The organism is Streptomyces sp. NPDC090994 (genome assembly GCF_044768905.1).
Taxonomy (GTDB): Bacteria; Actinomycetota; Actinomycetes; order Streptomycetales; family Streptomycetaceae; genus Streptomyces.
Genome location: NZ_JBIVWS010000002.1, coordinates 337,652 through 393,220, shown reverse-complemented (window position 1 = coordinate 393,220; position 55,569 = coordinate 337,652). Strand labels below are relative to the sequence as shown.

54 protein-coding genes and 1 pseudogene (2 of these 55 only partly in view) are annotated in these 55,569 nt (G+C 74.5%); 31 read left to right on the top strand and 24 right to left on the bottom strand.

Annotated elements, in window-relative coordinates:
• Positions 1-178 carry the beginning of a nucleoside/nucleotide kinase family protein gene (locus tag ACIQR3_RS06340; RefSeq protein ID WP_403534893.1) on the bottom strand. It extends 515 nt beyond the left edge of the window, so the window shows 178 of its 693 coding nt (coding positions 1-178); its start codon is at positions 176-178; its stop codon lies beyond the left edge, outside the window.
• A 98-nt stretch (positions 179-276) separates the two neighbouring features.
• Here ACIQR3_RS06340 and ACIQR3_RS06335 point away from each other — a divergent pair, with 98 nt between their 5' ends.
• From ACIQR3_RS06335 to ACIQR3_RS06315, 5 genes are all read left to right on the top strand, one after another.
• Positions 277-1,017 (top strand): beta-phosphoglucomutase family hydrolase, encoded by a 741-nt coding sequence (locus tag ACIQR3_RS06335; protein ID WP_403534891.1) that lies wholly within the window; start codon positions 277-279, stop codon positions 1,015-1,017.
• On the top strand, positions 1,014-3,368 hold the full coding sequence (locus ACIQR3_RS06330) for a glycoside hydrolase family 65 protein (protein ID WP_403534888.1): 2,355 nt from the start codon (positions 1,014-1,016) through the stop codon (positions 3,366-3,368). The genes ACIQR3_RS06335 and ACIQR3_RS06330 overlap by 4 nt, the downstream gene beginning before the upstream one ends.
• Positions 3,369-3,483: 115 nt before the next feature.
• Positions 3,484-4,980 carry a hypothetical protein gene (locus ACIQR3_RS06325; protein ID WP_403534886.1) on the top strand — a complete coding sequence of 499 codons (1,497 nt, stop codon included), beginning with the start codon at positions 3,484-3,486 and terminating at the stop codon, positions 4,978-4,980.
• A gap of 71 nt (positions 4,981-5,051) precedes the next feature.
• Positions 5,052-5,903 carry a proteasome subunit beta gene (prcB, locus tag ACIQR3_RS06320; RefSeq protein WP_403534884.1) on the top strand — a complete coding sequence of 284 codons (852 nt, stop codon included), beginning with the start codon at positions 5,052-5,054 and terminating at the stop codon, positions 5,901-5,903.
• Between the two features lie 125 nt (positions 5,904-6,028).
• Positions 6,029-6,499, top strand: coding sequence for a DUF5709 domain-containing protein (locus ACIQR3_RS06315; protein WP_403534881.1), 471 nt, complete (start codon positions 6,029-6,031; stop codon positions 6,497-6,499).
• 15 nt (positions 6,500-6,514) lie between these two features.
• On the opposite strand, the gene ACIQR3_RS06310 is transcribed toward ACIQR3_RS06315, so the two are convergent.
• From ACIQR3_RS06310 to ACIQR3_RS06300, 3 genes are all read right to left on the bottom strand, one after another.
• The gene (locus ACIQR3_RS06310; RefSeq protein ID WP_215166975.1) at positions 6,515-6,736 is read right to left on the bottom strand and encodes a hypothetical protein; all 222 of its coding nucleotides are present in this window, start codon (positions 6,734-6,736) and stop codon (positions 6,515-6,517) included.
• A 139-nt stretch (positions 6,737-6,875) separates the two neighbouring features.
• Positions 6,876-8,084 (bottom strand): beta-1,3-glucanase family protein, encoded by a 1,209-nt coding sequence (locus ACIQR3_RS06305; protein ID WP_403534879.1) that lies wholly within the window; start codon positions 8,082-8,084, stop codon positions 6,876-6,878.
• Positions 8,085-8,268: 184 nt separating this feature from the next.
• Positions 8,269-9,543 (bottom strand): APC family permease, encoded by a 1,275-nt coding sequence (locus ACIQR3_RS06300; protein WP_403534876.1) that lies wholly within the window; start codon positions 9,541-9,543, stop codon positions 8,269-8,271.
• 126 nt (positions 9,544-9,669) lie between these two features.
• Here ACIQR3_RS06300 and ACIQR3_RS06295 point away from each other — a divergent pair, with 126 nt between their 5' ends.
• Entirely contained in the window at positions 9,670-10,206 is a 537-nt protein-coding gene (locus ACIQR3_RS06295) for a hypothetical protein (RefSeq protein WP_215166978.1), read from the top strand.
• 14 nt (positions 10,207-10,220) lie between these two features.
• Here the strand turns inward: ACIQR3_RS06295 and ACIQR3_RS06290 are convergent, their stop codons facing one another.
• Positions 10,221-11,096, bottom strand: a complete 876-nt coding sequence (locus tag ACIQR3_RS06290; protein WP_403534873.1) for a Gfo/Idh/MocA family protein — start codon at positions 11,094-11,096, stop codon at positions 10,221-10,223.
• Between the two features lie 366 nt (positions 11,097-11,462).
• Here ACIQR3_RS06290 and ACIQR3_RS06285 point away from each other — a divergent pair, with 366 nt between their 5' ends.
• Positions 11,463-12,395, top strand: a complete 933-nt coding sequence (locus ACIQR3_RS06285; protein ID WP_403534870.1) for an alpha/beta hydrolase family protein — start codon at positions 11,463-11,465, stop codon at positions 12,393-12,395.
• 265 nt (positions 12,396-12,660) lie between these two features.
• Positions 12,661-15,702, top strand: coding sequence for a LuxR C-terminal-related transcriptional regulator (locus tag ACIQR3_RS06280; RefSeq protein WP_403534867.1), 3,042 nt, complete (start codon positions 12,661-12,663; stop codon positions 15,700-15,702).
• 195 nt (positions 15,703-15,897) lie between these two features.
• On the opposite strand, the gene ACIQR3_RS06275 is transcribed toward ACIQR3_RS06280, so the two are convergent.
• Positions 15,898-16,224, bottom strand: coding sequence for a hypothetical protein (locus ACIQR3_RS06275; RefSeq protein WP_403534864.1), 327 nt, complete (start codon positions 16,222-16,224; stop codon positions 15,898-15,900).
• Between the two features lie 270 nt (positions 16,225-16,494).
• Here ACIQR3_RS06275 and ACIQR3_RS06270 point away from each other — a divergent pair, with 270 nt between their 5' ends.
• A complete protein-coding gene (locus ACIQR3_RS06270; protein ID WP_403534862.1) occupies positions 16,495-17,769 on the top strand; it encodes a PucR family transcriptional regulator in 1,275 nt (424 codons plus the stop codon).
• Positions 17,770-18,006: 237 nt separating this feature from the next.
• On the opposite strand, the pseudogene ACIQR3_RS06265 reads toward ACIQR3_RS06270, so the two are convergent.
• Positions 18,007-18,519 (bottom strand): annotated as a pseudogene (locus tag ACIQR3_RS06265) (aminoglycoside phosphotransferase family protein); the annotation flags it as partial.
• A gap of 261 nt (positions 18,520-18,780) precedes the next feature.
• Here ACIQR3_RS06265 and ACIQR3_RS06260 point away from each other — a divergent pair.
• The 6 genes from ACIQR3_RS06260 (at position 18,781) to ACIQR3_RS06235 (ending at position 24,629) form a co-directional block, all read left to right on the top strand.
• A complete protein-coding gene (locus ACIQR3_RS06260) occupies positions 18,781-19,563 on the top strand; it encodes an ABC transporter ATP-binding protein (RefSeq protein ID WP_403534859.1) in 783 nt (260 codons plus the stop codon).
• Positions 19,560-20,360: an ABC transporter ATP-binding protein gene (locus ACIQR3_RS06255; protein ID WP_403534856.1), complete on the top strand. Its 801-nt coding sequence runs from the start codon at positions 19,560-19,562 to the stop codon at positions 20,358-20,360. The genes ACIQR3_RS06260 and ACIQR3_RS06255 overlap by 4 nt, the downstream gene beginning before the upstream one ends.
• Positions 20,357-21,253, top strand: a complete 897-nt coding sequence (locus ACIQR3_RS06250; RefSeq protein WP_403534853.1) for a branched-chain amino acid ABC transporter permease — start codon at positions 20,357-20,359, stop codon at positions 21,251-21,253. The genes ACIQR3_RS06255 and ACIQR3_RS06250 overlap by 4 nt, the downstream gene beginning before the upstream one ends.
• Positions 21,246-22,382 carry a branched-chain amino acid ABC transporter permease gene (locus tag ACIQR3_RS06245; protein ID WP_403534851.1) on the top strand — a complete coding sequence of 379 codons (1,137 nt, stop codon included), beginning with the start codon at positions 21,246-21,248 and terminating at the stop codon, positions 22,380-22,382. Before ACIQR3_RS06250 ends, ACIQR3_RS06245 begins: the two co-directional genes overlap by 8 nt.
• Positions 22,379-23,653, top strand: a complete 1,275-nt coding sequence (locus tag ACIQR3_RS06240) for an ABC transporter substrate-binding protein (protein ID WP_403534848.1) — start codon at positions 22,379-22,381, stop codon at positions 23,651-23,653. Before ACIQR3_RS06245 ends, ACIQR3_RS06240 begins: the two co-directional genes overlap by 4 nt.
• 157 nt (positions 23,654-23,810) lie before the next feature.
• The gene (locus tag ACIQR3_RS06235; RefSeq protein WP_403535458.1) at positions 23,811-24,629 is read left to right on the top strand and encodes an SAM-dependent methyltransferase; all 819 of its coding nucleotides are present in this window, start codon (positions 23,811-23,813) and stop codon (positions 24,627-24,629) included.
• Positions 24,630-24,653: 24 nt separating this feature from the next.
• Here ACIQR3_RS06235 and ACIQR3_RS06230 read toward each other — a convergent pair whose 3' ends face one another.
• Positions 24,654-25,577, bottom strand: a complete 924-nt coding sequence (locus tag ACIQR3_RS06230; protein ID WP_403534845.1) for a helix-turn-helix domain-containing protein — start codon at positions 25,575-25,577, stop codon at positions 24,654-24,656.
• A 125-nt stretch (positions 25,578-25,702) separates the two neighbouring features.
• A complete protein-coding gene (locus ACIQR3_RS06225; RefSeq protein WP_403534843.1) occupies positions 25,703-25,930 on the bottom strand; it encodes a DUF397 domain-containing protein in 228 nt (75 codons plus the stop codon).
• 191 nt (positions 25,931-26,121) lie between these two features.
• On the opposite strand from ACIQR3_RS06225, the gene ACIQR3_RS06220 reads away from it, so the two are divergent.
• The 3 genes from ACIQR3_RS06220 (at position 26,122) to ACIQR3_RS06210 (ending at position 28,941) form a co-directional block, all read left to right on the top strand.
• Entirely contained in the window at positions 26,122-26,421 is a 300-nt protein-coding gene (locus ACIQR3_RS06220) for a hypothetical protein (RefSeq protein ID WP_403534840.1), read from the top strand.
• Between the two features lie 46 nt (positions 26,422-26,467).
• Positions 26,468-27,013 carry a hypothetical protein gene (locus tag ACIQR3_RS06215; protein WP_403534837.1) on the top strand — a complete coding sequence of 182 codons (546 nt, stop codon included), beginning with the start codon at positions 26,468-26,470 and terminating at the stop codon, positions 27,011-27,013.
• A 158-nt stretch (positions 27,014-27,171) separates the two neighbouring features.
• Entirely contained in the window at positions 27,172-28,941 is a 1,770-nt protein-coding gene (locus tag ACIQR3_RS06210; protein ID WP_403534834.1) for an ABC transporter ATP-binding protein, read from the top strand.
• Positions 28,942-28,957: 16 nt separating this feature from the next.
• Here the strand turns inward: ACIQR3_RS06210 and ACIQR3_RS06205 are convergent, their stop codons facing one another.
• Complete coding sequence (locus ACIQR3_RS06205) at positions 28,958-29,317, bottom strand: hypothetical protein (RefSeq protein WP_403534831.1); 360 nt, start codon at positions 29,315-29,317, stop codon at positions 28,958-28,960.
• Between the two features lie 228 nt (positions 29,318-29,545).
• Between ACIQR3_RS06205 and ACIQR3_RS06200 the strand changes: the two genes are divergently transcribed.
• The 3 genes from ACIQR3_RS06200 to ACIQR3_RS06190 all read left to right on the top strand — a co-directional run bounded on the left by ACIQR3_RS06200 (position 29,546) and on the right by ACIQR3_RS06190 (position 30,822).
• A complete protein-coding gene (locus tag ACIQR3_RS06200) occupies positions 29,546-29,785 on the top strand; it encodes a DUF5133 domain-containing protein (RefSeq protein WP_403534829.1) in 240 nt (79 codons plus the stop codon).
• Positions 29,786-29,948: 163 nt separating this feature from the next.
• Positions 29,949-30,464 (top strand): hypothetical protein, encoded by a 516-nt coding sequence (locus tag ACIQR3_RS06195; RefSeq protein ID WP_403534826.1) that lies wholly within the window; start codon positions 29,949-29,951, stop codon positions 30,462-30,464.
• A gap of 154 nt (positions 30,465-30,618) precedes the next feature.
• A complete protein-coding gene (locus tag ACIQR3_RS06190; RefSeq protein WP_403534823.1) occupies positions 30,619-30,822 on the top strand; it encodes a hypothetical protein in 204 nt (67 codons plus the stop codon).
• Between the two features lie 28 nt (positions 30,823-30,850).
• Here ACIQR3_RS06190 and tgmB read toward each other — a convergent pair whose 3' ends face one another.
• The 3 genes from tgmB to ACIQR3_RS06175 all read right to left on the bottom strand — a co-directional run bounded on the left by tgmB (position 30,851) and on the right by ACIQR3_RS06175 (position 32,458).
• Entirely contained in the window at positions 30,851-31,843 is a 993-nt protein-coding gene (gene tgmB / locus ACIQR3_RS06185) for an ATP-grasp ribosomal peptide maturase (RefSeq protein WP_403534820.1), read from the bottom strand.
• A 16-nt stretch (positions 31,844-31,859) separates the two neighbouring features.
• A complete protein-coding gene (gene tgmA / locus ACIQR3_RS06180; RefSeq protein ID WP_403534817.1) occupies positions 31,860-32,051 on the bottom strand; it encodes a putative ATP-grasp-modified RiPP in 192 nt (63 codons plus the stop codon).
• Positions 32,052-32,170: 119 nt separating this feature from the next.
• Positions 32,171-32,458: a YkvA family protein gene (locus ACIQR3_RS06175; protein WP_403534814.1), complete on the bottom strand. Its 288-nt coding sequence runs from the start codon at positions 32,456-32,458 to the stop codon at positions 32,171-32,173.
• Between the two features lie 228 nt (positions 32,459-32,686).
• On the opposite strand from ACIQR3_RS06175, the gene ACIQR3_RS06170 reads away from it, so the two are divergent.
• Complete coding sequence (locus tag ACIQR3_RS06170; protein WP_403534812.1) at positions 32,687-34,135, top strand: hypothetical protein; 1,449 nt, start codon at positions 32,687-32,689, stop codon at positions 34,133-34,135.
• A gap of 249 nt (positions 34,136-34,384) precedes the next feature.
• Here the strand turns inward: ACIQR3_RS06170 and ACIQR3_RS06165 are convergent, their stop codons facing one another.
• The 4 genes from ACIQR3_RS06165 to ACIQR3_RS06150 all read right to left on the bottom strand — a co-directional run bounded on the left by ACIQR3_RS06165 (position 34,385) and on the right by ACIQR3_RS06150 (position 39,435).
• On the bottom strand, positions 34,385-36,514 hold the full coding sequence (locus tag ACIQR3_RS06165; RefSeq protein WP_403534809.1) for a xanthine dehydrogenase family protein molybdopterin-binding subunit: 2,130 nt from the start codon (positions 36,512-36,514) through the stop codon (positions 34,385-34,387).
• Between the two features lie 32 nt (positions 36,515-36,546).
• Positions 36,547-37,539 carry an FAD binding domain-containing protein gene (locus ACIQR3_RS06160; protein ID WP_403534806.1) on the bottom strand — a complete coding sequence of 331 codons (993 nt, stop codon included), beginning with the start codon at positions 37,537-37,539 and terminating at the stop codon, positions 36,547-36,549.
• A complete protein-coding gene (locus ACIQR3_RS06155) occupies positions 37,540-38,088 on the bottom strand; it encodes a (2Fe-2S)-binding protein (RefSeq protein ID WP_403534804.1) in 549 nt (182 codons plus the stop codon).
• Positions 38,089-38,226: 138 nt separating this feature from the next.
• On the bottom strand, positions 38,227-39,435 hold the full coding sequence (locus tag ACIQR3_RS06150) for a hypothetical protein (RefSeq protein WP_403534801.1): 1,209 nt from the start codon (positions 39,433-39,435) through the stop codon (positions 38,227-38,229).
• A gap of 195 nt (positions 39,436-39,630) precedes the next feature.
• On the opposite strand from ACIQR3_RS06150, the gene ACIQR3_RS06145 reads away from it, so the two are divergent.
• Entirely contained in the window at positions 39,631-40,425 is a 795-nt protein-coding gene (locus tag ACIQR3_RS06145; RefSeq protein WP_403534798.1) for an SDR family NAD(P)-dependent oxidoreductase, read from the top strand.
• A 21-nt stretch (positions 40,426-40,446) separates the two neighbouring features.
• Here the strand turns inward: ACIQR3_RS06145 and ACIQR3_RS06140 are convergent, their stop codons facing one another.
• Positions 40,447-40,794, bottom strand: coding sequence for a hypothetical protein (locus tag ACIQR3_RS06140; protein WP_403534795.1), 348 nt, complete (start codon positions 40,792-40,794; stop codon positions 40,447-40,449).
• Positions 40,795-40,834: 40 nt separating this feature from the next.
• Positions 40,835-41,902 carry a YihY/virulence factor BrkB family protein gene (locus ACIQR3_RS06135; RefSeq protein WP_403534792.1) on the bottom strand — a complete coding sequence of 356 codons (1,068 nt, stop codon included), beginning with the start codon at positions 41,900-41,902 and terminating at the stop codon, positions 40,835-40,837.
• Positions 41,903-42,140: 238 nt separating this feature from the next.
• Here ACIQR3_RS06135 and ACIQR3_RS06130 point away from each other — a divergent pair, with 238 nt between their 5' ends.
• From ACIQR3_RS06130 to ACIQR3_RS06115, 4 genes are read left to right on the top strand one after another with little or no spacing between them, the layout of a single operon-like run.
• Positions 42,141-42,539 carry a hypothetical protein gene (locus ACIQR3_RS06130; RefSeq protein WP_403534789.1) on the top strand — a complete coding sequence of 133 codons (399 nt, stop codon included), beginning with the start codon at positions 42,141-42,143 and terminating at the stop codon, positions 42,537-42,539.
• Complete coding sequence (locus ACIQR3_RS06125) at positions 42,536-43,315, top strand: hypothetical protein (protein ID WP_403534787.1); 780 nt, start codon at positions 42,536-42,538, stop codon at positions 43,313-43,315. The genes ACIQR3_RS06130 and ACIQR3_RS06125 overlap by 4 nt, the downstream gene beginning before the upstream one ends.
• Before the next feature lie 38 nt (positions 43,316-43,353).
• A complete protein-coding gene (locus ACIQR3_RS06120; RefSeq protein WP_403534784.1) occupies positions 43,354-43,893 on the top strand; it encodes a roadblock/LC7 domain-containing protein in 540 nt (179 codons plus the stop codon).
• Positions 43,894-43,931: 38 nt separating this feature from the next.
• Positions 43,932-44,306 (top strand): hypothetical protein, encoded by a 375-nt coding sequence (locus ACIQR3_RS06115; protein ID WP_215167012.1) that lies wholly within the window; start codon positions 43,932-43,934, stop codon positions 44,304-44,306.
• 137 nt (positions 44,307-44,443) lie between these two features.
• Here the strand turns inward: ACIQR3_RS06115 and ACIQR3_RS06110 are convergent, their stop codons facing one another.
• The gene (locus ACIQR3_RS06110; protein WP_403534781.1) at positions 44,444-45,448 is read right to left on the bottom strand and encodes a helix-turn-helix domain-containing protein; all 1,005 of its coding nucleotides are present in this window, start codon (positions 45,446-45,448) and stop codon (positions 44,444-44,446) included.
• Between the two features lie 91 nt (positions 45,449-45,539).
• Here ACIQR3_RS06110 and ACIQR3_RS06105 point away from each other — a divergent pair, with 91 nt between their 5' ends.
• Complete coding sequence (locus tag ACIQR3_RS06105) at positions 45,540-46,280, top strand: DUF4097 family beta strand repeat-containing protein (RefSeq protein ID WP_403534779.1); 741 nt, start codon at positions 45,540-45,542, stop codon at positions 46,278-46,280.
• A 122-nt stretch (positions 46,281-46,402) separates the two neighbouring features.
• On the opposite strand, the gene ACIQR3_RS06100 is transcribed toward ACIQR3_RS06105, so the two are convergent.
• Complete coding sequence (locus ACIQR3_RS06100) at positions 46,403-47,767, bottom strand: FAD-dependent oxidoreductase (protein ID WP_403534776.1); 1,365 nt, start codon at positions 47,765-47,767, stop codon at positions 46,403-46,405.
• Positions 47,768-47,874: 107 nt separating this feature from the next.
• On the opposite strand from ACIQR3_RS06100, the gene ACIQR3_RS06095 reads away from it, so the two are divergent.
• A complete protein-coding gene (locus ACIQR3_RS06095; protein ID WP_403534773.1) occupies positions 47,875-49,422 on the top strand; it encodes an MFS transporter in 1,548 nt (515 codons plus the stop codon).
• A 34-nt stretch (positions 49,423-49,456) separates the two neighbouring features.
• Here ACIQR3_RS06095 and ACIQR3_RS06090 read toward each other — a convergent pair whose 3' ends face one another.
• The gene (locus ACIQR3_RS06090; protein WP_215167017.1) at positions 49,457-49,603 is read right to left on the bottom strand and encodes a hypothetical protein; all 147 of its coding nucleotides are present in this window, start codon (positions 49,601-49,603) and stop codon (positions 49,457-49,459) included.
• A 187-nt stretch (positions 49,604-49,790) separates the two neighbouring features.
• Between ACIQR3_RS06090 and ACIQR3_RS06085 the strand changes: the two genes are divergently transcribed.
• Positions 49,791-49,964 carry a CsbD family protein gene (locus tag ACIQR3_RS06085; protein WP_403534770.1) on the top strand — a complete coding sequence of 58 codons (174 nt, stop codon included), beginning with the start codon at positions 49,791-49,793 and terminating at the stop codon, positions 49,962-49,964.
• Between the two features lie 161 nt (positions 49,965-50,125).
• On the opposite strand, the gene ACIQR3_RS06080 is transcribed toward ACIQR3_RS06085, so the two are convergent.
• A complete protein-coding gene (locus tag ACIQR3_RS06080) occupies positions 50,126-52,825 on the bottom strand; it encodes a SpoIIE family protein phosphatase (protein WP_403534768.1) in 2,700 nt (899 codons plus the stop codon).
• Positions 52,826-53,154: 329 nt separating this feature from the next.
• Between ACIQR3_RS06080 and ACIQR3_RS06075 the strand changes: the two genes are divergently transcribed.
• On the top strand, positions 53,155-54,489 hold the full coding sequence (locus ACIQR3_RS06075) for an endo-1,4-beta-xylanase (protein WP_403534765.1): 1,335 nt from the start codon (positions 53,155-53,157) through the stop codon (positions 54,487-54,489).
• Positions 54,490-54,546: 57 nt separating this feature from the next.
• On the opposite strand, the gene ACIQR3_RS06070 is transcribed toward ACIQR3_RS06075, so the two are convergent.
• Positions 54,547-55,569, bottom strand: partial view of a glycoside hydrolase family 64 protein gene (locus ACIQR3_RS06070; RefSeq protein WP_403534762.1) — the 3' portion only. The gene runs 195 nt beyond the window's last position; the window shows 1,023 of its 1,218 coding nt (coding positions 196-1,218); the start codon falls outside the window, past its right edge; the stop codon is at positions 54,547-54,549.

The window sequence follows — 55,569 nt, the reverse complement described above, 5'->3', positions numbered from 1 at the left end:
CCATCGGCACGTGCGCGGCCCACGCCGCCCCCGCGTCCCGGTTCAGCTCCCGCACCAGGCGCTCGGCGAGCGTCGTCTTGCCCGCCCCGGGGCTGCCGGCGATGCCGAGGACCGCGCGCCGCCCGTCCACCGGGAGGGCACGGGCACGGGCCAGGAGGTCGTCGAAAGTCAGCGGCACACCCAGCAGTGTGCCACCGCCGCCGACCAGCCCCCGGGCCCGCCCCTGTGTCACGGACCACCCGATGGGAGGCGCTCTGGCGGGGAACTGTCACGGGTATGACCACGCAGCTCGGCCTCCCCGAAACCGTGCAGGCATGCCTCTTCGACCTCGACGGGGTCGTCACCAGGACGGCGGTGGTGCACGCCGCCGCCTGGAAGGAGACGTTCGACTCGTTCCTGCGCGAACGCGACGGCGAGGACTTCCGGCCCTTCACCGACTCCGACTACGACGAGTACGTCGACGGCCGCCCCCGCGCCGACGGCGTGCGCACCTTCCTCGCCTCCCGCTCCATCGAGCTGCCCGAGGGCGACCCCGACGACCCGCCGGGCCGGCAGACGGTCAACGGCCTCGGCAACCGCAAGAACGAGCTGCTCCTGAAGAAGATCCGCACCGACGGCGTCGAGGCCTACGACGGCACCCTGCGCTACATCGAGGCGGTCCGCGCCGCCGGCCTGCGCACCGCCATCGTGTCGTCCAGCGCCAACACCGTCGACGTCCTGCGCTCCATCGACGCCGAGCACCTCTTCGACACCCGGATCGACGGCGTCGTGGCCCGCGAACGCGGCCTGCCGGGCAAGCCGCGCCCCGACACCTTCCTCGCCGCCGCCCGCGACCTCGGCGTCGACCCCTCCCGCGCCGCCGTCTTCGAGGACGCCCTGGCCGGCATGGACGCCGGCCGCTCCGGCCACTTCGGCTACGTCGTCGGCGTCGACCGCGTCGGCCAGCGCGACGCCCTCTACGCCCACGGCGCCGACCGTGTGGTCGAGGACCTCGCCGACCTCGGGAGCGGCGCGTGATCACCGACCGCGCCTACGCCGTCGACCCCTGGTCGGTGCGCGAGACCGAACTCGACCTCGACCTCCTCGCCCAGAGCGAGTCCGTCTTCGCGCTGTCCAACGGCCACGTCGGCTGGCGCGGCAACCTCGACGAGGGCGAACCGCACGGCCTGCCCGGCACCTACCTCAACGGCGTCCACGAACTCCACCCGCTGCCCTACGCCGAGGCCGGCTACGGCTACCCCGAGTCCGGCCAGACCGTCATCGACGTCACCAACGGCAAGCTGCTGCGCCTCCTCGTCGACGACGAACCCTTCGACCTGCGCTACGGACGCCTCGTCGCCCACGAACGCACCCTCGACCTGCGCCGGGGCGTCCTGGAACGGGTCTGCGAGTGGACCTCCCCGGCCGGCTCCACCGTACGGGTGCGCTCCACCCGGCTGGTCTCCCTGACCCAGCGGGCCATCGCCGCGGTCGACTACGAGGTCGAGGCCGTCGACGGCCGCGTCCGGGTGGTCATCCAGTCGGAGCTGGTCGCCAACGAGAGCCTGCCCGACCCCAACGGCGACCCGCGCGCCAGCAAGGCCCTCAAGTCCCCGCTGGAACCGGAGGAGCACCACGCCCTCGGCCCCCGGCTGCGCCTGGTCCACCGCACCCGGCGCAGCGGCCTCAGGGTCGCGGTGGCCGCCGACCACCAGGTGGACGGCCCCGAGTCCACCACGACCGGCAGCGAGTCCAGCGACGACGTGGCCCGGCTGACCGTCACCTCCGTACTGGAGTCCGGGCAGCGGCTGCGGGTGCGCAAGACCGTCGCCCACGGCTGGTCGGGCGCCCGGTCCCGGCCCGCGATGAGCGACCAGGTCGAGGCCGCGCTGGCCGCCGCCGCGCACGGCGGCTGGGACGGCCTGGTGGCGGAACAGCGGTCCTACCTCGACGACTTCTGGGCCCGCGCCGACGTCGAGGTGCACGGCGACGAGGAGATCCAGCAGGCCGTGCGCTTCGGCCTCTTCCACGTCCTCCAGGCCGGCGCCCGGGCCGAGCAGCGCGCCATCCCGTCCAAGGGGCTGACCGGTTCCGGCTACGACGGACACGCCTTCTGGGACACGGAGATGTTCGTGCTCCCGGTCCTCACCTACACCGAGCCCCGGGCCGTCGCCGAGGCGCTGCGCTGGCGCCAGGACACCCTGCCCGCCGCCCGCGACCGCGCCGCCCAGCTCGGCCTGCGCGGCGCGGCCTTCCCCTGGCGGACCATCGACGGCTCCGAGGGCTCCGCGTACTGGCCGGCCGGCACCGCCGCCTTCCACGTGAACGCCGACATCGCGCACGCCGCCGTCCGGTACGTGGCCGCCACCGGCGACACCGGCTTCGAACGCGACACCGCCCTGGAACTGCTGGTGGAGACGGCCCGCCTGTGGCGCTCGCTGGGCCACCACGACCACCACGGCGTCTTCCACATCGACGGCGTCACCGGCCCGGACGAGTACAGCGCGGTCGCCGACGACAACCTGTACACGAACCTCATGGCCCGCTCCAACCTCCTGGCCGCCGCCGAGGTCTGCGAGCGGTATCCGGACGAGGCGGCCCGGCACGGCGTGGACGACGAGGAGAGCGCCACCTGGCGGGACGCCGCCGAGTCCGTGCACATCCCGTACAACGAGGAACTGGGCGTCCACGAGCAGCACGCCGGCTTCACCCGACACCAGCGCTGGGACTTCGCCCGCACCGGCGCCGGCCAGTACCCCCTGATGCTGCACTTCCCCTACTTCGACCTCTACCGCAAGCAGGTCGTCAAACAAGCCGACCTCGTCCTCGCGATGTACACCTGCGGCAGCTGGTTCGACGCGCACTGCGACGAGGAGCAGATCGCCCGCAACTTCGCCTACTACGAGCCGCTCACCGTCCGCGACTCCTCCCTCTCCGCCTGCTGCCAGGCCGTCGTCGCCGCCCAGACGGGCCAGCTGCGCCTCGCCTACGACTACGCGGCGGAGGCGGCCCTGATGGACCTGGCCGACCTGGAGCACAACACCCGCGACGGACTGCACATCGCCTCCCTCGCCGGCACCTGGATGGCGCTGGTCGCCGGGTTCGGCGGCACCCGGCGCGACGGCGACATGCTCCGCTTCTCCCCGCGGCTGCCGGAGAAGTTCAGCCGGCTGGCCTTCCGGCTCCAGTTCCGCGGCCGGTGCCTGCGCGTCGAGATCGACGGCGGGAAGGCGACGTACACCCTGCTGTCCGGGCCGCCCATGCGGGTCGGCCACCACGGCACCGTGTTCACCGTGAACGGGGACGGCCCCGTCGTCCGCGCCGTCCCCCCGCTCACCCCGCGCCCGGAGCCCGAACAGCCGCCGCACCGCCGCCCGAACGCCCGCTGAGGGGGTCCGGCGACTGGCCGGTTCTGGCCTGCGCTGCCGCGCACCCCGGGTTAACTTGATCTCGTTCACCCGGGGTTCGCCCGGGGTTCTCCGTATGTACGGGTGAGGGGTGCACATGGCCGACAGCGCGCACGCCGTCCTGACCGGCGGGCGGCGGGGCGGCCCGGCGCCGGGGCCCGGCGCCCCCGGACGCCTCCCCGCCACCCGCCTGTTCGCCGCCGTCGCCTGCGCCTTCACCCTGGCCCAGCTCCTCCTCGTCCGCCCCGGCCTGGGCCTCGGCTGGGACGAGATCGTCTACGTCAGCCAGGTCACCGGACACCACCCCGCCGCGTTCTTCAGCGCCCCCCGCTCCCGCGGCCCCTCCCTGCTGGTCGCCCCGGTCGCCTCCTGGTCGTCCTCCACCGGACTGCTCCGCGTCTACCTCGCCGCCCTCTCCGGCCTCGGCCTCTTCCTCGCCCTGCGCGCCTGGCGCGGCCTGTTCCCGGCCGGCGTCCTCGCCACGGCCGGCGCCCTCTTCGCCACCCTGTGGGTGACCCTCTTCTACGGCCCCCAGGCCATGCCCAACTACTGGGTCGCCGTCGGCGCCCTGATCTGCGCCGGCTCCTTCCTGCGGGCCCGCGCCGACCGCTCGGCGCGGGCCGCGCTGTGGGGCGTGGTGGCGGGAGCCGCGCTGATGGCGTGGATGCGCCCGGCCGACGCCGTCTACGTCAGCCTCCCGCTGCTGGCCGTCGCCCTGTGGCGCCGCCACCTGCGGCTGCTCGTCGCCCTCGTGGGCGGCCTCGCGGCCGGGGGAGTGGAGTGGGTGGTCGAGGCGTACGCCTGGTACGGGGGCCTCGGCGAGCGGCTGCGCGAGGCGTCCCGCATCCAGGGCGGCCTCGGCTGGCAGATCGCCGTCGACGACCAGCTCCGCAGCCTGGGCGGACGCGCCCTGTGCCGCCCGTGCACCGGGTCGTTCCCGCACCCCGCGGTCACCCTGTGGTGGTTCGCGCTGCCCCTGCTCGCCGCCCTGGCCCTGGTGATCGCCGTACGGGCCGGACGCACCGCCCGCACCCTGCTGCCGCTCGCCTGCGCCGCGACCGCCGCCCTGCCCTACCTGTTCATGATCGGGTACGCGGCGCCCCGGTTCCTCCAGCCCGCCTACGCCCTGCTCGCCGTCCCGGTCGCCGACGCCCTGCGGCACCTGGTGCGCACCCCCGGCGGCCGGTGGCGCCCGGTCGCGGCGGCCCTGGTCGCCCTCGCGCTGGCCGGACACCTGGCGGCGCAGTACGCCGTACTGGACCGCACCGTCGACCGCACCACCCGCGCCCGCCAGGACTGGGCCCGCGCGGCAGCCGAGCTGCACCGCCTCGGTGTGCGCCCGCCCTGCCTGCTCACCGGCCACGAGGCCATCCCGCTCGGCTACTACACCGGCTGCTCCTCCGGGAACACCGCCGGCCACAACGAGAACACCACCCCCGCCGAGGTCGCACGCACCGCCCGGCGCCTCCCGGTCGCCGCGGTCACCGCTCCCGGCGGCGCGGTGCCCGGCTACGCCCGCACCTGGACCCCGCACCGCGTCGGCGACCTGCGTGTCCTCGTCGCCCCGCGGCCGGGGCCGGCCGGCGACGGCTGAGGGGCGGGTTTCCGGCCCGGCGGCATCAGGTAGGACTCCGGTTGTCGGTATCCGGGCGAAGGGGGAGAGGCATGGCGAGCGCAGAGACGGACGGGCGGCCGGTGGCGGAGTTCTTCACGCCGGGGACGTCGTCCTTCACCGAATTCCTGGCGGCCCACCGCCCCGGACTGCTGGTCACGCGACGCGTCCTGTCCGACGGGGTGCGCGCCTCGGACGACGTACCGCACGGCACCACCGTGCTCGCCCTCACCTACCGCGACGGTGTGCTGATCGCCGGCGACCGCCGGGCCACCATGGGCAACCTCATCGCCCAGCGCGACCTGGAGAAGGTGCACCCCGCCGACGACCACACGGCGGTGGCGTTCGCGGGCACCGTCGGGCTCGCGCTGGACATGGTCAAGCTCTACCAGGTCGAGCTGGCGCACTTCGAGAAGATCGAAGGCATCCCGATGACCCTGAAGGCCAAGGCCACCCGGCTGGCGACCATGATCCGGCAGAACATGGGCCAGGCCATGCAGGGCCTCGCCGTCGTGCCCCTGCTCGCCGGCTACGACGTCACCGCACCGGGCGGCGGACGCGGACGTGTCTTCTCCTACGACGTCGCCGGCGGGCTCTACGAGAAGGACGGCTTCCACGCCGAGGGCTCCGGCTCCCCGTACGCCCGGGGCGCGCTGAAGAAGCTCTACCGCGCGGACATGTCCCGGCGCGAGGCGGTCCTGGCCGCGCTGCACGCCCTGTGGGACGCCGCCGACGACGACTCTGCGACCGGCGGCCCGGACCTCGGCCGGGGCATCTACCCCGTGGTCTCGGTCATCACCGAGGCCGGGGTCGAGCGGCTCTCCGAGGCCGAGACGGAGCGGCTGAGCCGGGAGATGGTGGAGCAGCGCGACAGCCGGCCGGACGGACCGCCCGCCGCCCTCTGACCTCTTCGCCGCCTTCTGGCTCCCTGCCCCTCGACGCCCGCTGAGGTTAAAGATCGCGTGACGGGAAACGCGAAAGCAGACCGAGACGCCCCAGGCGACGCAGCGCGAGCGAGAGGGAGGCAGCGATGGGCACGGACCCGATGGCCGACGATGTCTACCAGCCCACCGGAAGCAACGAGGAGCAGGAGGACGCCGCGCCGCTGGACATGGAGGACGCGCTCGACGAGCGCACCTACGACGACACCCTCGACGAGGGCTACTCCCCGCCGGAGAAGCCGCTCGGCGTCGACAAGGTGGGCACCACCGCGGCCGAGCAGCACGACGGCGAGACCCTGGACCAACGGCTGGCCCAGGAGGTGCCCGACGTGTCCCCGCCCGCCGGCGACGGCATCGGCGACAGCCCGGACGGCGAGGGCGAACCGGTCGACCCGGAGGCGGGCACGGACCGCTCCGGGCGCCTGGTCGCCCCCGACGAGGGCGTCCGCACCGACACGACCAAGGAGACCGTCGCCGAGGACGTCGGCATCGACGGCGGTGCGGCCGGCGCGGAGGAGGCCGCCGTACACGTCATCGAGGACGACACGGACCTCCCCTAGAGGACGGCACAGCTGTCAGGGCAGCAGCTTGTCCAAGGCCGCCGGGCCTTCGGCGGCCAGCTTGCGCCGGGCCCATTCCAGGTTGCTCTCGGTGAGGTCCCGTCCGGCCGCGAGGACCACGTCCTCGGGTGACACCTCGGTGCCGGTACGGGCGTGGAGCAGGCCGTCCGGGGTGACGCGGTCCTCGTCCGCGCCCGCCCCGGACGGCCGGGAAGCGTCGGGCTGTGGTGTCGACATGATCGGTACGCTCCTCGGGGTCCGGATCGCTGGTTCGGTCCCGGTGTCCATCTCCCGGTCCCGAATCTCCCGATATCACCGTAACGTCCCCGAGGGGCTCGGGCGCCCGGAGGAGCCGCTGTGGAGCCCCTGAGGGGCCCTAGAAGGCCGTGAGCGTCAGCCGGATCCCGGTGGGCGCGGTGTCCTGGATGTAGGAGGCGAAGTCGGCGACGTCGTCGAAGGCGAAGCCGTACGCCTTGCCGTCCTCGGTGGCCGCGTGCATCGCCTTGGCGTAGTGGTTGGTGAGCGCGGTGCCGTAGAACGCGGCGGGGTCGGTGGCCGGCTGGGCGGGCGAGGACAGCAGCGTGGAGCGGTTGAAGCCGGCGCCGAGGACCGCCGCGACGGGGCCGGTCGTGCCGTCGTTCGGCGCGGCCAGCGCGCCGTCGCAGAACAGCACGTCCCGGGTGGACGGCTTGGCGAAGGAGACCGAGGCCGGTCCGCTGAAGGTGAACCGTTCGCCGCGCACCCGGCCGGTGAACGTCCCGGCGTTGGTGGTGACGGTGAGGTCCTTGCCGGTGTAGGTGCTCCACACCTCGTCGATGTACGGGGCGAAGTAGTCCTTCGCGAACAGCCCGGCGTCCAGCCCGTGCCCGGGGGCGATGATCCGGGTGTCGTCGACGACCAGCGGCGCGAACTCCTCCACCTGCCGCACCGCCGCGAACGCCGCCGCCCGGCCGCCGGCCTTCACGGTGCCCGTCGTCTGGTCCTTGGCGCCGGTCAGCCGGATGGCCATCGGCACGCTGAACATGTCGACCATCGTGGTGTTGCAGAACATGCCGGAGGCGTTGTAGGTGAACTCCGCGCAGTCGTGCAGCACCCCGTAGTTGGGGTCGGACGACACCCAGCCCGCCGGGTACTGGAGCGCGGCGTTGCCGGCGCCGTCCGTGACCGCCTTGAACTTCAGCTTCTCGCCGAGCGCCACGTAGATCCGGCCGGACATGTACGGCAGGGAGAGCCGGGTCTCGTCGCCGCCGGAGAGGCTGATGGCGTAGTCGGTGTAACCGTCGGCGCCGTTGTCGGACAGGGCGATGGGGGCGAGGGTGCCGTCCGGGGCGAGCCGCACCTGCTTGCCGTCCACGTTGCCCACGACGTAGAGGTGGACGTCGCCGTTGCCGAAGGAGCCGGTCTCGTTGACGACCGTCAACGGCAGCGCGCCCGCCGCCCCGGTGCCGGCCCGGGCCGCGTCCGAGCCGTTGTCGGCGAGGGCGTGCGGAGCGATGGCGGCGATGGCGGGTGCGGCCACCGCCGCTCCGCCGAGGGCGACGAGCAGCTTGCGGCGGCCGAGCGGGCGCTGGTGACGAGCGGTCATGTGGGGGGCCTCCTGAGGGCTTGCGTGGTGCGGCGCGTGAGAGCGCTCTCAGAACGGGCCCGATGCTACGCAGCGGCAGGGGAGCGGCCAACGGTCGGCGAGGTGGCCAAATCGGCTGATCCGGTGAGGAGTTGGGGATACCGGAAGCGCCGCGGGCGCGCCTTAACCGGTGTTTAAGGGCCGCTTAATCCGCCCCGGCGCGGGCGGTGGCCCGCCGCAGCGCCCAGGCGGCGGCGCCGGCCACGACCACCGCGGTTCCCCACAGCACCGAGGCCGGCGGCAGGGCACAGGCCAGGACCAGACACCCGGCGGCGCCGACGGCCGGCACGATCCGCGCGGGGCGGCCCTCGGCGGGCGTGAGGGTCCAGGCGGAGGCGTTGGCGACGGCGTAGTAGACCAGTACGCCGAAGGAGGAGAAGCCGATCGCGCCGCGTACGTCGGTGACGGCGGTCAGGACGGCGACCACCGCGCCGACCGCGAGTTCGGCCCGGTGCGGCACCCCGAACCGCGGGTGGACCGCGGCCAGTGCGTGCGGCAGGTGCCGGTCGCGGGCCATGGCCAGGGTGGTGCGCGAGACCCCGAGGATCAGCGCCAGCAGCGATCCGGCCGCCGCCACGGCCGCCCCGGCACCGACCACCGGCACCAGTCCCGGCGTGCCGGCCTCGCGCACGGCGTCGGCGAGCGGGGCCCCGGCCCGGGCGAGCCGGTCCGGCCCGAGCACCGCGAGCACGGCGACCGCGACGGCCGTGTAGACGGCCAGCGCGATGCCGAGCGCGAGGGGGACGGCGCGGGGGACGGTCCGCTCCGGGTCGCGGACCTCCTCCCCGAGGGTGGCGATGCGCGCGTACCCGGCGAACGCGAAGAACAGCAGTCCGGCCGCCTGGAGGACCCCGTCGAAGCCGGCGCCCGCCCCGGCGTCCGGCCGGGCGGCCCGGGCCGTGCCGCCGGCCAGACAGGCGGCGACCACCGCGGCGAGCACCACCAGGACGACCGCGACCATCGCGCGGGTCAGCCACGCGGATTTGCGCACCCCGACGTAGTTCACCGCCGTCAGCGCCACCACCGACGCGACCGCCACGGCGTGCGCGCGCTCCGGCCACACATAGGTCCCCACGGTCAGGGCCATCGCCGCGCAGGAGGCGGTCTTGCCGACCACGAAGCTGCAGCCGGCCAGGTACCCCCAGAAGTCGCCCAGCCGCTCGCGGCCGTGGACGTAGGTGCCGCCCGACCGCGGGTACCGCGCGGCCAGGCGGGCCGAGGAGGTGGCGTTGCAGTACGCCACCACGGCGGCCAGGGCCAGGCTGATCAGCAGTGCCGAACCGGCCGCGCGGGCGGCGGGGGCCGGCGCGGCGAACACCCCCGCGCCGACCATCGCGCCGAGCCCGATCACCATGGCATCGAACACGCCCAGGTGCCGCTTCAGTTCGCCCGCTCCGGCAGCCGCCGACGACGTGCTCACCGTTCGCTCCTCGAACACTGGAAGGCCCGTTCACCTTCGTCCGGATTCGTCGGACACCCGCCGCCCCGGCCGTCTACTCTACGGATAAACGGAGTTACCCACCGTGGTCGTCCGAGGAGGATTCCTGTGTCATCGCCCTGCGACCCCCAGCACGCTCCCGCCGGCGATGTGGGCGCAGCGCTCATGATGATCGACTCGCGGCTGAAGAGCATCCACGACGGCAAGACCGGGACCGACCCCGAACAGCAGGAGCTGATCGACCAGTTCGCCGCCTCCCTGGGCCCGGGCGGTGTCGACGACGTGCTCGACGGCGCCTGCACCCTCATCTACATGTTCATGCGGTGGCTGCGGATGGCCCACGAGGACCACGGCAAGGACGTCATCGAGTACGTGGTGCCCAACCTCGTGGCCACGATGCGGATGATGCCCAAGAGCGTTCCCCCCGAGACCATCCCCACCATGGCCGGCCTGGTCATCGCCGCGGGCACCGACCTGAGCCCCAGCCTCTGGCGCAAGCAGTACGGGTACTGGACCGAGGAGGAGATGACTCCCCTGGAGGCCACCGCCTTCCTGCTCGCGGAGCACATCAACCGCATCACCGACGATCCCGACTTCGCCACCCGCCTGATCACCGAGGCCCTGACCAGGTCGGACGAGGGCTGACCCGCCGCTGCCCGTCACTTCAGCAGCGCTTCGGCCTCGGCCAGGACCTCCGTCACCCGCAGGCCGAACGCGGCGTCGCACGGGTGCGGGCGGCCCGTCCGTACGGCGGTGAGCAGCGCGTCCCCGGCCCGTAGCAGCGCGGGTACGGCCCCCTCCGTGCTCTCCGGGAGCAGCGTCACCCCGGCATCGCCGCGCAGTTCCACCGTCGCGCCGGCCGCGGCCGGCGGTGCCGTCAGGCTGAGCGTCAGCACGCTCGACGCGCCGCCGGTGTGGTCCAGGACGACCTGCACGGTGTCCCCGGCGCCGGGCGCGGCCGCCGCCACCCGCCGGACGTCACCGAGGACCGGCAGCAGGACGGAGAGCGCGTGCGGGCCGACGTCCCACAGCGCTCCCTTCTCCCGCCGCCACGGCGACCCCGCGAACGGGCTGTCGCCGGTGAACACCGCGCCGAGCCACTGCGCCCGCGCCGTGAACCAGCCGCCCCGGTCCGCCTGTTCGCCGATCCACTCCTCGACCGCCGGCTGGAAGCGGGCGGTGAAGAACACCACCGAGGCCACCCCGGCCGCCCGCACCGCCCCGGCCACGGCCCCCGCCTCCTCCACGGTGGTCGCCAGCGGCTTGTCCAGCAGCAGATGGCGGCCCGCGCGGGCCGCGCGCACCGCCAGCCCCGCCTGGACCGACGGGGGCAGCGCGAAGGCCACCGCCTCCACGTCCGCCAGCAGGGCGTCCACGTCGTCGTAGGCCCGGGTGCCGTGCCGGTCCGCCAGTTCCCCGGCCGCCTCGGGGCGGCGTCCCCATACGCCGACGAAGTCGAGTCCCTCGTGCCGCCGCAGGGCGGGGGCGTGCGCCAGCTCCGCCCAGGGACCGGTGCCGAGCAGTCCGATACGCATGCCGCCGCCTTCCTCGGATGCCGAAAAGGCCGGGACGGCCCGGAGGACGGGCCCGGCCGGGAGCGAGCGTGCCACACCGTCCCGTGACCGTGCACCACCTTTGCCCGCACGCCCGGACGGAGCGGTGCCTGACGACGCCTGGTGCCCTGGCGGGAGGGTGTCCGGCGGTCCGGCGGTCCGACGGACCGGGGCGTTCGCGTGGCCGGTGATATTGCCGATCCGGGCGGCACGCCACCCGTCGACAGTGGAACGGCCAGTCCACCGGCGATGCCCGGCCGGTGCGGCACCGGAACGCCGTTCCCCGCGTGCCGGTGCCCGAACGGCCGTCGGCCGGGCCCGTCGCCACGAGAGAGAGGACGACTCGTCGTGCACTCCACCCCCCACACCCCCGCCGGTCACCGTGGCTCGCACAGAACGCCCCGCCCGACCCGGCGCCGGCTGGCCGGCGCGGCGGCGGCGATCACCGCGGTCGTCGGGCTCAGCACCCTCACCAGCCCGGGCGCCCAGGCCGCCGACAACCCCTACGAGCGCGGCCCGGCCCCCACCCAGTCCAGCATCGAGGCGCTGCGCGGCCCGTACTCCGTGTCGGAGACGTCTGTTTCCTCGCTCGGCGTCACGGGCTTCGGCGGCGGCACCATCTACTACCCGACCAGCACCAGCGACGGCACGTTCGGCGCCGTGGCGATCGCGCCCGGCTTCACGGCGTACCAGTCCTCCATGGCGTGGCTCGGACCGCGGCTGGCCTCGCAGGGCTTCGTGGTGTTCACCATCGACACCAACAGCACGGTGGACCAGCCCGCCTCCCGTGGCGAGCAGCTTCTCGCGGCCCTGGACTACCTGACCGAGCGCAGCACCGTGCGCACCCGCATCGACAGCAGCCGGCTCGGCGTCATGGGCCACTCCATGGGCGGCGGCGGCACGCTGGAGGCGGCCAAGGACCGGCCCTCGCTCCAGGCCGCGATCCCGCTCACGCCCTGGAACACCGACAAGACCTGGCCGGAGGTCAGCACCCCCACCCTGATCGTCGGCGCGGACGGGGACACCATCGCCCCGGTCGCCTCGCACGCCGAGCCGTTCTACTCCAGCCTGCCGTCCAGCACGGACCGCGCCTATCTGGAGCTGAACTCCGCGACGCACTTCTCGCCGAACTCGTCGAACACGACGATCGCGAAGTACAGCATTTCCTGGCTGAAGCGGTTCATCGACAACGACACCCGCTACGAGCAGTTCCTGTGCCCGCTGCCGTCGTCGAGCCTGACCATCGAGGAGTACCGGGGCAACTGCCCGCACACCTCCTGACGCTCGTCCGGCCCCACCCGGCGGCGGTCGCCCATCCGGCGGCCGCCGCCGTCGCTGTGCAGATGCACGGACCCGGGGGCCGCGCACTGGGCACCGACACACTCCGGGTCATGTCCATGACCAAGGGATGCGCAGGTCGGACCGGACGGCAGGCCGTCCCGCAGTGCGGACCTCTCCCTTCCGCCTCTGGTTACGCACGCGTAACCTCCCGGGAATGACCGGAAACACGATCGTACGTCCGGCTGTGCGGATGCACGGGCGGAGCATGCAACGACGGGCGGTCGCCGCCCTGTTGGACCAGCTGCGGACGCACGGCGCCGGACTCGTCGTGACCGGGGAGCCCGGCCTCGGCCGCACCGCTCTCCTGCGCTGGGCCGCCCGGGGCTTCACGGCCGGGAACGTTCTTCATTTGCGGGCGGGACCCGGCGGCGGCCCTGCGGCCCCGGGCTGTCCGGACGTCTGTCCGGGCCTTCCGGGCGCTCCGGAGGGGCCGGGCATCTCGCCGGTGCCGTACGGCCACGACGGACGGGCGTGGCCCCGAGGGGAGGACGGCTTCGCGTGGCTCCCGGACCAAGCCGGCCAGGAACGTCCCCTGGGCCACGGCACACGCGCCGGGGCCGGGGGAGCCGGCCCGGGTACACGCGCGGGGGCGGGCGGTCCGGAGGCCGGGCACGGCACGGACACCGCGGACACCTGGGCAGCCGAGGAGAGCGCGTACGCCTGGGCAGGCCCGGACGTCGGGCAGGGCACCCGCACGGGGCGTCCCGATCGGCGCCCGCACGCCCAGGGCCGCGAGCCGGGTGCGGACGGGTGGGCCGCCGGGCGGCGCACGTACACGTGGACCCCCGGTCCGGGTGTCACCGCGGGTGCGCTGCTCGACGCCTTCCGCGCCGCGGCCCACGGCGGCCCCCTGCTGGTCTGCGTGGACGACGCCCACCGCTGGGACGCCGCCGGCCGCGCCGCCCTGGGCGCGGTGGCCGGGCGGCCGGACGCCGCGGACCGGGTGGGGCTGCTGCTCTCCGTCGCCGGGCACCGCGCCCTCGACGCGGAGTTCGCCACCCTGCCCGTCGTCCGCCTGGACCCGCTGACCCCGGCACAGGCCGGCGCCCTCCTCGACGACGTGACCGACGGCGCCGCGGAACCCGCCGTCCGCGCCGAACTGCTGGCCGAGGCCGAGGGCAACCCGGCCCTGCTGGTCGCCCTGGTCCAGCGCCTGTCCGCCGCCGAACTGCGCGGCCGGCGTCCGCTGCCCCGGCCGCTCGCCGACGCCGGCACCCTGGCCGCCGTGGCGGGACGGGCCCTGACCGGGCTGTCGCCGGAGGCCCGGGACCTGCTGCTGACAGTGGCGCTGGCGGCACGGACGTCGGACGCCCCGGACGCCGGCACCGGCCTGGTGCGGGACGCCGTACGGCGCCTGCGGCCCGCCCAGGCGGAGCCGCACTCGGAGCCGTACCCGCAGCCGCCACCGGAACTCGAACCGGTCGCCGAGGGCGGACTGCGCTTCCTCAGCCCGCTGCTGCGGCGGGCCGTGCGCGCCACCGCGGCCCCGGACCGGCGGCGGGCCGCGCACCGGGCGCTCGCCGACGTCCTGGAGGCCGGCGGACAGCGGCTGCCCGGGTTGCTGCACCGCTCCTGGTCCGAGGCCGCACCGGCCCCCGGGCTCGGGGACCGGCTGGCGGCCGAGGCGTCCGCCGGGACGGCACCCGCCTCCCACCGGCTGCGCGCCGCGGCGTACGCCCGCGCCGCCGAACTGGCGGCGGACGGCCCGGTCCGCGCGGAGCGGTACACCGCCGCCGCCGAACAGGAACTGCTCGCCGGGCGCCCCGACCGGGCACGGCCGCTGCTCGCCACCGCCCGCGACTGCGCCGCGCCGCCCCTGGTGCGGGGGCGGGCCGAGCTGGTGAGCGGGCTGACCGAACTGCGGGACGGTCCCGTCGAGGACGCCCACCAGTCCCTGCTGCTGGCGGCGTCCCTGCTCGCCGGCCCCGCCCCCGAGGAGGCCGCCGCCGCCGTTCTGGCCGCGGCGAACGCGGCCTGGGCGGCGGGGGACCTGGCCGCCTGCCTGGCCACGCTCGGCACCGGCGAGGGGGCGCGGGGCACCGTGGGCGACCACCGGCTCGGCATGCGGGCGCTGCTCGAAGGGCGCTTCGACCGCGCGGCCGGGCCGCTCGGGCACGTGGTGCGCCGGGCCGGCACCGACGACCCGCCCGAGTCGCTGCTGCGGTCGGCCGCCGCCGCCCTGCTGCTCGGCGAGGTGGACGCCGCCCGCCGGGCCGGCGCCCGCGCCCTGGCCGCCGCCCGGCACCTGGGGTCGGCCGCGCTCGTTCCCCTGGCCCTGGAGTACCTCGCCTACGCCGAACTGCGCGCGGGCCGGCACGCCCAGGCCCGCGCCCACGCCGAGGAGGGGCTGCGCACCGCGCTGCGGGCCGGGCAGCGCAACACCGCGGCCCTGCACCACGCGGTGCTGGCCCTGGCGGCGTCCATCGAGGAGGCACCGGACGTCGTGGCCCGCCATGTGACGGCCGCGCAGACCACGGCCCGGCGGCACGGCCTGGCGCAGGCCGCCACCCTCGCGGAGTGGGCGGCGGCCCGCGTCGACCTGGGCCGCGGCCGGCCCCTGGACGCGGCCGACCGGCTCGGCCTGCTGGTCCTGCCCGGCCCCCGGCGCGGCCACTTCGCGGTGTGGCGGCTCGCCGTGCCCTGCTTCGTGGAGGCCGCCGTACCCGCCGGACGGCACGAGGAGGCCCGTACGGTACTGGCGGACTTCGCCGACTGGGCGGCCTTCGGCGCCGACCGGCAGTCCGTCGGCCAGCTCGCCCGCTGCCGCGCCCTGCTGGCCGCACCCGAGGAGGCCGACGCCCTCTACCGCGCGGCGCTGGCCCGGCACGACGAGACCGACGGCGGTGACTTCGAACGGGCCCGTACGGCGCTGCTGTACGGCAAGTGGCTGCGCCGCCGGCGCAGACCGCGGGAGGCCCGGGACCACCTCGGCGGCGCGCTGGCCGGCTTCGAGCGGTGCGGCGCCGGGGTGTGGGCGGAACAGACGCGCGGCGAACTGCGCGCGATCGGCGGCGCCTCACGCGCCGGGGGCGGGGGCGCGCTGACCCGGCTGACCCCGCAGCAGCTCCGTATCGCGCGGTACGTCGCCGAGGGCGCCACCAACCGTGAGGTGGCGCTGGCCCTCGCGGTCAGCACCCGCACGGTCGACTACCACCTCCGCAAGGTCTTCGCGGAGCTGGGCGTCCGCTCCCGGGTGGAACTGGCCCGCATGGTCGAACAGTCGGAACAGACCGCCGCCCATCCGTGACCGCCGCCCATCCGTGACCACTGCCCATCCGTGACCACTGCCCATCCGTGACCGCCGCCCATCCGTGACCACTGCCCATCCGTGACCACTGCCCATCCGTGACCACTGCCCATCCGTGACCGCCGCCCATCCGTGACCGCCGGCGGTCCGTGACCACGCCCACCCGTGACCGCCCCCCACCCACGACCGCGTGCCTCACTTGACCAGCGTCTCGAAACCCGTGTCGGCGCAGTAGGCCGCCGCGCGGCCCTCGGCGGCCGGATCACCCCCGACCGCCAGGCCGGTGTCCTGGAGGATGTGGCTGCCGTCGACGTCCAGACCCTCCTGGTCCAGCGCCTTCGCGGCGGCGACGACCCCGTACCCGGCGACCTCGTCGCCGCCCTCCGCCGCGCGCTCGGCCCGCTGCCAGGCGGCCAGTCCGGTGCAGTAGGTCTCCCGGCGGTTGCGGACCTCCTCGGGATCGGTGCCGGAGCAGCCGGCCGACGCGCCCGCCACGACGACGACGGCGGCCGCGGCCGCCACCGCCCGCACGGCACCCCGCGGACCCCCGCGACCACCTCTCCCGCCCCACCCCGTGCCACGCATGGACATCTCCGCACTCCCCACCCCGGAACGATCACGGCACCCTACCGGCCGACCCGGCCCGGAGCAGGATTCGTACTGCCGAGGACCTAGGGACCGACCGGACGGTATGCCATCCTTCGGGGCAGGACGAGTCAGGGGACAGCCGCGCACGGGCCGGGCGCCCGGTGCGAGCCGCCGCTGGAAGCCCGAGCCTTGGGGAGGGCCGCGATGCACCACGCCGTACGGTCACGAGCAGCGATCCGCTCCGCACCCGCACCCGTTCCGCGCCCGCGGACCCGTCGCGTCACGTCGCTGATCGACGCCGACGCGCTGCGGGTCCTGCACCGGGCCGCCCGCGTCCTCCTGGACGACCTGCCCGACCTCACCGACCGCCTGGTGGCGGTGCTCCAGGAACAGGAGCCCGCCTACCGCGCGGCCATGGCCGGCGACCCCACCGGGACCTGGCAGGAGGCGCACCGCTCGCTGCGGCACAGCGTCACCTCGCTGCTCGACCCGCGCAGCAACCGGGAGGCGGCCCGCCGCTGTTCCTGGCGGATCGGCGCCACCCGCGCCGAACAGGGGCTGCCGCTGGACGCTCTGCTGCACGCGTTCCGCCTCGGCGGCTCCCTGGTGTGGCAGCGCCTGGTCGAGGAGACGAGCCGCACGGCCCCCGAGGACGTGCGCCTGCTGGTGCACGTCGCCTCCGACGTGTGGAACTTCGTCGACGAGCACTCCACCCTCGTCGCGGACGCCTACCGGCAGGTCGAGTGGCAGCTCAACCGCCGCCGCGAGAACCGGGCCCGGCTGCTGGCCGCCGCCCTGCTCGACGGCAGCAGCCGCATCGCCGACCTGCCGGAGACCGCGCAGGCGCTGGACCTGCCCGAACACGGCCGGTACGTCGTCGTCGCCGTGGCCGGCGCGCACCCCGCGCGGTGCGACGCCGCCCGCGCCGCAGCCGTACCGGACGGGCTGCGCGTCCACTGGCACGCCGGAGTCGACGCGGACCACGGCATCGTCCTGCTCGGCGACGACGGCCTGCCCGCACCGGCCCCCGGCTCCACGGATCCCGCCCCGGGCGTCCGGATCGGCGTCGGCAGCCCCGTCGACGGCCTGGCCGCCGTCGGCGACGCCCGCCGCCTGGCCGACACCGCCCTGAGCATCTGCCCCGCCGGCGGCGGCACGGTCCGGCTCGCCGAGCACCTGCCCGCCGCGCTGGTCGTCTCCAGCCCCGAACTCGGCCACGCCCTCGCCGAGCGGGTGCTCGGCCCACTGCTGCGACTGGAGCCCGCCGACCGGGAGGTCCTCCTCGACACCCTGACCACCTGGCTGTCCTGCGACGGTTCCGCGCAGCGGGCGGGGGAGCGGCTCTACTGCCACCGCAACACCGTCCTCAACCGGCTGCGCCGCTGCGAGCAACTGACCGGCCGCTCCCTGGCCCGCCCGTCCGACGTCGTCGAGGTCAGCCTCGCCCTCACCGCACGGCGACTGCTGCCGGACCGGTAGGGCCTGTCGTCCGGACCGGGCCGCGGGCAGCCCGCGGTGCCTCGTCAGCGCCGGTGCGCCGGAGCGGGCGCCGGGCTGCTCCCGCCACTTCGCCGTCGCGGCGGCCCGCTCGCGCCACTGCCGTACCGCCGGTCCGTCCGGCCGCCATCGGTCGCAGAACCGCCGCAGCGCCTCGCACCGGTCCAGCATGACCGCCCTGCGCACCGGCCAGGGCGGCGCTTCCCCGCCGTAGGCCCGGGAGAAGTGACCGAGCGCGTCCCGGTGTCCGGGGTGGTGGGTGCGCACGATCCACTCGCACCACGCCAGGTCCTCCACCGGTTTCCCGACGTGGGCGAACTCCCAGTCGACCACCGCGGTGACCTCGCAGGTGGCGGGAGTGAACAGGGCGTTGTGCGGACCGAAGTCACCGTGCACGAGCACCGCGTCCGCCCGGCGGTGCTCCCCGTCCTCCAGCACACTCGGCGGGGTGTCGTGGACGCGGCGCAGCAGCCGGCCGCAGCTCGCCAGGACCGCCGGGGCACGGCCGGCGTCCAGCAGTTCCTGGCCGGGCACCCCCGTCACGAAGCCGAGCGTCAGGGTGCCCTCGGACGCCCCGCGCACCGGCGGAACCGGCAACCGCCCCCGGAGCCGGTCCAACAGCAAATGCTCGCGGCGCAGCCGCGCGGTGGCGTCCGGGCCCTCGTAGGTCTTCGTCACGACGGCGCCGTCGCCGACGGTGCGATGGATGCAGCCGTGCTTCAGCGGACGCATTCGCCGATCATCCAGCGCCCGCCGCGCTCCGGCCACCCCGCGTCCCCGCCCCGGCCCGCTGGGCGTCCGCACAGAGTCACCGCTCCCGGACTGGGACGCCGCAGCGACCCGGCGTCCGGTGCTGTACCGGTCACCGGCGCCCGTGCTGTCGTGAGCGCGCGTTCCTCCCCGAACGCCCGAACGCCCGAACGCATGAACTCATGAACGCCGGAAGCCCCCGTAACCGTGCCGGTCGCACCGGCACGGCGCCAAGGAGCCGTGATGCCCGAAGCACCACCGGACGAGGCGCCCGCGCTGCACGTCGAGGAAGTCGACGTGACCTACGGCCGTGCCCTGTCCGCCCTCCGTTCCGTGTCGCTGACCGTCCCGCACGGCGGCGTCGTCGCCCTGCTCGGTGCCAACGGCGCCGGTAAGACGACGCTGCTGCGGGCCGTCTCCGGCACGCTGCGCCTGCACCGCGGCGCGGTCACCGCCGGCCGCATCCGCTACGGCGGCACCACCCTCGACGGCCGCGACCCGGTGGCGGCCGTCCGCGCCGGGGTCGTCCAGGTGCCCGAGGGCCGTCGGGTGTTCGCCGGGCTCAGCGTCGACGAGAACCTGCGGGCCGGGGGACTGGGACTCACCCGCCGCGCCCCCGCCCGCACCCGCGAGGCCCGCGACCGTGTCTTCGCGCTCTTCCCGCGGCTCGCCGAACGCCCCCACCAGGCGGCCGGCCTGCTCTCCGGCGGCGAACAGCAGATGCTCGCCATCGGCCGCGCCCTGATGGCCTCCCCCCGCCTGCTCCTCCTCGACGAACCCTCCCTCGGTCTCGCCCCGATGATGGTCCAGCGGATCGGCGACGTGGTCCGCGAGATCAACGCCCAGGGCACCGCCGTACTCCTCGTCGAGCAGAACGCCGGTCTGGCCCTCTCCCTCGCCGACCACGCCCACGTCCTGGAGGTCGGCGAGATCCGCCTGTCCGGCCCCGCCGCCGAACTCGCCCGCACGGACGCGGTCCGCCGGCTCTACCTGGGCGAGACCGCCGACGGTCAGGGGGCCGCGTGACCCACCGCACCGACGCGCCGCCCCCGCTGGAGGTCCGGGAGGTGACCGTCCGCTTCGCCGGCCTGACCGCGCTGGACGAGGTGTCGTTCACCGTCGCGCCCGGCACCGTGCACGCCGTCATCGGCCCCAACGGCGCCGGCAAGTCCACCTGCTTCAACGTCCTGTCCGGCCTGTACCGCCCCGCCTCCGGCACCGTCCGGCTCGGCACCACCGAGCTGACCCGGCTGGCCCCGCACCGGATCGCCGCCCTCGGTGTCGCCCGCACCTTCCAGAACATCGTCACCACCCAGGGCACGGTCGCCGACAACCTGATGCTCGGCCGGCACGCCCTGTCCCGCGCCGGGTTCGCCGCCAGCGCCCTGCGCCTGCCGCACGCCGTGCGCGAACAGCGCGAACACCTCGCCAAGGCCCGCGAGTTCGCCGGACTCACCGGTCTCGGCGCCCACTTCGACACCCCGGTCGCGCTGCTCTCCTACGGCGACCGCAAGCGCGTGGAACTCGCCCGCGCCCTCTGTCTGGAGCCCCGTGTGCTGCTGCTCGACGAACCCGTGGCCGGGATGAACGCCGGCGAACGGGCCCGCATGGCCGAGGTCGTGCGGGACGTGCGCGCCGAACTCGGCCTCTCCGTCGTCCTGGTCGAACACGACATGGGCCTGGTGATGCGGCTGGCCGACGAGGTGACCGTGCTCGACTTCGGCCGCCGCATCGCCCACGGCACCCCGGAGGAGGTCCGCCGCGACCCCGAGGTGCTGCGCGCCTACCTCGGTGCCGAGGCGACGGGGGAGGACGCGGCATGACCGGCCTGCTCGACAGCCTCCTCAACGGCGTGGCCCTCGGCTCCGTCTACGCCCTGATCGCCCTCGGCTTCGTCACCATCTTCAAGGCGTCCGGCGTCCTCAGCTTCACCCACGGCTCGCTGCTCCTGCTCGGCGGCTATCTCATCGCCGTCTTCCACGACGACCTGGGCTTCGCCGGGGCGCTCGCCCTCGCGGTCGTCGTGACGGCCGCCGTCGCGGGACTCGTGGACCGGCTGATCCTCCAGCGGATCGGCACCGACCCGCACGCCGCCCACGTGGCCACCATCGCCACCATCGGCATCGACATCGTGCTCCTCACCGACCTGGCCCGGCGCATCGGCGGCGACCTGCTCACCCTCGGCGACCCCTGGGGCGACGCGGTGACCGAACTGGGCCCGGTGACCGTGGCCGACAGCCGCGTCGCCGCGATCGTCGTCTCCGCCCTCGCCATCGCCGGCGCCTTCGCCCTGTTCCGGTTCACCCCCTGGGGCCTGTCGCTGCGCGCCGCCGCCGAGGACTCCGAGGCCGCCGCCCTGATGGGCGTACGGCTGACCAGGACGCGCATGCTGGCCTGGTGCCTGGCGGGCGCGCTGGCGGCGCTGGCCGCCGTGTTCCTCGCCGCCTTCCCGGCACCGGGACTTGAGCGCACCACCGGCCAGATCGCCCTGAAGGCGTTCCCCGCCGCGATCCTCGGCGGCATGGCCTCGCCCGTCGGCGCCCTGGTCGGCTCGATGCTGATCGGCCTCACCGAGGCGTTCGTCGCCGGCTACCAGTCCGACCTGCACGTCCTCGGCGAGGGCTTCGGCGACGTCGCCCCGTACGCCGTGATGGTCCTCGTCCTCCTGGTCCGCCCCGCCGGACTGTTCGCGGCGAAGGGAGCGGCCCGTGTCTGACCGTCCCGTGTCCGGCCTCCTCAGGAGCGGCAGGTTCCTGCTCCCCCTCCTGCTGCTGTGCGCGCTCCCGTTCTACCTGGACTCGTTCTGGCTGCGCATCGGCCTGTTCTCCATGGCCGCCGCCATCGGCGCCGTCGGCCTCGGCCTGCTCAGCGGCACCGCCGGGCAGCTCTCCCTCGGCCACGCCTTCTTCCTCGCCGTCGGCGCCTACGGCTACGTATGGCTGGCCGGTGAGGACGGACCCGGGCTGCCGCCCGCCGTCGCCCTCGTCGCCGCCGTCCTGCTCGCCGGCGCCGCCGGCGGCCTGTTCAGCCCCGTCGCCGGCCGCGTCAAGGGCATCTACCTCGGCGTCGCCACCCTCGCCCTGGTCTTCCTCGGCCACCACGTCCTGCTCACCGCCGACTCCGTCACCGGCGGCTTCAACGGCAGCTCCGTGCCGCCGCTGGAGATCGGCGGCTTCGCCTTCGACCAGGGCGACGGCCTCGCCGTGCTCGGCGTGCCGTTCGGCGCCGAGGAACGCCTGTGGTACCTGGGCCTCGCCCTGTTCGCCCTGACCTGGTTCACCGCCCGCGGCCTGCTGCGCGGACGCCCAGGGCGTGCCCTGGTCGCCCTGCGCGACAGCGAGACCGCCGCCGCCGTGATGGGCGTGCACGTCGCCAAGTACCGCTCGGCCGCTTTCGTCGTCTCCTCCATGTACGCCGGTCTGGCCGGCGTCCTGCTCGCCCTCGCCTTCCGGCGCGTGGTGCCCGACTACTTCTCCCTCGCCCTCTCCGTCGACTACCTCGCCATGATCGTCATCGGCGGGCTCGGGTCCGTCGCCGGAGCCACCGCGGGCGCCGTCTTCGTCACCGCGCTGCCGCTGCTGATGACCCGCTACGCCGACCAGTTGCCGCTGGTCGCCGCGCCCGGCAGCGGCGACGGCTCGCTCGGCCCGACCGAGGCCGCCCGCTACCTCTACGGCGCCGCGATCGTCGTCGTCCTGCTGTTCGCACCCGACGGACTGACGGGCCTGGCCCGCCGTGCCCGCGCCCGCCTCGCCCGCCGCCGTACCCGCCCCGCACCCACCGACCCCGGGGCCGCGCCCCGGCCCCCGGCAACCACCGTACGAGCCAAGGAGCCCACCCCGTGAACACGCACCACAGGCCCCGCACCACCAAGATCGCCCTGGCCGCGGCCGTCGCCGCCGTGCTGCTCGCGGGCACGGCCTGCAGCTCCAAGGCCGAGGACGACGACGCGGGCGGCGGCGCCGACGGCGTCAAGGCCGGCCCCGGCGTCAGCGACGCGTCCATCAAGCTGGGCGCCCTCACCGACCTGACCGGCCCCTACGCCACCCTCGGCAAGTCCATCGTGCAGGCCCAGCAGATGTGGGCCGACGAGGTCAACGCGGCGGGCGGCATCTGCGACCGCAAGATCGAGATCGTCGTCAAGGACCACGGCTACGACGTGCAGAAGGCGGTCACCGCCTACGCCGACATCTCCTCCGACGTGGTCGCCCTGCCCCAGGTCATCGGCTCGCCCGTGGTCTCCGCCCTGCTCGACGACATCGAGCGCGACAACATCCTGACCTTCCCGCAGGCCTGGGCCGCCTCACTGCTCGACAAGGACGCCGTCCAGGTCCTCGGCACCACCTACGACCTCGACATGATCGCCGCCGTCGACTACCTCACCCGCACCAAGAAGGTCGCCGAGGGCGACACCATCGGGCACGTCTACTTCGAGGGCGACTACGGCGCCAACGCGCTGGAAGGCTCGGAGTGGGCCGGGAAGGAAGCGGGGGTGAAGGTGGTCGGCCAGAAGATCAAGGCCACCGACACCGACCTGTCCGCGCAGGTCTCGGCGCTGCGCAAGGCCGGCGTGAAGGCGGTCCTGATCAGCGCCGGACCCGCCCAGACCGCCTCCCTCGCCGGCGTCGCCGCCTCCCGCGGCCTGACGGTGCCGATCGTCTCCAGCGCCCCCGGCTACGCCCCGCAGTTGATGAAGACCCCCGCCGCCAAGGCCCTGGAGGCCATGGTGAACGTGGTCAGCGCCGCGCCCGCGGTCAGCTCCGACCTGCCGGGCGTCAAGAAGATGGTCGCCTCCTACGGCAAGAAGTACCCGGACTCGCCGGTCGACTCCGGCGTGCTCTCCGGGTACAACGCCGCCCAACTGCTGGGCGCCGACCTGAAGAAGGCGTGCGAGGGCGGCAGCCTCACCCGCGAGGACGTGGTCAAGGCGCACCGCTCGCAGGAGAACGCCGACACCGGCCTCGGCACCCCGCAGAACTTCACCGACGTCTCGCAGCCCGCCAGCCGCTCCACGTATGTCCTCAAGCCCGACGCCGAGGCGGTGGGCGGCATGGTGACGGTCGAGGAGGCCCACGAGGCGCCCGGCGTCGAGGAGTACCTGGCCTCCCGGGACTGACGGGACGACGGCCGGTCCGGTCCGCGGTACCGCCCGCGGACCGGACCGGCACCGGCGACCGTCACCGTCACCGCTCTGGTTCCGGCGAGGACCGACTCCCTAGGATGTACTGTCAGTCAAGCCAGTGCAGTTGGCGCCGTTGAAAGCTGGGGGAATGATGCAGGCCGACAAGCAGCTGTCCAGGGAGATCAACGCCCACGTACCGACAGCCGCTCGTATGTACGACTACTACCTCGGCGGCAAGGACAACTACGCGGCCGACCGCGCCGCGGTCGAGGAGCTGGACAAGGTCGTCCCCAGCACGCGCCGGCTCGCCCTGAACAACCGGCGCTTCCTGCAGCGCGTGGTCAGGGTCCTCGCCCAGGACTACGGCATCCGCCAGTTCCTGGACCACGGGTCCGGCCTGCCCACCCAGGACAACGTGCACCAGATCGCCCAGCGCGTCGACCCCGACTGCCGGGTGGTGTACGTCGACAACGACCCGATGGTGCTGGTCCACGGCCGGGCACTGCTGGACCAGAACGACCGCACGGCGGTCATCCACGCGGACATGCGCGCCACCGACCAGATCTTCGCGCACCCCGACACCCAGCGGCTGATCGACTTCTCGCAGCCGGTGGCGGTGCTCTTCAACTCGGTCTTCCACTGCATCCCGGACAGCGACACCGACGGCCCCACCGCCGTCGCCCGCCGGGTCGCCGAGCGTCTCGCGCCCGGCAGTTACGCGGTGATGTGCCAGCTGGTCAGCGAGGACGCCGAGGTCCGCGAGTCCGTCACCGCCTTCATGGACCAGGCGACCCACGGGAACTGGGGCCGGGTGCGGGAGCAGAAGGACGTGGCGGAGTGGTTCGAGGGGATGGAGATCCTGGAACCGGGTCTGGTGGAGGTCTCCACCTGGCGTCCGGACACCGAGGTGGTGCCCCGTCAGCTCACCAGGGAGTGGATCGAGTTCGGCGGCGTGGGCCGCATCGGTTAGCGGCGCGGGCGGGGCAGAGCCCGCTCACCCCGCGGGGTAGCGCTGCTCGACCGTGCTGCGCAGCAGCTCCACCGACTCGCGCGGGGTGAGCGCCTCGTCGGCCAGCCGGTCCAGGGCGACCCGGTACTCCTCGGTCTCGTCCCGGTCCTCCAGGAAGTTGGCGCTCCTGATGTGCTCCAGGTAGACCACGTCGGGCAGATCGGCGCCGCTGAAGCGCAGATAGGTGACCGGTATCGCGGGCGCCGACGCGTTGGTCACGTTCAACGGCACGATCTGGAGCGTCACATTGGGCCACGCGGCCGTCCGCACCAGGTGCTCCAGCTGCTCGCGCATCACCTCCGCGCTGCCCAGCACCCGCAGCAGCACGGACTCGTCGATGATCGCCCACACCTGCGGCGCGTCGTCGCGGGTCAGCAGCCGGGCACGCCGCATCCGCAGCTCGACCCGGCGCTGCACCTCGGTCTCGGGCGCGTGCGGCAGGCCGCGCTCCACCACGGCACGGGCGTAGGCGGCGGTCTGCAGCAGACCGGGGACGTACTGGATCTCGAAGGTCCGGATGGTCGCGGCGGCTTCCTGGAGCCCCACCAGCCGGTCGAACCACTGGGGCATCAGCCGCTTGTCGTACCGCTGCCACCAGCCAGGCTCACCGGCCCGGCGCAACAGCTTGATCAGCGTCGACGCCTCGTAGGGATCGGTGCCGTAGAGCGTCAGCAGGGTCCGGACGTCGGTCTCCGTCGGGGGCCTGCGGCCCTTGCCGGACTCGATGCGCGAGAGCTTCGCCGCGCTGAAGCCCGCCTCGCGCGCCGCCTGCTCCTGGGACAGTCCGGCGTCCTCGCGGATGCCCGCCAACTGGACGCCGACCAGCATCTTCAGCAGGGTGGGCGCGGGCTCGGGCCGGTCCAGATAGGGTTCGAGACGGGAGAGACGAGGCGACGACGCGGCGGACATACCTGACTCCCAGCAGACCGGCAGACTTGGGGAACAGACTATCCCATCCTGCCGGTCCGCACCGTAGCAGCCTCTGGGAAAAGGGCAGTTGACCTGCTGCTGACCTCCGCTCGCGGCGGAGGCCGTCAGACCAGGTGGTCGAACTCGCCGTCCTTCGCCCCGGCCAGGAACGCGGCCAGCTCGGCGGAGGTGTAGACGAGCGCCGGCCCGTCCGGGTCACGGGAGTTGCGCAGCGCTATGCCTCCGTCCACCCGGGCGACCTCGACGCAGTTGCCCTCCGCGTTGCTGTGCCGGCTCTTGGTCCAGCTGGCGTCCAACGAACTCGCCTGTACTCCGTTGTGTACTGGTGGCACCGCGGTCTCCTTGCCGTGTTCGGGGGGAGGGGAGGAGGGAGCGGACAGCGGCTCCTCGGCCTCGCGCGCTCCCAGCCGATTTTTCGCGCAATTTCTCGTGCAATTGCACGCGAGCGCTGTCAGCGTGGATAATAGCTGTGACGCAACTCCCGCGTCGACGCCCCAAGCTGACTCCGTATCAGGGAGGCGCCGTGCCGTCATCCGCGTACCTCGTGCTCCGCCCGTCGAGCGAGTCCAGCGCGGCGGGCGTGCCGGGCCGGTCCGTGGCGCGGTCGGTGCCCGCCCGTGCGGAGGGGAGGGTCGTGCCCGCCGCCCGGGACGAGGAACGGTCCCGTGCCCGGGGCCGCCGTCCCGCTCCGGCCGGCGCCCGCGCCCCGCGGGAGCACGGCCACGACCCGCGCGTCGTCGACACTCCGGCCGGCACCTGGGGCCGGACGCCCGAGTCCCCCACGGACGCGTCCCTCCGGGCCGACTCGCCGGCCCGCCCCTGACGTGACCCGCCCCCCGACCCGACCGCCGCGGAAAGGCCCCCACGCCATGCGCACCGCTCCGACCCCGCAGCCGAGCACCCAGCGCACCGACCGCCCGACGCCATCGGCCCGCCCCGCCCGGGCCGCGTCCCTGCCCGGACTCGACCAGGTGCCCTGGGAGCACATCCAGGACTCCAGCGGCTCCGCCGCCGGCATCCCCGCCCTGCTCGACCGGGTGGCCACCGGCGACGCCGAGACCGCCCGCGCCGCCCTCGCCGAACTGCGCGCCCGGATCTGCCAGTACGGCTTCGTCGTCGAGCAGGCGACCGCCGCCACGGTCCCCTTCCTCTGGGAGCTGGCCCAGCGGCCCGAGGTGGCCTGCCGGGCGCAGATCATCCGGCTGCTGCGGAGCATCGCGGACGCCCGGCAGTGGGAGAGCACCGCCGCCGCCTACCCCAAGCTGCTCAACCACCGGGAGAACCCGGTGGCCTGGGAGCGCGCGGCCCGCCAGGCCGTCCGCGCCCGGCGCGGCGACCTGGAGCGGCTGATGGCGGAGGACGACACCGAGATCACCCGCGTCACCTCCGAACTGGCCCGCACCCTGCGGGAGTAGACCCGCCCGCGCCCCGGAACGGGACCCGCGCCCTCCACGGGGGTGGGGGCGCGGGTCTCCCGGTGCGTGGACGGTGTGGCGGACTCCGGGCCGAACCGGGTAGGAAAGCGCTTGCCCCACGCTTGCCCCACCCACGGCCGCACTGGAGGACCACGCCGATGGCGTCGTCGATGGAAAAGCCGCTCGACCACCGCTACCGCGGCGAGCACCCGATACGCACCCTCGTCTACCTGTTCCGCGCCGACCGCAACCGTCTGATCGGCGCGGTCGTCGTCTTCACGGTCAAGCACAGCCCCGTCTGGCTGCTGCCCCTGATCACCGCCTCGATCATCGACACGGTCGTCCAGCACCGGCCGATCGCCGAACTGTGGACCAGTACCGGGATCATCATGTTCATCCTGGTGGTCAACTACCCGCTGCACCTGCTGTACGTCCGCCTCCTGTACGGCAGCATCCGCCGCATGGGCACCGCGCTGCGCTCCGCGCTGTGCACCCGCATGCAGCAGCTCTCCATCGGCTACCACTCCCGGGTCAGCGCCGGTGTGCTCCAGGCCAAGGTGGTACGGGACGTCGAGACCGTCGAGACGGCCGTGCAGCAGACCGCGGAGAACGGGCTCGGCGCCCTCACCGTGCTCACCGGCGGCCTGGTCATCATCGCGGTGCGCACCCCCGAGTTCCTCCCCGTCTTCCTCGTCGTCGTGCCCGCCGCCTCGCTCCTGGTGGCCCGGCTGCGGGCCCGGCTGCGCAGCCACAACGAGCACTTCCGCCACGAGGTGGAGACCCTGTCGTCCCGCGTCACGGAGATGACCCGGCTGATACCGGTCACCCGCGCCCACGGCCTGGAGCGCAAGGCGCTGCGCCGCATGGACGGCACCCTGGACCGCCTGCTCACCTCCGCCCTCCGCCTCGACCTGGTCAACGGCCGTTTCGGCTCGGCGGCCTGGGTGCTCCTCAACGTGATCGGCGTCCTGGTCCTGGCCGGCGCCGGACTCATCTCGTACTACGACGTGTGGGGCGTCACCGCCGGCGACGTCGTCATGCTCAGCGCGTTCCTCACCACCCTCACCAACTCCACGACGACGTTGGCGAGTCTCGCCCCGGTCATCACCAAGGGCCTGGAGTCCGTCCGTTCGGTCGGCGAGGTCCTCCAGGCGCCCGAACTGGAGGACAACGAGGGCAAGATGGAACTGCACTCGCTGCGCGGCGCGGTCACCTTCGAGAACGTCGGCCACGTCTACGACCGCGACGGGCGGCCCGCGGTGCGGGACTTCACCCTCGACGTCGCACCCGGCGAGACGATCGCGCTGGTGGGCGCCTCCGGCGCGGGCAAGTCCACCGTGCTCAACCTCGTCATCGGCTTCCTGCGCCCCACCTCCGGCCGGCTGCTGCTGGACGGCACCGACATGAACACCCTGGACCTGCGCACCTACCGGCGGTTCGTGTCGGTGGTGCCGCAGGAGTCCATCCTCTTCGACGGCACCATCAGGGAGAACGTCGCCTACGGCATGGACGACGCCGACGAGGAGGCGGTGCGCGCCGCGCTGCGCGACGCCAACGCGCTGGAGTTCGTCGACCGGCTGCCGCAGGGCCTGGACACCCTGGTCGGCGAGCACGGCGCCCGGCTGTCCGGCGGGCAGCGCCAGCGCCTGGCCATCGCCCGCGCGCTGATACGGGATCCCCGGGTGCTGATCCTGGACGAGGCGACCTCGGCGCTGGACACCCGCTCGGAGGCGCTGGTGCAGCAGGCCCTCGCCCGGCTGCTGCGCGGACGCACCACCTTCGTCGTGGCGCACCGGCTCTCCACCGTGCGGGGCGCGGACCGGATCGTCGTGATGGGGGACGGGCGGATCGAGGAGATCGGCACCCACGAGGAACTGCTCGGCCGCGGCGGGGCGTACACCGCGCTGCACAGCGGCCAGGTCGCCTGACCGGCCGGCGGAGCCGTCACGCCGCGCTGCTCCTGGGCACCCGCCGGGCGCAGCCGGCGTCGTGGTCGCTGCCCAGACTCGTCCACCAGCGTTCGCAGCAGGCCGCGTCCAGCTCGGCCCGGACCAGCGCGTCGGCGGCCCCGGTCGCCGCCGACGCGCGGGACGGGCGTACCGGCGCGCGCCGCCGGGCGGCGGCGGCCCGCTGGTCGGCGATGACCGTCTCCCGGACGACGGCGATCAGCGGCACCGCACTGGCGCCCGCGAACACGGCGGCGGCCCACAGCGGGCCGTACCGCAGCTCCAGGGCCGCGGTCCAGGCGAGTCCCGTACTGGTGGCGACGTAGAGGGCGCAGAGCAGGCGGCTGGATCGCGTCATCGCGGGAACACCGTTCGTCGAGGATGCCGTACAGGCTGCTCAACGCGGGGCGGCGGGCCGGGGAAGCGGGGGCGTACCGGCCCATTTTCGGCCATGTCGCCGTCCATTTACCGAGGCGGATGGTCGGTAAGCGTAGAAAACCGGTCAATCGAGAGCAGCGGTGTGCATGTTGCGAATGATTCGGCCGGGTCCGGGCAGGCGCAGTGAAAATCGAGAGAGGGGCGCCACGTGCTGGTACCGGACCCGAAGGTCGTCAGGGAGCTGTTGACGCGCTACGCGGCACTGCGGATCGCGCAGGCGGAGCAGGAGCGGCCGGCGACGGCGCGCGAGCTGGCCGACGTCAGCTACACGTTGTGCGTGATGACGGGGACCACCGACATCCACGACGCGGTGGCGGCGGCGGACGCCCTGCTGCTCGCCCAGGCGGCCGAACCGGACGAGGAGAGCGGCCTGTCGCTGGCCGTGTGACCCCGGGCGAGGTCCGCCGGGCCGGCCCTTTCCCCGGCGGACCGCCCCCGCGCCTGGCGGGAATCCGTCGGAAGCTGTCATTACCGCCCCTGTGCGATCACTCGGCGGCTCTCTAGCGTGGGGCTCCGAACCACGCCGATCACCCCGCACCGGAGCCCGACCGATGACAAAGCTGTTGCTGTCGCTGCACGTCCTGGCCGCCATCGTCGCCATCGGCCCCGTCACGGTGGCCGCCAGCATGTTCCCGCCCGCGGTCCGCCGGGCGGCGCTGCCCGGAGGCGCCGGCGGCGGGGGCGCCAGCGATGGGGAGACCGGCGGCGGGGACACCGGCGGGGCGGGCGGCCTGGGCACCGCCCGGCTGCTGCACCGCATCTGCCGCGTCTACGCGGGGCTCGGGATCGCCGTTCCGCTCCTCGGCTTCGTCACCGCCCAGGCGATGGGCGTGCTCGGCGACCCCTGGCTCATCGTCTCCGTCGTGCTGACCGCCGTCGCGGCCGGCCTCCTCGTCGTCCTCGTCCTGCCCGGTCAGGAGGCCCTCCTGGAACGACTGGCCGGCGGGCGGGCCGTGGAGCGCGCCGGCACCGTCCGGCTCGCCATGTTCACCGGCCTGTTCAACCTGCTCTGGGCCACCGTCACCGTCCTGATGATCGTCCGCCCGGGCTCCACGACCGGAGCCTGAGCCGGGGCCACGTCCCCGTCAGGAGCGGTGGCGTGGTGCCCGGTCACCTCTCGTCCGGCAGCGCCGTCTTCGCGGGGCCGGCGCGGCGCCCGACTAGACTGCGCAGTCGCGCCTGGACCCCCAGGGGCGGACGACAGGAAAGGCACGTTGACGGATGTTCCAGGATTCGCCCATCTACGACCGACTCGTCGCCGAATGCGGTGATGTCCCCACGGTGGTGCGGCGGGAGGCGGAGCGGGTGAACAGGGAACTGGAGGCCGTCATGCGTCCGATGCTCGCTGCCGGCCGCGAACGTCCGCCGTCCCCGGGCAACGGCTGGCAGCGCACCGCCCTGCTGCCCGGCCCCGGCCCGAGCTGACCGGCGGACCGGGCGGCCGGTCCGCCGGTCAGCACACCGCCGCGTCGGCGCCGCCCGCGCTCTCCTCGCCGTCGGCCTCCGGCTCCCCGGCGCCGGGCCGGGCGAGCCACGCGGCGATGGTCCGGGCGATCGGCTGGCCGGTGTCCACCTCCACGAAGCCGAACTGCCCCGACTGGTTGCACTCCAGGAACCACCAGGTGCCGTCGCCGTCCTCGGCGAAGTCGAAGGCCCCGTAGGCCAGTTGGGCCTCCCGGACGTAGGCGAGGACGGCCGCCGCGACCCGCGGCGCCACCTCGGTGGGCCGCCACGGCTCGGCGGAGCCGTCGAAACGGACGTCCACCTCGGCCGAGTCCGCGGCGGCCGCCTTGCGGGCGGCCAGCAGCCGGTCGCCGACGACGGTCAGCCGGATGTCGGCGCGCTTGGCCACCCGGCGTTGCAGCAGCGTGGGGCCGAAGGCGACCGCGGAGAAGTCCGTCTCGGGGGAGACCCGGCTGGTCGGCACCGCCCGCGGCGGGTCCTGCGGATGCGCGCCCGAGACGGGCTTGACCACCAGGTCCGGATAGCGCTCGGCGAACTCGCGGGCCGCGCGCGGGAATGTCGTGATCAGCGTGGCCGGCACCGGCAGCCCGCACTGCTGGGCGAGCCGCAGCTGCCAGGGCTTGTGCCGGGCCCGGCGGGCCGCGTCCGGATGGTTCATCCACCTTGCCCCGCAGCCGCGCAGCATCCCGTACAGGGCCTGCTCGGACTCCTCGGTCAGCCACCGCGACGGCGTGGCCGCCCGGGCGGCCGGGACGCCCGGGCGGCGCACCCAGACGGAACGCAGCCCGCCGATGCTCACCAGCCGGCCCCCCGAGGACAGGTGCCCCCGGAAGGAGCCGTGGACGAACTCCCCGGACAGGGCGACGGAACAGGTCAGGTCGGCCGGGTCCAGGCGCACCACCGGCACGCCCGACTCGTTCAGGTGCACGACCACCATGTCCGCCGTGACGTCCTCTTCACAGGTCAGGATCAACACGGTCATCGAAGACGGTCCGTGTTCAGTCGTCGAAGTGGGTCTTCGAGCCCGCCGTGGAGGTAGTGGTCCCCAGCTCCCTCAGCAGCGCGTGGTCGCCGGCGGCCACGCGTCCGTCGCGGAGCACGTTCAACTGCAGTCCGGCGTCGTAGACGTACGGAGCGGCGAACTCCAACTCCCCTACGGGACGTGCGTAGTCGAGCGCGAACGGTTGCATCGTCTCTCCCTGGTCGGTGCTGCGCCGATCAAGCGATGGGCCGCCTGTGCCGTCGCCTGGTCCGCCGACTTCCTTCGGCTTCCAGAGACTTATACGAATCGAACGGGTGAATGGTTTCCTTACTCTGCGTAGTCGCGACGCGGTTTCGCCAGGGAACCGCGGGCGGAACGCAGAGCCAGGAGCAGTACGCCCACGTCGTCCAGGTACACCGGATCGGGCACCAGGTCGGCGGGCAGTATGAGATAAAGGACGGCGCCCCAGAAGATCCAGCGCGGTCCGGTCGGCAGTCCGGCCCGGCGCAGCTCCCGCCGGGTCCGTACCAGCCGCACCAGCACCGCCACGGCCAGGGCCAGCACGACCGCCGCGAGCGACGCCGCCACGATCAGTACCGACGTGGTCGTATCCACCCCCGCCCCCCTTCTTCCCGGTGCGCCGCGACGCACGCGTCTCCGACCGGATTCCCCCGTCCGGCGCGGATATGGCAGCCGGACGGGTGCTCCGCGTCACCCCTCATCCGCGCGGCTCACCCGAGTGGCGGGCCGGTGCGGGGGCGCCTAGTAATGGTCACCACACAAGTCGCGCGTCGCATGTCGGGGACGCAGGAAGCGGCCGCATTCCTTCAGACGGAGAAGACCATGACCACCGGCTCTTCAACACCCCGCCCGAACGAGTACGCCATAGCCACCTCCGTGGACCTGCCGTCCGCGGAGACCACCAGCGGCACCGGAACCCACCCGGTGAGCCCGCCGGACGCCGCGCCCGGTCAGCAGCAGCCCGACGGTCCGTACGCCGACGGCGCGTACGCCGGCCCCTCGTACGCCGATGACGCCCCGTACCTCGACGGCCCCCTCCCGGACGAGCCCCGCGCCGACGAGGAACCGGCGTCCGAGGAGCCCCGGGGGGCCGGGGGACCACGACAGCCCGGGGAGCCCACGGGGCCGGGGGAGCGCACGGGGTCCGGGGAGGCCGGGGAGGCCGGGGAGCCCATGGGGGCCGGAGAACCCGCTCGGCGACGCCACGACCCGGCGGCGTACGGCGACCCGGTCGGCGACCTGGTGCGGGCGGCCGTGGCCGACCGGCCGCTGGAGGAGGTCGTCTCGCTCATCACGATGCTGGAGCGGTCGCCGCAGTACGCCCAGGCCACCCTCGACGCTCTGCGCGCGGTCGGCGTCAGCCGGTCGGTGGAGGACGTCACCCGGCTGGTCGGCCTGCTGACCCGGCCGCCGCGCCACGCCGACAGCGCCGACGAGGCGATCCGCGCCGCGGCCGAGCACCGTCCGGTGGAGGAGGTGACCCGGCTGATGGCGCTGCTGCACCGCACCCCGCTGGAACCGCACTGCGGGAAGGAGGCGGTCCGGGCCGCGGCCACCGGCCGGCCCGTCGAGGAACTCGTCCACCTGATCGGCCGCCTCGCCGAAGAGCGCCCCGACCCGCTGGGACAGCCCGGCGAGCGGCCGCCGCGCGATCCCGACGACGAGGAGCCGGGCGGCTCCGGGACCCCCGGCGCCGGCTCCCGGCACGGCGGCCTGGGCGCCGCGCTCACCGGCGTCGGCCGCAGGGGCCGCGAACGCGCGTGGAGCGCACGCCGGATCCGCGCCGCCGGCACCCGCCGGGAGACGCCGGACGGCGCGGCCGAGCGCGCCGCGCGCCGGCCGGTGTCCGGGACCGCGTCGCTGACGAACTGGCTGGCCGTGGTGGTGCTCGCCGGCTGCGGGGTGGCGTACTTCCCCCTCCACACCGGCGGCGCCTCCGCCCGCGTCTACGCCGCCGCCTTCGCCCTGTCCGCGCTCTGCCTGCTGCTGGCCCTGGTGATGTCCGTGCGGCCCCTCGTGCCCGTGCTCGCCGCCGCGGTCGTGGGACCGGCGGCGCTGGCCGCCGTCCGGCTCTACGCCATGACGGCCGCGGAGACCCGCCTGGACCGGCTCATGGACCTGACCCTCGCCCCCGCCTGGCCGGCCGTCACGATCGCCGTGGCCGCGTCCCTGACGGCGCTGACCGCCCTGTGCATACGGGTCGCCTCCCTGCTGCCCGGCAGCCGCTGGGCCGCCGGCCCGGCGGCCGGGGCGCGCGGCGCGACGGACTGACCACCTTCCCGCCGCCCGCAACGGCACGGGCCCGGGCCGCCGACACGCGGCCCGGGCCCTTTCACGGGGACCGTCCGTCGGGCCCTGCCACCGGGCCCTTCCGCCGGGCCTTTCCACCGGGTCTTTCCAGCGGGCCCTTCCGCCGGGCGCGTCCGGCTCGCACGCCGCCCCTCGTCCGTCGTCCGCCGGACACGCCCGCCGGACCACGGGCGCTGTGTCCGGCCCCCGGTCAGCCGCGTCCGCCGGACCTCACCCGCCGAACGTGCCCGCCGGGGCCTCGTGGGCGAGCAGCCCGGTGAGTACCCGGTCCGGGGTCAGCGGGAGTTCGCGGAAGCGGACGCCCGTGGCGTGGTGGACGGCGTTGCCGATCGCCGCCGCCGTGCCGACGATGCCGATCTCCCCGATCCCCTTGCTCCCCATCGGGTTGAGATGGGCGTCCTCCTCGTCCACCCAGTGCGCCTCGATGTCCACGGCGTCGGCGTGGGCGGGCACGTGGTACGACGCCAGGTCGGACTCGGCGAAGTCACCGAACGCCGGGTCCATGTGGCTGTCCTCGGTCAGAGCCATGCCCAGCCCCATGGTCATGCCGCCGACGAACTGGGACCGCGCGGTACGGGCGTTCAGGATGCGCCCGGCGGCGTAGACGCCCAGCAGCCGCCGTGCCCGTACCTCACCGGTGACGGTGTCGACCGTGACCTCGGCGAAGTGCGCGCCGAAGGCGTGCCGGGAGAAGGCGCTCTCGGTCTCGGCCCGTCCGGTGGTGTCGGCGTGGGCGCCGATCCCCTCCGCGGGCACCGGGCCGGGCAGCTCGGCCAGCCGGTCCGCGAGCCGGACGCACGCGTCGTGCACGGCCCAGCCCCAGGAGGCGGTGCCGGAGGAGCCCCCGGCCAGCGAGGCCGCCGGCAGATCGCTGCTGCCCACCTCGATCCGGACCCGCTCCAGCGGCACCCCGAGGGCGTCGGCGGCGACCTGCGCGAGCACCGTCCGCGCGCCCGTGCCGATGTCGGTGGCGTTGATCCGGACCAGGAAGCCGCCGTCGGGCATCGCCCGCACCGCCGCGGTGGACGGCGCGACCAGCACCGGGTAGGTGGCCGCGGCCACGCCGGTGCCCACCAGCAGCGGACCCTCCGTGCGGGCCCCCGGGCGCGGGTCGCGCGCCGCCCACCCGAACCGGCGGGCGCCCTCCCGCAGACACTCGACCAGGTGCCGGCTGCTGAACGGCTTGCCGCTGTCGGGCTCCGACTCCGGCTCGTTGCGGATCCGCAGCTCCACCGGGTCCACACCCAGCTCGGCGGCGAGTTCGTCCATCGCCGACTCCAGCGCGTACATGCCGGGCGCCTCGCCCGGCGCGCGCATCCAGGAGGGCGTGGGCACGTCCAGCGGTACCACGCGGTGCGCGGTCCGGCTGTGCGGCGCCGCGTACATCACGCGGGCGGGTACGGCGGCCTGCTCCACGAACTCCTTGACGTGCGAGGTGTGGGTGGTCACCTCGTGCCCGAGGGAGGTGAGCCGGCCGTCCCGGCCGGCGCCGAGGCGCAGCCGGTGCAGGGTGGGCGCGCGGTGCCCGACCACGGCGGGCAGCAGACGGCGCGGGAACGCCACCGTGACCGTCCGGCCGGTGTGCCGGGCGGCCATCGCGGCGAGCACCACGTCCGGGCGGGGCGTGCCCTTGGACCCGAAACCGCCGCCGACGTGCTCGGCGACGACGGTGATCCCCTCCTCCGGCACCTCGAACATCTGGGCGAGCGTGGCGCGTACGAGGGTGGTGCCCTGGCTGGAGGTGTGCACGGTGAGCCGGTCGCCCTCCCAGCGCGCGGTGCTCGCGTGCGGCTCCATCGGGTGGTTGTGCAGCGGCGGCACCCGGTACTCGGTGTCGATCCGCACCTCGGCGGCGGCGAAGGCGGCCTCCGGTTCGCCGCGCTCCCGGACCGCCGGGTGGCCGCCGTTGGCCTCCTCGGGGACGTAGGCGCCGGGGTGCGACGCGGTGAGCGTGACGTCGTGCGGTTCCGTCTCGTAGGTGACGCGGACGGCGGCGGCGCCGGCCCGGGCGGCCTCCGGCGACCGGGCCACCACCAGCGCCACGGGCCGGCCCCGGTGCGGCACGCGCGGGCCCTGCAGCACGGCCAGCACCGGATCGTCCGGTTCGGCGAGCCGCGGCGCGTTCTCGTGGGTGAGCACCGCCAGTACGCCGGGCAGGGCGAGGGCGGGCACGGCATCGACGCCGGTCACCCGGCCCCGCGCCACGGCGGCCGGTACGGCCCGGGCGAAGGCGCGGCCGGGCCCGTCGAACTCGGCGGCGTAGCGGGCGGCGCCGGTGACCTTCGCCCGCCCTTCCCGGCGTTCGGCCCCCGTGCCCAGGACGGTCTCGGTGACGGTCATGGAACAACTCCTCGTGGATCGTGGACGCCGGTTCAGACGGGGGAGTGGGGCGCCAGCCGGCCCAGGACGTCGAGGGCGAGCCGACGGGCGAGGGGGACCTTGTAGCCGTTGTCCCGCAGCGGCTCGGCGGCGGCCAGCTCCAGGTCGACGGCGTGCTCGAACGCCGCCGCCGTGGGCGCAGCGCCCACCAGCGCGTCCTCGGCCCGCCGGGCCCGCCACGGCCGGTGCGCCAGCGCGCCGAAGGCGATACCGACCCGCTCGACCACACCGTTCTCGCAGTGCAGCACGGCGGCGACGGAGGCCAGCGCGAAGGCGTACGACGCCCGGTCCCGGGCCTTGCGGTAGAGCGACGGCAGCCCGCCCGTGGCCGCCGGCAGCACCACCGAGGTGATCAGCTCGCCCGGGTGGATCTCGGTGTCCTTCTCCGGGTGCGTCCCGGGCAGCCGGTGGAAGTCGGCGGCCGGGACGCTCCGGGCGCCCTCCGGGCCGCGCAGCTCCACCCGGGCGTCGAGGGCGGCCAGCGCCACCGCCATGTCGGAGGGGTGGGTGGCGACGCACTGCTCGGAGTGGCCGAGCACCGCGTGGTCCCGGTGCACGCCCTGGAGCGCGCCGCAGCCGGTGCCGGGCTCCCGCTTGTTGCACGGTTTGGTCACGTCCTGGAAGTAGGGGCAGCGGGTGCGCTGGAGCAGGTTGCCGCCGGTGGTGGCGGCGTTGCGCAACTGCCCGGAGGCACCCGCCAGCAGCGCCTGCGACAGCGCGGGCCAGCGGTCGCGGACCGCCGGGTGCGCCGCGAGGTCGCTGTTGCGGACCATCGCCCCGACGCGCAGACCCCCGTCGGGCAGCTCCTCCACGGTGTCCAGCGGGAGCCGGGTGACGTCGATGAGGGCGGCGGGCGCCTCGACGCCCAGCTTCATCAGGTCGACCAGGTTGGTGCCGCCGCCGAGATAGCGGGCGCCGGGCCGGGCGGCGAAGGCGTCGGTGGCCTCCTCGACGCTGGCGGCGCGGACGTAGGCGAAGGGCCGCACTCAGATCACGTCCTCGACGGCTTCGGCGATGCGCGGGTAGGCACCGCACCGGCACAGGTTGCCGCTCAGCCGCTCCCGGATCTCCGCCCGGCCCAGCGGCACGGGCTCGCCCGAGGGCGTCGCCGGGTCGGTGACGTGCGAGGGGTGGCCGGCGGCGGCCTCGGCGAGGGCGCCGAGCGCGGAACAGATCTGGCCCGGTGTGCAGTACCCGCACTGGAAGGCGTCCCGGTCCAGGAACGCGCGCTGCAACGGGTGGAGCCCCTCCCCGTCGCCGCCGAGCCCCTCGACGGTGGTGACCTCCGAGCCGTCCAGGGCCACGGCGAGCAGCAGGCAGCTGTTGACGCGCCGCCCGTCCACCAGGACCGTGCACGCCCCGCACTGGCCGTGGTCGCACCCCTTCTTGGCCCCCGTGAGGCCGAGGTCCTCGCGCAGCAGGTCCAGCAGGACCCGGCGGTGGTCGAGGGTAAGCGTGTGGGGTTTGCCGTTGACCCGGAGCGTGGTGTCCGAGTGCTCGACGGCGGTGACTGCGGTCGTGTGCGGGCTGTCCATGGCGTCGGTGACCTTCCGGGACGGGCCGGTACGGCTGTGCAGTCCGCGTATCCAGGTTGTCCCGGCTGACACGTCACACGGAGGTGCCGGAGCGCGCCGACGGCCGCGGCCTCCCGGTGCCCGGCCGGGCCGGACCGCTCAGCGCTCGTCGGACCGGGAACGACCGTCCGCGTCCGTCTTTCCGTCCACCGTCTTCGTCCCCTCCCCGTCCGTCTTCCCGTCCCCGTCCGGCGTGCCGCCCGCCGGCGCGGGTGCGGCGGAGCGTGCCGCCGACGCCGCCTTCAGGCGTTCCAGCCCACGGGTCAGCGCGCGCAGCGGGGACGCGGGACGGGACTCGGACGGCTGAGGGCGGACGGCCGGGGGCGTCCCGGTGGACTCGCGCAGGGCGGCGAGCGCCTCGCCCGCGCTCTCGGCCGCCTCCCGGTACAGGTCCCGGGACCGCGTCATCGCCTCCAGCGCCTCGGCGTACATGGCCACCAGGCGGCGTTCCCGCTCCAGTTCCTCCCGCAGCGTCAGCAGCTGCCAGTCCTCCCGCAGCGCGGTGAGCGCCGCCTCGCCCCCGTCGGGCAGCGGCCTGGCCAGCGCGGCGAACCGCCGGACCGTCGCGATCAGCTCGGCGGGCTCGGAACCGTCGAGGAAGACGGTGCGCACGGAGAGGTCGCCGGGCTCGGGCGGGGCCGGGGTGCCGGGCAGCACCACCGCGCCGCCGCGCGGCACCTGGACGCCGAACTCCTCCAGGGCCCAGTTCACCACCCGCAGCTGCTGCGGCGCGGCGCGGTGCTCGATCACGCGGTGGCGCAGGCTCGGCGGCAGCCACCGCACCAGCGGTACCCGGCCGCGGTGGTCGGGGGTCATCGCCTCGTGGACGACGACGTGGATCATCCAGGCGTCGCGCCCGGCGTCCCGCAGCAGCCGGCGTACGGCCTTGTCGTCCTCCGGCAGCGTGTTCAGGCCCCGCAGCCGCAGTCCGGTGGCGGCGTCGCGGTCCCAGGTGACGTCCGGGTCGTCCGGCCAGAACATCCCGGCGGGGGAGGGCCACCCCTGGTCCCAGTGCTCCTCGGCCTCCGCGAGCAGCGTCCACTCCTGGGAGCCGGCCGACGCGGCCCCCAGGGTCAGCCGGGCCCGGACGGTGACGTCCCCGGCCACCCGCCAGCGCGCCTCGAAGATGCGGTCGTCACCGTCCCCGTCGTCCTGCGGCAGTTCGTGGAAGTCGTCGATGACGCCGTCGTCCTTGTGCTGCCGCAGGGTGCGCAGCAGGACGTCCCGGGCGGCGGTTCCGACGTGGCGGCCGCGCGCCGGCCACACGGTCGGCGGGGTCGTGGGGCGATCGGTCGAAGAGGTCGGCATGAGTCCATCTGAAGGGCGGGGGCACGTGCGCAGGCCCAGTATCGTCGCCGCGGGCCGCCGTGGATCACCCGGGGTACGCCGACGCGCCGGGCGTGCGGCCGGCCGGGGGTGCGGCCGGGCGAGGTGGCGTGGAACCCGGGCGGCGGTGGGCACAAGCACAGCGGACGACCGTACGGCACCCGAAGGAGCGACCTGATGAAACTCGACCTCGGCGGACGGACCGCGCTGGTGACCGGATCCTCCCAGGGCATCGGCGCGGCGATCGCCGCGGGGCTGGCCCGCGCCGGCGCCCGGGTGGGCGTCAACGGGCGCGACGCCGGACGCCTGGACAAGAGCGTCGCCGCGCTGCGGGAGCAGGTGCCGGACGGCGAGTTCGTGCCGGTGGCGGCCGACCTGGGCACCGAGGAGGGCGCGGACCGGGCGGTCGAGGCGCTGCCCGACGTCGACATCCTCGTCAACAACCTCGGCGTTTTCGGCGCCGCGCCCGCGCTGGAGATCAGCGACGACGAGTGGCGCCGCTACTTCGAGATCAACGTCCTCGCGGGCGTCCGGCTCACCCGCGCCTGCCTCCCCGGGATGCGGGACCGGGGCTGGGGACGGGTGCTGTACATCGCGAGCGACTCGTCCGTCGTCATCCCGGCGGAGATGATCCACTACGGCATGTCCAAGACGGCGCTGCTCGCGGTCTCCCGCGGCTTCGCCAAGGAGGCCGCCGGCAGCGGTGTCACGGTGAACTCGGTGATCGCCGGGCCCACCCGCACCGAGGGCGTCGAGGACTTCGTGTACCAGCTGGTCGACCGCGACGTGCCCTGGGACGAGGCCCAGCGCGTCTTCATGCGCGAGCACCGCCCGCAGTCGCTGATCCAGCGGCTGATCGAGCCGGAGGAGATCGCCAACCTGGTGGTGTACCTCAGCTCGCCGCAGGCGTCCGCCACGACCGGCGCGGCGGTCCGCGTCGACGGCGGGTACGTCGACTCCATCCTGCCGTGACGGCCTGACAGCCGGGGTCCGCTACTCGCGGTCCGTGCCGCCGCCGCGGTTCGGGCGGTCCGGGTGCGGCTCCCGGCCGCCGACGATGTCGGTGACGCCGGCCTCGTCGGCGGTGTCGGCGTGCGGCCGGGGGGTGCTCCGGCCGCCGCCGGGCTGGCCGCCGCCGGTGGTGCCGTAGCCGCCCGGCACGCCGGGGACGCTGTCCGCGTCGGCCTCCTCACGGCTGATGTGCCGGGTGGCCCGCACATGGGGGCGCCGCTCGGGGGCGGGCCGGCTGAACGGGCGGGACGCGGCGCGCCGCTTCTCCGACTCCGGGGAGACGGCCTCGTCCCGGTGCTCGGGTTCGGGGGTTCTGCGCTGATCGGTCATGCCGTCCGCGTACCCGCCCGGCTCCGGGCCATGAGCGGGTTCACTCCCGCGGATCCGCGCGCCGCCGGTCCGCCTCGTCCCAGGCCCGGGTGTCGCGCGGCTCGACGTACGGCTCCCGGTCGGCGGGGTGGCCGCCGTCGATGACGCGCTGCCGGGCCAGCTCGGCGTCGAACTCCAGGCCCAGCAGGATGGCCAGGTTGGTCACCCACAGCCAGACCAGGAAGATGATCACGCCGGCCAGGGTTCCGTAGGTCTTGTTGTACGAGCCGAAGTTCGCCACGTAGAACGCGAACCCGGCGGAGGCGACCAGCCAGATCAGCAGGGCCACCAGACTGCCCGGCGTGATCCAGCGGAAGCCGCGCACCCGGGCGTTGGGGGTGGCCCAGTACAGGATCGCGATCATGATGACCACCAGCAGGACCAGGACCGGCCACTTGGCGATCGACCAGACCGTCACCGCGGTGTCGCCCATGCCCAGCGCGGTGCCCGCCTGCTCGGCCAGCGAGCCGGTGAACACCACGATCAGCGCACTGGCCACGGCCAGCACCAGCAGCACCACAGTCAGGATCACCCGCAGCGGCAGCACCTTCCACACCGGGCGCCCCTCGGGGACGTCGTAGACGGCGTTGGCCGAGCGGATGAAGGCGGCTACATAGCCGGACGCCGACCAGACGGCGCCGGCCAGACCGACCACCGCCAGTACCGAGCCGAGCCCGGCCTGGCCCTGCAACTGCCGGATCGCGTCGGACAGCATGTCCCGCGCCGGTCCCGGGGCGAGCTTCTGCACGTTGTCCAGGACCTCCTGGGTGGCCGACCGCCCGGCGATGCCGAGCAGGGAGACCAGCACCAGCAGGGCCGGGAAGAGGGACAGGATCCCGTAGTAGGTGAGGGCGGCGGCGCGGTCGGTGAGTTCGTCGTCCTTGAACTCCTTCACCACCCGCCGCAGCAGCGCCGACCAGGAGCGCTTCGGCAGCTCGGTGGGGGAGTCCGGCGCGGCGCGCTCGGTGGCGGTGTCCGGGCCGAAGTCCTCGCCGGCGTCCCGTGCGGCGGGGGCACCGTCCTGACCTGATGTGTGTTTCCCGCGGTGGGGCATGTGGAGTCGGGCCATGGAGCCCGAGTAGCCCGTCCGGCACCGGACACGCATCCGGGTCCGCCATCGGGGTCCGCCATCGGGGTCCGCCATCGGGGTCCGCGCCTGGGCGGGCCGCGAACGGGCGTGGAGACCCGCAGTATGACGTACCGGACGCACGTTCCTCTGGAAAATGCCAAAGCCTCCACCCGGCGCGCGCACTTTCCGTAGTGTCCCCGTCACGTTGACGGTGCTGCCGTGCGGGAGGGGTTTCGGCGTGCCCGGAATAGACGAGAGCCTGCTGGAGGCGATGCGCCTGCCCGGCGCGCGCGGGGCGTGGCTGGTCGACTGGATCAGCGGACTGGCCCTGGGCGCGGTGGGCGAGGCGCCGGGCGGCGACGCGGAGGCGACGGCCGCGGTGACCGCGGAGCTGGCCCGGCACGCCGCTGAGAGCGGTGCGCTGGCGCCGGGCGGCCCGCACGGCGCGGACGCCGGGACCTCACCCGTCGAGGACATGATCGTCACGACCGGGGACGCGTACCACCTGATCCGGTTCGTCAGCACCCCCTTCGACAGCACCGTGTTCCTGCACCTGTGGCTGGACCGCAACGACGGCAACCTGGCCCTGGCCCGCATCCGGCTGGGCGAGATGGCGGGGCGGCTGGTGCTCGGATGACGACGACCTGGACCGCGCACGACACCACCTCGGCCGCGCTGGGCGCGCTGGCCGCCGAGGGAGCCACCGGTGCCCTGACCGGGGAGCGGGGCGTCTTCTACCTCACGGCGGGCCGGGTGGCGCACGTCGAGTCCGCGCACACCCCCGACCTCGGCGTCCTGCTGGTCCGCGGCGGGGCCCTCACCGAGGACGGCTGGTGGGAGGCGATCGACCGGGACGGCGCCCGGCACCGGGTGGGCCGCCGGCTGGTGGACGACGGGCGGCTCGCCGCCGGCGCGCTGGAGCTGTGCCACCTGGGCGCGCTGTTCGACGCGGCCTACTTCGCCCTCGCCCACGACGGGCGCGCGCACCGCTTCCGGCCGGGCGCCGGGCACTGGCTCGGCGTGGTCCGCCCGGTCCCGGTGGACACCGTGGTCCGCGAGTCCCGGCGCCGCCGGGACCTGCTGCACGCCATATGGCCCGACCCCCTCGTCGACGTCGCCCCGCTCGCGCGCGCGGCCGGCGCGGAGCCCGCCGGTCTGCCGCCCCGGCGCGGACGGGTCCTCGCCCTGGTCGACGGCGTCCGCACCGCCGCCGCCATCGCGGAGACCCTCGCCTGCCGTACGTACCACACCCTCGTCGAACTGCGCCGCCTGGCCGCCGACGGGCTCGTCACCACCGCCCCGCGCGTCCCCGCGCAGGACACCCGGGCCGCCCCCGATCCGTACGGGGCCGCCTGGGACGACCCCGACGCCGCCCTGCTGCGACGGCTCCGAGACGCCTTGGAGGCCCTGTGATCCGCGCGCGTCGCCAGCGTGCCGAAAGGAGACTGCTCATGGCCGTCGAGAGCGACGTCCTGGCCGAACTGCACCGCCTGCGCCACCACGTGCCCCAGCTCACCGGCTCCCTCGCGGCCACCGTCGACGGACTGGTCCTCGCCCACGACGCGCCGGGCACCGAACCGGAGGGCCTCGCCGCGCTCACCGCCGCGGCCCTCGGCGTCGCCCACCGCACGGCGGACGCCACCGGCCGCGGCGACTTCCGCGAACTGCTGCTGCGTGGCGCCGAGGGCTACGTCGCCACCTACGCGGCCGGTCCGGCCGCCGTCCTCACCCTGCTCGCCGAGGGCCGCGTCAACGTGGGCCGGCTGCACCTGGAGGGCCGGCGCAGCGGCGCGCGGATCGGCGAACTGGTCGCCGGCCACACCCGTACCGCCCGAACCGCCCATGCCGACGAGGACCGGTCCGGCTCCGGCGGACCCGCCGTGACCCCCGCCGACCTCGCCCGTCCCATCGGCACCCTGCCGGTGCGCACCCCGCAGCGGCCCACCCATCCGCCCCGTCCCCAGGCCGGCGGTCAGCGCCGGCCGACCTGAACCGACCCGAACGGTCACATCCGGAAGGAAATCGACTCATGGCCAACCTGGAAACCTCGCTCAAGGAATGCCTCAGCGTCATCGACGGGGCCTCGGCCGCCGCGCTCGTCGACTACACGAGCGGCATGGCGCTCGGCACCCTGGGCGGCACCAAGGACTTCAACCTGGAGGTCGCCGCCGCCGGCAACACCGACGTCGTGCGGGCGAAGCTGCGCACGATGGAACTCCTCGGCCTGAAGGAGGAGATCGAGGACATCCTGATCACGCTCAGCAGCCAGTACCACCTGATCCGCCTGATCAAGGGGCGCGGTGGCAACGGCCTCTTCCTCTACCTGGTGCTCGACGCGAGCCGGGCGAACCTGGCGATGGCCCGCCACCAGTTGCGCCGCATCGAGACCGAACTGGAGGTCTGAACCGGCTCGGGCCGGCGACCACGCGGTCGCCGGCCCGTCGGCGCGAAGCGCCGGAAACAGGGCGCCGCCCCGGGTTCCCCCTGCCCGGAGCGGCCGGCCCGCGACCAGCATGCCCGGGGCGGGCGCCCACTGCCTTGTCATCGCGCGCGGGACTCTTGTCGATCCGCGCGCCCCTCCCGGTACGCCGCGTTCCGGTAGTCCCGCGGCGGCATCCCGTAGGCGGCCCGGAACAGGCGGCTGAAGTGCGCCGGGTCGGTGAACCCCCAGCGGGCGGCGACCGCCCGCACCGGACGCGCGCCCAGGCGCGGGTCGGCCAGGTCGAGACGGCAGCGCTCCAGCCGGCGGGCCCGCACCCAGGCGGCCGGCGACTCCTCCGCCTCGGCGAACAACTGCTGGAGCGTGCGCAGGGAGATGTGGTGGGCGTCCGCGATCGTCCGGGGCGTCAGTTCCGGATCGGCGAGATGCCGCTCGACGAACTGGTTCACCCGCATCCGCAGGGCACGCCGCCGGGTCTCGGGGGTCAGCGTCCCCTGGGCCTCCGGTGACCGGGCGAGTGCGGACGCCAGGAGGTCCAGGGTGACCGAGGCGAGGGCGGGGGCGTCCGCCGGGGTGAACTCGGCGGCGCGCGCGGTGAGACCGGTGAGCCAGGAGACCAGCATGCCGCCCATGCCGTGACGTCCGTCGACCGGGACGGCGAGCAGGTCCCGCACCGTCCGCTCCGGCAGCGGCAGCAGCCCGCGGGGGAACTGCACGGTCAGGTGCGACCAACTGCCCGGATCGGCCCGGACATCGCCCCGATAGGGACTGCTGCTGTCCATCAGCACCAGGTCACCGGTGCGCAGCGCCGTCTCGCTCCGGCCCAGGCGGACGGTCCCGTGCCCGTCGATGAAACAGTTGACCTGGTACATCTCGGGATCGGACTGCCGTACGAGTCTCGCCGTCCGCGCGATGCCCAGGTGCGGGTAGGCCAGACCGGACACCTGTACGTCACCCAGGTCGAGGAGCAGCATCCGGGCGCGGAAGTCGTCCTGGTCGTCGCTGCGCATCAGGTTGCGCAGGTGCGACCGCGCCGTGGTCTCCTCCCACAGGGCGAACCGCTCAGGCGCCGCCACCGTCTCCGTGCTGAACTCCGTCACCAGCATGTGCCGCCCTCCCCCGCCACGCCCCGCGTTCCGCAGTCTCGCACGGGCCCCGGGGGCCATGTCCCGTCCAGGGCGGGGAAGCCGGTCCGGCATGAGACCGACGACAGCGGCCCGCGCGGCACTGGTCCTCGCGCTCGTCTCCGGCGCGGCGGGATGCGGGGGAGGAGGGGGCGGCGACGACCTGCCGGACGCGCGGGCCGCGCTCCGGGTGCCGGCCGGCGGCGACCTCGTCATCACCACGGACCACGGGGTGACCCTGCGGCCCGGCAGCGGCGGCGAGGTCGGCGTGGACGACCGGGCCGGCCACCGCTGGACCCGCCGGGACGACACCGGCGTGCTCGACCTGGACTGCGCGGAACGCGACGGACGGTGTCCCCGGATGCCACGGGTGGACGTACCCGACGGGGTCTCGGTCACCGTCCGCGCGCGCGACGCCGGCATCGACGCCGCCGGGATCGCCGGCGCCCTGGACCTGACGACCGTCAACGGCGACATCGCCGTCACCCGCTCCGGGGCGGACGACGGCCCCGTACGGCTGGTCACCCGCAACGGCTCGGTCCGCGCCGACGCGCTGCGCGCCGGGAAGCTCCGCGCCGGGACGGTGAACGGCGACGTGACCCTCGCCTGCGCGACGGCACCGGCAGGCGTCGGCGGGACCACGGTCAACGGCTCGGTCCGTCTCACCCTGCCGGCCGGCGCGCCCGCCTACCGCGTCAGGGCGGCCGCCGACAACGGCAGCACCTCGGTCGACCTGCCCACCACCCACGACACGGCCGGCCGCGCGATCCGGCTCACCACGGTCAACGGCGACGTCACCGCCGCGCGCGCCTGATCTTCGTACCCCCCGGCCACGGGCGACCGCCCCCCACCGCACGCGACCGGCCCCCGGAAGGCAGGCTTCCGGGGGCCGGTCGGTCCGGTCACGCGGGGCCGGGGCCCCGGTCGGGCGGTCGCTCAGGCACCGCTCCAGCGCAGCATGTCCTCGCGCTCGACGTACTTGACGCGCTCGCGGCCCTGCGGCTCGCCCAGCGCCTTCTCCGCCGCGTCCAGCCTGTACCAGCCCTCCCAGGTGGTGAACCGGACGCCCCGCTCCGCCAGGAAGGCGTCGACGGCCTCCGGGCCGGGCGCGGAGGGCGTGTGCAGCCGCTCGTTGGCGAAGTCGTCCAGCAGGCTGGCCACCGTCTCGTTGGCGTCGCCCTTGGTGTGGCCGATCAGACCGATCGGGCCGCGCCGGATCCAGCCGGTGACGTACGTCGACTTCAGGTGCTCGCCGGACTCCTCGATGACCCGCCCGGCCTCGTCCGGGACCGTGCCGGAGTCGATGTCCCAGGGCAGCTTGGGCAGCTTGTCCGACAGGTAGCCCACCGCGCGGTAGACGGCCTGGACGTCCCAGTCGGTGAACTTGCCGGTGCCCTTGACGTTGCCGGTGCCGTCCAGCTCGGTGCGCTCGGTGCGCAGGCCGACGACCTTCCCGTCCTCGCCGAGGATCTCGGCCGGCGACTCGAAGAAGTGCAGGAACAGCTTGTGCGGCCGGTCGCCGACGTCGCGGATCGCCCAGTTCTCCAGGGTCTTGGCGACCATGTCGGCCTGCTTGTTGCCGCGCCGGGTGGCGATCGAGCCGTCGTCGTAGTCGATGTCCTCGGGGTCGACGATGACCTCGATGTTGGGGGAGTGGTCCAGCTCCCGCAGCTCCATCGGGCTGAACTTCGCCTGCGCCGGGCCGCGGCGGCCGAAGACGTGGACCTCCAGCGCCTTGTTGGCCTTCAGGCCCTCGTAGACGTTCGGGGGTATCTCGGTGGGCAGCAGCTCGTCCGCGGTCTTGGCGAGGACGCGGGCGATGTCCAGGGCGACGTTGCCGACGCCGAGGACGGCGACCTTCTCGGCCTCCAGCGGCCAGGTGCGCGGGAAGTCCGGGTTGCCGTCGTACCAGGCGACGAATTCGGCGGCGCCGTAGGAACCGTCGAGGTCGACGCCGGGGATCGACAGGTCGCGGTCGGCCGTGGCGCCCGTGGCGAAGATCACACCGTCGTAGAAGGTGCGCAGATCGTCCAGGCTGATGTCGGTCGGGTAGTCCACGTTCCCGAAGAGGCGGATCTGCGGCTTGTCCAGCACCTGGTGCAGGGCCGTGATGATGCCCTTGATCCGCGGGTGGTCGGGAGCGACGCCGTAGCGGATGAGCCCGAACGGAGCGGGCATGCGCTCGAAGATGTCGATGGACACGCCGGGCTCGGCGGCCACTTCGGACTTGAGCAGGGCGTCGGCGGCGTAGATTCCGGCGGGACCGGATCCGACGATGGCTACCCGCAGAGGGCGGGGCATGTGCGGTTTCCCTTCGAGCGGTGACAGATCGACTCGACGGGAAGCCTAAGCTAAGGGGACCCTAAGTGGGTACGCGGGTCCGGTCTATGGGCCCATAAGGCCCGCTTATGAGTCCCTTACGGGTTGTTTGGACCGCCCGGGTTTCGGTGACCGGTGACGCAGACACCAAGGCGGAGACCGGACCGGTGGAGGGAGTCCCCGTGAACGATCCGAACCGCTGGCGGGCGTTGTGGGCCACCCTGGCCGCCGGGTTCATGACCCTGCTGGACGTCACGATCGTCGCCGTGGCCCTGCCGTCCATGCAGCGGGAGCTGGACGCCTCCGCCGCGTCCGTGCAGTGGGTCGTCTCCGGGTACGCGCTGGCGTTCGCCCTGACCCTGGTGACCGCCGGGCGGCTGGGCGACGCCTTCGGCAGGCGGCGGGTCTTCCTGATCGCCCTGGCCGCCTTCGTGGTGTGCAGCGCGGCGGCGGGCGCGGCGCCCACGGTCGCGCTCCTCGTCGTCGCCCGGCTCGCCCAAGGCGTGGCCGCGGGCACCCTGTCCCCGCAGAACACCGCCCTCATCCAGCAGCTGTTCCAGGGCGCCGAGCGCGGCCGGGCCTTCGGGCTCTTCGGCGCCACCGTCGGCGTCTCCAGCGCCGTCGGGCCGGTGGTGGGCGGACTGATCCTCGCCCTCGCCGACGGCCCCGACGGCTGGCGCTGGATCTTCTACGTCAATGTGCCGGTCGGGCTGGTCGCCCTGGTGCTCGGCTGGCGGCTGCTGCCCCGGGTGGCCCCCGGACGCCGGGGCCGCCTCGACCCGGCGGGGGTGGCGCTGCTGGGCACCGGCATCCTCGCGGTGATGCTGCCGCTGGTGCTGGCCGAGGCCGGCGGGCTGGCCAGCCTGTGGTGGCTGTTCCCGGTGGGGCTGCTGATCCTCGTGGGCTTTGTCGGGTGGGAACGCCGGGTCGCGGCCCGGGACGGCGACCCGCTGCTCGACCCCCGGCTGTTCACGGCGACCCGCGGCTACGCCACCGGTGCGAGCCTGGCCACCTTGTACTTCGTCGGCTTCAGCGGCGTCTGGCTGGTCTTCGCGCTGTTCTTCCAGAACGGGCTGGGCTACTCACCGCTCGGCTCGGGGCTGGCGGTGACCCCGTTCGCCGCGGGCTCCGCCGGTGCCGCCGCGGTGGCGGGGCGCCTGGTGGGCAGGTTCGGGCGGCTGCTGACCGTCTGCGGACTGGTCGCCGTCATGGCCGGGCTGGGCGGTACGGCACTGGTGCTGTGGCTGGCGCCCGCGGACTCCGCCGCCTTCGCCGCCGCCCCGCTGCTGTTCCTCGGGGGCCTGGGCAGCGGCTGCGTCATCTCCCCGAACGTCACCATGACGCTGCGCGACGTCCCGGTCCGCATGGCCGGCGCCGCCGGCGGTGCCATGCAGACGGGGCAGCGGCTCGGCGGGGCCGTGGGCACGGCCGCGCTGCCCGGTCTGTTCTACCTGGTGCTGACCGGCACCCACGACAACTACCGCGACGCCGTGGCGGTCTCCGTCGGCAGCGGCGTCGCCTTCATGCTGTGCGCGCTGGCCGTCGCCGTCGCGGACTGGCGGCGGGACCGCGCCGGCCGGGACCGGCGCGGCCCGGCGGAGACGGCCCACGGCCACACCCACGCGACCCGGAGCTGATCCGGCCGGTCCGGTCGGCCGGATCAGCCGGGGCTCAATGGCGCTTCCCGAACCGGCGCAGCAGCCCCTGGGCCTGTGCCCGGCGGCGCGGGTCCGCGGCGGCCCGGCGCACTTGCTCCGCCGTCCGGCGCCCCTGCGGACTGCGCGCGTACCGCTTGATCCTCTCCAGCAGTGCGGCCATCACGTTCCTCCTGTGGTCTTTGCGCTGTGGTCTTCCCGGCGGGCGGGACGCCCGCGCAGAACCCGCCTACCCGCCCCGGCCCCGCTCTCACCCGGCGGCCCGCCGGGGTTTCCCGGCCGGGGAGCGGGAAACCCGGAGGGTTCCCGGACGATCCGCGAACGACGAGACCGCAGAGGTGAGAACGACCGTGGCAGGCACCGAGAAGTCCAAGGCCAGGACGGAACAGACCAAGGGCAAGGCCAAGGAGGCGGTGGGCCGCGCCGTCGGCAACGAGCGGCTGACGGCCGAGGGCCGCGCCGACCAGACGAAGGGCGACGCCCGCCAGGCCAAGGAGAAGGCGAAGGACGCCTTCCGGCACTGACCCGCCGCGCGCCCCGTGCTCCGCACGGGTGCGCCTCGCCGACGGCGGCCGAGCCCCGGCGCCCGCACGGGCGCCGGGGCTTTCCGTGAGGTCACGGCACAGCGGTCACGGCACAGCGGTTACGGCACAGCGGTTACGGCACAGCGGTTACGGCACAGCGGTCACGGCACCGGCTGTTCCGCCCAGATGACCTTGCCCGAGGGGGTGTAGCGGGTGCCCCAGCGTTCGGCGAGCTGGGCGACGAGGAACAGGCCGCGTCCGCCCTCGTCGGTCATGGCCGCGTACCGCAGGTGCGGTGCGGTGCTGGTGCTGTCGGCCACCTCGCAGATCAGGCTGCGGTCGTACAGCACCCGGACCCGGATCGGCTCCGCCCCGTGCCGGATCGCGTTGGTCACCAGTTCGCTGAGGATCAGTTCGGTGGTGAACGCCAGCTCCTCCAGCCCCCACGCGGACAGCCGCCGCGTCACCTGGCCCCGTATCCCGGCGACGGCGGCCGGGTCGGCGGGCACCGGCCACTCGGCGACCCGGTCCGCGCCGAGCGCCCGGGTACGGGCGACGAGCAGGGCGATGTCGTCGCCCGGCCGGTCCGTCAGCCGGGCGTCGAGCACGGCCCGGCAGGTCTCCTCGGGCGAGGGCCCGGCCGCCGCCAGGGCGCCCCGCAGCTCGTCCAGCCCCACGTCGATGTCCTGCTCCCGGTCCTCGATCAGCCCGTCGGTGTAGAGCACCAGCCGGCTGCCCTCGGCCGGCCGCAGCTCAGTCGCCTCGAAGGGCAGCCCGCCCAGCCCGAGCGGCGGACCCGCCGGTACGTCCACGAACTCGACCCGGCCGTCGGGGTGGACCAGGGCCGGCGGCGGATGGCCGGCCCGGGCGACCGTACAGCCGCGCGAGACCGGGTCGTAGATCGCGTACAGGCAAGTCGCGCCGGTGACCGGGGCGCTGTCTCCGGCCGCTTCCTCGTCCTGGTCGATACGGGCGACCAGCTCGTCCAGCAGGGCGAGCAGTTCGTCGGGCGCCAGGTCCAGCGCGGAGAAGTTGTGCACCGCCGTCCGCAGCCGCCCCATCGTCGCCGCGGCGTGCAGCCCGTGGCCGACGACGTCCCCCACCACGAGCGCGACCCGCGCTCCGGACAGCGGCAGTACGTCGAACCAGTCACCGCCCACCCCGGCCCGCGCGGGCAGGTACCGGTAGGCGATCTCCAGGGCGTTCTGCTCGGGCAGCGTGCGGGGCAGCAGGCTGCGCTGCAAGGTCACCGCCAGGCCGTGCTCGCGGGTGTAGCGGCGGGCGTTGTCGATGGAGACCGCGGCCCGCGCCACCAGCTCCTCGGCGAGCGCGAGGTCGTCCGCGTCGAACGGCTCCGGCCTCCCGGCCCGCCAGAAGGTGACCACCCCGAGCGTCAGGGCGCCCGTCCGCAGCGGCACGGCGACCAGCGAGTGGACGCCGTGCTCCAGCAGCCGCGCCGCGCGCTCCCGGTCCTGCGCCTGCCAGCCGCGGGCCCGGTTCAGGTCCGGTTCGAGGACGGCGCGGCCGGTGCGCAGGGCGGCCGCCTGCGGTGTGGAGCCGACGAAGTCGATCTGCCGGCCCGGCGCGAAGAGCGCGGTGTCCGTCGCGAGCCCGCCGACCGCGGTCCGCCGCAGCGGGCGCCCGGGCTCCGGCGGACCCCCGGTGAGCACGGCGTCGGACAGGTCCACGGTGGCGAAGTCCGCGAACCGCGGCACCGTCAGCCGGGCCAGCTCCTCGGCGGTGCGGGTGACGTCCAGGCTGGTGCCGATGCCCACGCCGGCGTCGTAGAGCAGGTCCAGGCGTTCCCGGGTGGTCTCGGCCCGGCCGGACAGGGCGCGCAGCTCGGTGGAGTCGCGCAGCGTGGCGACGCTGCCGGGCGGCCCGCCGCGGATGTCCGTGGGGCGCTGGTTGACCGCCAGCAGCAGTTCCCCGACCCGGTGCACCTCGTCCGTGGCGACCCGTCCGGAGGCCAGCAGCCGCGCGGTGCCGGGGTCGAGGCCGAGGTCGCGCACCCGGCGTCCCTCGGCGTCGGCGGGCAGGTCGAGCAGGCGGTGCGCCTCGTCGTTGGCGAGCAGCAGCGTGCCCTCGCCGCCGACGATCAGCACCCCTTCCCGGACGGAGTGCAGCACCGCGTCGTGGTGTTCGTACATCCGGGCCAGCTCGTCCGGTCCCAGGCCGTGGGTCTGGCGCAGCAGCCGTCTGCTGACCAGCGCCGTGCCGGCCGTGGCCAGCACCAGCGCCGCCGCGGCGGTGCCCAGCAGCAGCGGCAGCTGGCGGTGGACGGCGCCGCCCAGGCGGTCGGTGGTGATGCCGGCCGACACCAGGCCCACGACGGTGCCGTCGGACGTCTCCACGGGGACCACGGCCTGGGTCAGCGGGCCGAGGGTGCCCTCGATCTCCTCGGTCACGGTGCGTCCGGCCAGGGCGGGGCCGATGGTGCCGACGAACTCGCGGCCGATGCGGTCCCGTTCCGGATGGGTGTAGCGGACTCCGTCGGTGTTCATCACGACGACGAAGTCCATGTCCGCCGCCTTGCGGGCGGCCTCGGCCCTCGGCTGCAGCGCCGCCGTGGGGTCGGGGGCGCGCAGCGCCTGGACGATCCCGGGGGAGTTGGCGAAGGCCCCGGCCACGGCGACCGAGCGGTTGCGGGCTTCCGTGCTGTTGTCGTTGCGGGCCTGGAGCACCAGCGCGACCACCGCGGCCAGCACGAGCAGCAGCACCACGGCCACTTGCAGGAGGAACACCTGCCCGGCCAGGCTGCGCCGGGACAGTGCGGACCGCAGCCCCGGGGCCGGTGCGCGACGGAGCCGGCCGGGACTGCGGGTGGGCCGGGCTTCCGATCCGCCCGGGAGTCGGACCATATGTCCATGTCTACCCTGCGGGGCCGGATGGGGCGACAGACGTTCCCGGGGGCGGCCTGCCGACAGCGCCCGCCACGGCCGGTACGCGGTCGCCCGGCGGGCGGGCGCCGGTACGCCCGTCCGGGTGATGCGCCCGGGCGATGGCACCGTTCCGAATGTTTCGGACCCCGCATTCCCCGTAACGGGTTCGCAGCATGTCACCGTCCTCCGCGAATCCGCGCGGGTGACGGCCGTTGACCCGGACGCCTCGAATCCGTAACCTCCACCGCGACATTCGGAAATTAGGTCGAAAGTATCGAGTCGCCCGTCTCTTCGCCGAAGGGAATGTCATGTACCTGACACGCGTACTGAGAGCCGCGACGGCCGGGTTGGTCGCCGCCACGGCCCTGGCGGCCGCCGCGCACACCGCCGAGGCCGCCGACACGCTCGGTTCGGCGGCGGCCGGCCAGGGCCGCTACTTCGGCACCGCCGTCGCGGCGAACCACCTCGGCGAGTCCGACTACGCCGCCACCCTGGACCGCGAGTTCACCTCCGTGACGCCCGAGAACGAGATGAAGTGGGACGCCACCGAGCCCACCCGGGGCGGCTTCACCTTCACGTCCGCCGACCAGATCGTGAGCCACGCCCAGGGCCGGGGCATGGACGTCCGCGGCCACACCCTCGTCTGGCACTCCCAGCTCCCGTCCTGGGTGAGCACCCTCGCCGCCGCCGACCTGCGCGCGGCGATGAACGACCACATCACCCAGCTCATGACCCACTGGAAGGGGGAGATCCACTCCTGGGACGTGGTCAACGAGGCCTTCCAGGACGGCTCCAGCGGTGCCCGCCGCAGCTCCCCGTTCCAGGACAAGCTGGGCGACGGCTTCATCGAGGAGGCGTTCCGCACCGCCCGCGCCGCCGACCCGGCCGCCGAGCTCTGCTACAACGACTACAACACCGACGGCGTCAACGCGAAGAGCGATGCCGTCTACGCCATGGTCAAGGACTTCAAGGCCCGGGGCGTGCCCATCGACTGCGTCGGCTTCCAGTCCCACTTCAACAGCGCCTCCCCGGTCCCGGCCGACTACCAGGCCAACCTCCAGCGCTTCGCCGACCTCGGCGTCGACGTGCAGATCACGGAACTGGACATCGAGGGCTCCGGCACCGCCCAGGCCGCCAGCTACGGCACCGTGGTCAAGGCGTGCCTCGCGGTGAGCCGCTGCACGGGCATCACCGTCTGGGGCGTCACCGACAAGTACTCCTGGCGCAGCGGCGGCACCCCGCTGCTGTTCGACGCGGACTACGCCGCGAAGCCGGCCTACGACGCCGTCCTGGCCGCGCTGGGGGGCACCGGCGGCGGAGGGGGCGGCGGTGGCGGTGCCGCCTGCACGGCCACGTACAGCACGGACGCGCAGTGGAACGACGGCTACAACGGCAAGGTCACCATCACCGCCGGCGACTCGGCGATCAGCGGCTGGACGACGACCGTCACCTTGACGGCGCCGCAGCAGGTCACCGCCGTCTGGAACGCCACGGCCACCTGGGACGGCAGCGGCAACGTGATGACCGTCGAGCCCAGCTGGAACGGGAGCCTGGCGGCCGGTGCCTCGACCAGCTTCGGCTTCACCGTCGCGAAGAACGGCAGCGGCGCGGTGCCGGCGGTCGGCACCTGCGCGGCCTCCTGAGACCCGGGCGGCCGCAGGCCCCGGGGCGCACCGTCCGGTACGCCCCGGGGGAACGGATCAGCTGAACGGGTCCAGCGTCAGGAACGCCTTGGCCGGGCTGCCGTCGTGCACGAGCGACTCGTGGTTGCCGACGTCGTCGAAGGCGAAGGCGTACGCCTTGCCGTCCGCCATCCGGTCGTGGACCGCGCGGGCGTAGTGGTTGGTCACCGCGTCCTGGTAGAAGCCGGCCGCGGAGGTGTCCGGCTGGTTCGGGTTGGTCAGCAGCGTGGACCGGTTGAAGCCCGCGCACAGGGTGCGGGAGATGGGGCCGCGCACCTGGTCGTTGGGGGCGTCCAGCAGCCGGTGGCAGCCGAAGACGCTGCCGGCGTCGGGCTTCTGGAAGCTGGTGACGACGGTGCCCGAGCTGTTGGTGAAGTTCATGACGCCACCCGTGACCCGGCCGTAGTACTTGACGGCCGGCTGGTCCGTGAACGGGGTGACCGTCAGCGTCGAGGTGGCGTACTTCTGCCAGACGCGGTCGATGTAGTCGTCCATCACCGAGGCGGGCAGGGCGCCGGTCTCCACGCCGTACAGCGGGGAGAGCGCCCGCAGCACGGTGCCGTCGGCACGCGTCTGGATCAGACCGGACCAGCCGCCGGACTGCGCCCGCAGCGCGTCGAAGAAGCCGTTGTAACCACCGGACTTGAGGTGTCCCGTGGTCACCGTCGTGCCGTCGGCGCGCTGCACGCCGACCGCGTACGGCGCCGAGAACATGTCGACCTGGGTGCTGTTGATCCACAGCCCGGAGTCGTTGAGCGTGTACTCCGACCAGTTGAAGAGGATGTCGCGGTTCGGATTGCTCGGGTTCTGCACGGCGGGCTGCACCAGACCGCCGGTGGCCAGCTGGAACACCAGCTTCTGGCCGTACGAGAAGTAGATCCGTCCGGAGAACTTGGGGATCTGGATCGTCGTGGACTGCCCGGGACCCGGTCCGGAGATCGAGGCGTCGGGGGCCGGGACGGGCGGGGCGCCGCCCGCGGGCCAGGCGTGGAAGGCGCCGCTCGCGTCGGCCCAGCCCTGCCGTCCCGTCGACAGCTCGGT

Coding starts and splice junctions, on each gene's coding strand:
- ACIQR3_RS06335 (WP_403534891.1), top strand. CDS start 277: ATGACCACGCAGCTCGGCCTCCCCGAAACCGTGCAGGCATGCCTCTTC.
- ACIQR3_RS06325 (WP_403534886.1), top strand. CDS start 3,484: ATGGCCGACAGCGCGCACGCCGTCCTGACCGGCGGGCGGCGGGGCGGC.
- prcB (WP_403534884.1), top strand. CDS start 5,052: ATGGCGAGCGCAGAGACGGACGGGCGGCCGGTGGCGGAGTTCTTCACG.
- ACIQR3_RS06315 (WP_403534881.1), top strand. CDS start 6,029: ATGGGCACGGACCCGATGGCCGACGATGTCTACCAGCCCACCGGAAGC.
- ACIQR3_RS06310 (WP_215166975.1), bottom strand. CDS start 6,736: ATGTCGACACCACAGCCCGACGCTTCCCGGCCGTCCGGGGCGGGCGCG.
- ACIQR3_RS06305 (WP_403534879.1), bottom strand. CDS start 8,084: ATGACCGCTCGTCACCAGCGCCCGCTCGGCCGCCGCAAGCTGCTCGTC.
- ACIQR3_RS06290 (WP_403534873.1), bottom strand. CDS start 11,096: ATGCGTATCGGACTGCTCGGCACCGGTCCCTGGGCGGAGCTGGCGCAC.
- ACIQR3_RS06280 (WP_403534867.1), top strand. CDS start 12,661: ATGCAACGACGGGCGGTCGCCGCCCTGTTGGACCAGCTGCGGACGCAC.
- ACIQR3_RS06270 (WP_403534862.1), top strand. CDS start 16,495: ATGCACCACGCCGTACGGTCACGAGCAGCGATCCGCTCCGCACCCGCA.
- ACIQR3_RS06260 (WP_403534859.1), top strand. CDS start 18,781: ATGCCCGAAGCACCACCGGACGAGGCGCCCGCGCTGCACGTCGAGGAA.
- ACIQR3_RS06250 (WP_403534853.1), top strand. CDS start 20,357: ATGACCGGCCTGCTCGACAGCCTCCTCAACGGCGTGGCCCTCGGCTCC.
- ACIQR3_RS06235 (WP_403535458.1), top strand. CDS start 23,811: ATGCAGGCCGACAAGCAGCTGTCCAGGGAGATCAACGCCCACGTACCG.
- ACIQR3_RS06230 (WP_403534845.1), bottom strand. CDS start 25,577: ATGTCCGCCGCGTCGTCGCCTCGTCTCTCCCGTCTCGAACCCTATCTG.
- ACIQR3_RS06215 (WP_403534837.1), top strand. CDS start 26,468: ATGCGCACCGCTCCGACCCCGCAGCCGAGCACCCAGCGCACCGACCGC.
- ACIQR3_RS06210 (WP_403534834.1), top strand. CDS start 27,172: ATGGCGTCGTCGATGGAAAAGCCGCTCGACCACCGCTACCGCGGCGAG.
- ACIQR3_RS06205 (WP_403534831.1), bottom strand. CDS start 29,317: ATGACGCGATCCAGCCGCCTGCTCTGCGCCCTCTACGTCGCCACCAGT.
- ACIQR3_RS06195 (WP_403534826.1), top strand. CDS start 29,949: ATGACAAAGCTGTTGCTGTCGCTGCACGTCCTGGCCGCCATCGTCGCC.
- ACIQR3_RS06190 (WP_403534823.1), top strand. CDS start 30,619: ATGTTCCAGGATTCGCCCATCTACGACCGACTCGTCGCCGAATGCGGT.
- tgmB (WP_403534820.1), bottom strand. CDS start 31,843: ATGACCGTGTTGATCCTGACCTGTGAAGAGGACGTCACGGCGGACATG.
- tgmA (WP_403534817.1), bottom strand. CDS start 32,051: ATGCAACCGTTCGCGCTCGACTACGCACGTCCCGTAGGGGAGTTGGAG.
- ACIQR3_RS06170 (WP_403534812.1), top strand. CDS start 32,687: ATGACCACCGGCTCTTCAACACCCCGCCCGAACGAGTACGCCATAGCC.
- ACIQR3_RS06165 (WP_403534809.1), bottom strand. CDS start 36,514: ATGACCGTCACCGAGACCGTCCTGGGCACGGGGGCCGAACGCCGGGAA.
- ACIQR3_RS06155 (WP_403534804.1), bottom strand. CDS start 38,088: ATGGACAGCCCGCACACGACCGCAGTCACCGCCGTCGAGCACTCGGAC.
- ACIQR3_RS06150 (WP_403534801.1), bottom strand. CDS start 39,435: ATGCCGACCTCTTCGACCGATCGCCCCACGACCCCGCCGACCGTGTGG.
- ACIQR3_RS06145 (WP_403534798.1), top strand. CDS start 39,631: ATGAAACTCGACCTCGGCGGACGGACCGCGCTGGTGACCGGATCCTCC.
- ACIQR3_RS06140 (WP_403534795.1), bottom strand. CDS start 40,794: ATGACCGATCAGCGCAGAACCCCCGAACCCGAGCACCGGGACGAGGCC.
- ACIQR3_RS06135 (WP_403534792.1), bottom strand. CDS start 41,902: ATGGCCCGACTCCACATGCCCCACCGCGGGAAACACACATCAGGTCAG.
- ACIQR3_RS06125 (WP_403534787.1), top strand. CDS start 42,536: ATGACGACGACCTGGACCGCGCACGACACCACCTCGGCCGCGCTGGGC.
- ACIQR3_RS06120 (WP_403534784.1), top strand. CDS start 43,354: ATGGCCGTCGAGAGCGACGTCCTGGCCGAACTGCACCGCCTGCGCCAC.
- ACIQR3_RS06115 (WP_215167012.1), top strand. CDS start 43,932: ATGGCCAACCTGGAAACCTCGCTCAAGGAATGCCTCAGCGTCATCGAC.
- ACIQR3_RS06110 (WP_403534781.1), bottom strand. CDS start 45,448: ATGCTGGTGACGGAGTTCAGCACGGAGACGGTGGCGGCGCCTGAGCGG.
- ACIQR3_RS06105 (WP_403534779.1), top strand. CDS start 45,540: ATGAGACCGACGACAGCGGCCCGCGCGGCACTGGTCCTCGCGCTCGTC.
- ACIQR3_RS06100 (WP_403534776.1), bottom strand. CDS start 47,767: ATGCCCCGCCCTCTGCGGGTAGCCATCGTCGGATCCGGTCCCGCCGGA.
- ACIQR3_RS06095 (WP_403534773.1), top strand. CDS start 47,875: ATGAGTCCCTTACGGGTTGTTTGGACCGCCCGGGTTTCGGTGACCGGT.
- ACIQR3_RS06090 (WP_215167017.1), bottom strand. CDS start 49,603: ATGGCCGCACTGCTGGAGAGGATCAAGCGGTACGCGCGCAGTCCGCAG.
- ACIQR3_RS06080 (WP_403534768.1), bottom strand. CDS start 52,825: ATGGTCCGACTCCCGGGCGGATCGGAAGCCCGGCCCACCCGCAGTCCC.
- ACIQR3_RS06075 (WP_403534765.1), top strand. CDS start 53,155: ATGTACCTGACACGCGTACTGAGAGCCGCGACGGCCGGGTTGGTCGCC.